General features: G+C 58.2%; 50 protein-coding genes (1 of these 50 running past the window's edge). 26 read left to right on the top strand and 24 right to left on the bottom strand.

The genetic code is table 11. The features are described from left to right. The 3 genes from J2Y56_RS05125 to J2Y56_RS05115 all read right to left on the bottom strand — a co-directional run. Positions 1 to 2,888: the 5' portion of an RHS repeat-associated core domain-containing protein gene (locus J2Y56_RS05125; protein WP_310349025.1), read on the bottom strand. The gene continues 487 nt to the left of window position 1, outside the view; 2,888 of the gene's 3,375 nt are visible here — the first part of the coding sequence; its start codon is at positions 2,886 to 2,888; the stop codon falls past the left edge of the window. Positions 2,889 to 3,079: 191 nt separating this feature from the next. Further along, the gene (locus J2Y56_RS05120; RefSeq protein ID WP_310349021.1) at positions 3,080 to 4,480 is read right to left on the bottom strand and encodes a hypothetical protein; all 1,401 of its coding nucleotides are present in this window, start codon (positions 4,478 to 4,480) and stop codon (positions 3,080 to 3,082) included. A 287-nt stretch (positions 4,481 to 4,767) separates the two neighbouring features. Further along, entirely contained in the window at positions 4,768 to 5,193 is a 426-nt protein-coding gene (locus tag J2Y56_RS05115; RefSeq protein WP_310349018.1) for a hypothetical protein, read from the bottom strand. A 263-nt stretch (positions 5,194 to 5,456) separates the two neighbouring features. Here J2Y56_RS05115 and rlmF point away from each other — a divergent pair, with 263 nt between their 5' ends. After that, complete coding sequence (gene rlmF / locus J2Y56_RS05110; RefSeq protein WP_310349016.1) at positions 5,457 to 6,479, top strand: 23S rRNA (adenine(1618)-N(6))-methyltransferase RlmF; 1,023 nt, start codon at positions 5,457 to 5,459, stop codon at positions 6,477 to 6,479. A 213-nt stretch (positions 6,480 to 6,692) separates the two neighbouring features. Here the strand turns inward: rlmF and J2Y56_RS05105 are convergent, their stop codons facing one another. Then, positions 6,693 to 6,974: an HU family DNA-binding protein gene (locus tag J2Y56_RS05105; protein WP_007905514.1), complete on the bottom strand. Its 282-nt coding sequence runs from the start codon at positions 6,972 to 6,974 to the stop codon at positions 6,693 to 6,695. 394 nt (positions 6,975 to 7,368) lie between these two features. Between J2Y56_RS05105 and yejK the strand changes: the two genes are divergently transcribed. Continuing rightward, on the top strand, positions 7,369 to 8,373 hold the full coding sequence (gene yejK / locus J2Y56_RS05100) for a nucleoid-associated protein YejK (RefSeq protein WP_007944833.1): 1,005 nt from the start codon (positions 7,369 to 7,371) through the stop codon (positions 8,371 to 8,373). Then, positions 8,373 to 8,723, top strand: a complete 351-nt coding sequence (locus tag J2Y56_RS05095; RefSeq protein ID WP_150781612.1) for a glutaredoxin family protein — start codon at positions 8,373 to 8,375, stop codon at positions 8,721 to 8,723. The genes yejK and J2Y56_RS05095 overlap by 1 nt, the downstream gene beginning before the upstream one ends. 56 nt (positions 8,724 to 8,779) lie before the next feature. Here the strand turns inward: J2Y56_RS05095 and J2Y56_RS05090 are convergent, their stop codons facing one another. The 5 genes from J2Y56_RS05090 to J2Y56_RS05070 all read right to left on the bottom strand — a co-directional run bounded on the left by J2Y56_RS05090 (position 8,780) and on the right by J2Y56_RS05070 (position 12,709). Beyond that, complete coding sequence (locus tag J2Y56_RS05090; protein ID WP_310349014.1) at positions 8,780 to 9,715, bottom strand: glutathione S-transferase family protein; 936 nt, start codon at positions 9,713 to 9,715, stop codon at positions 8,780 to 8,782. A gap of 88 nt (positions 9,716 to 9,803) precedes the next feature. Next, positions 9,804 to 10,124, bottom strand: a complete 321-nt coding sequence (locus tag J2Y56_RS05085) for a GIY-YIG nuclease family protein (protein WP_007944830.1) — start codon at positions 10,122 to 10,124, stop codon at positions 9,804 to 9,806. 39 nt (positions 10,125 to 10,163) lie between these two features. Next, positions 10,164 to 10,634: a nuclear transport factor 2 family protein gene (locus tag J2Y56_RS05080; RefSeq protein ID WP_150781609.1), complete on the bottom strand. Its 471-nt coding sequence runs from the start codon at positions 10,632 to 10,634 to the stop codon at positions 10,164 to 10,166. A 115-nt stretch (positions 10,635 to 10,749) separates the two neighbouring features. Then, positions 10,750 to 12,060 (bottom strand): CynX/NimT family MFS transporter, encoded by a 1,311-nt coding sequence (locus J2Y56_RS05075; RefSeq protein ID WP_007944827.1) that lies wholly within the window; start codon positions 12,058 to 12,060, stop codon positions 10,750 to 10,752. Further along, complete coding sequence (locus J2Y56_RS05070; RefSeq protein ID WP_007944826.1) at positions 12,050 to 12,709, bottom strand: FadR/GntR family transcriptional regulator; 660 nt, start codon at positions 12,707 to 12,709, stop codon at positions 12,050 to 12,052. Before J2Y56_RS05070 ends, J2Y56_RS05075 begins: the two co-directional genes overlap by 11 nt. 167 nt (positions 12,710 to 12,876) lie before the next feature. On the opposite strand from J2Y56_RS05070, the gene J2Y56_RS05065 reads away from it, so the two are divergent. Together J2Y56_RS05065 and J2Y56_RS05060 are read left to right on the top strand one after the other, a co-directional pair. Then, positions 12,877 to 13,188 carry a type II toxin-antitoxin system MqsR family toxin gene (locus J2Y56_RS05065; RefSeq protein ID WP_310349010.1) on the top strand — a complete coding sequence of 104 codons (312 nt, stop codon included), beginning with the start codon at positions 12,877 to 12,879 and terminating at the stop codon, positions 13,186 to 13,188. Further along, a complete protein-coding gene (locus J2Y56_RS05060; RefSeq protein ID WP_007944824.1) occupies positions 13,185 to 13,673 on the top strand; it encodes a type II toxin-antitoxin system MqsA family antitoxin in 489 nt (162 codons plus the stop codon). The genes J2Y56_RS05065 and J2Y56_RS05060 overlap by 4 nt, the downstream gene beginning before the upstream one ends. Before the next feature lie 65 nt (positions 13,674 to 13,738). Here the strand turns inward: J2Y56_RS05060 and J2Y56_RS05055 are convergent, their stop codons facing one another. The 4 genes from J2Y56_RS05055 to J2Y56_RS05040 form a co-directional block, all read right to left on the bottom strand. Then, positions 13,739 to 14,503 carry an amino acid ABC transporter ATP-binding protein gene (locus tag J2Y56_RS05055; RefSeq protein ID WP_007944823.1) on the bottom strand — a complete coding sequence of 255 codons (765 nt, stop codon included), beginning with the start codon at positions 14,501 to 14,503 and terminating at the stop codon, positions 13,739 to 13,741. A gap of 10 nt (positions 14,504 to 14,513) precedes the next feature. Continuing rightward, complete coding sequence (locus J2Y56_RS05050) at positions 14,514 to 15,611, bottom strand: amino acid ABC transporter permease (RefSeq protein WP_007944822.1); 1,098 nt, start codon at positions 15,609 to 15,611, stop codon at positions 14,514 to 14,516. A gap of 10 nt (positions 15,612 to 15,621) precedes the next feature. After that, a complete protein-coding gene (locus J2Y56_RS05045) occupies positions 15,622 to 16,803 on the bottom strand; it encodes an amino acid ABC transporter permease (RefSeq protein WP_150781604.1) in 1,182 nt (393 codons plus the stop codon). Positions 16,804 to 16,868: 65 nt separating this feature from the next. Beyond that, on the bottom strand, positions 16,869 to 17,900 hold the full coding sequence (locus J2Y56_RS05040) for an amino acid ABC transporter substrate-binding protein (RefSeq protein ID WP_150781603.1): 1,032 nt from the start codon (positions 17,898 to 17,900) through the stop codon (positions 16,869 to 16,871). A gap of 467 nt (positions 17,901 to 18,367) precedes the next feature. On the opposite strand from J2Y56_RS05040, the gene J2Y56_RS05035 reads away from it, so the two are divergent. From J2Y56_RS05035 to J2Y56_RS05015, 5 genes are all read left to right on the top strand, one after another. Beyond that, the gene (locus J2Y56_RS05035) at positions 18,368 to 19,024 is read left to right on the top strand and encodes an alpha/beta hydrolase (protein WP_310349006.1); all 657 of its coding nucleotides are present in this window, start codon (positions 18,368 to 18,370) and stop codon (positions 19,022 to 19,024) included. Between the two features lie 96 nt (positions 19,025 to 19,120). Beyond that, the gene (rhlB, locus tag J2Y56_RS05030; protein WP_310349003.1) at positions 19,121 to 20,608 is read left to right on the top strand and encodes an ATP-dependent RNA helicase RhlB; all 1,488 of its coding nucleotides are present in this window, start codon (positions 19,121 to 19,123) and stop codon (positions 20,606 to 20,608) included. 137 nt (positions 20,609 to 20,745) lie between these two features. After that, positions 20,746 to 21,693, top strand: a complete 948-nt coding sequence (locus J2Y56_RS05025) for an ornithine cyclodeaminase family protein (protein ID WP_310349001.1) — start codon at positions 20,746 to 20,748, stop codon at positions 21,691 to 21,693. Between the two features lie 147 nt (positions 21,694 to 21,840). Then, positions 21,841 to 22,968, top strand: a complete 1,128-nt coding sequence (locus J2Y56_RS05020; RefSeq protein WP_007944814.1) for an FAD-binding oxidoreductase — start codon at positions 21,841 to 21,843, stop codon at positions 22,966 to 22,968. 89 nt (positions 22,969 to 23,057) lie between these two features. Further along, a complete protein-coding gene (locus J2Y56_RS05015) occupies positions 23,058 to 23,684 on the top strand; it encodes a transcriptional regulator (RefSeq protein WP_007944813.1) in 627 nt (208 codons plus the stop codon). Positions 23,685 to 23,805: 121 nt separating this feature from the next. Here the strand turns inward: J2Y56_RS05015 and J2Y56_RS05010 are convergent, their stop codons facing one another. The 6 genes from J2Y56_RS05010 to J2Y56_RS04985 form a co-directional block, all read right to left on the bottom strand. After that, complete coding sequence (locus J2Y56_RS05010) at positions 23,806 to 24,582, bottom strand: ABC transporter substrate-binding protein (RefSeq protein WP_310348997.1); 777 nt, start codon at positions 24,580 to 24,582, stop codon at positions 23,806 to 23,808. Between the two features lie 307 nt (positions 24,583 to 24,889). Next, complete coding sequence (moaE, locus tag J2Y56_RS05005) at positions 24,890 to 25,342, bottom strand: molybdopterin synthase catalytic subunit MoaE (protein WP_310348996.1); 453 nt, start codon at positions 25,340 to 25,342, stop codon at positions 24,890 to 24,892. Positions 25,343 to 25,345: 3 nt separating this feature from the next. Continuing rightward, a complete protein-coding gene (gene moaD, locus J2Y56_RS05000; protein ID WP_149628750.1) occupies positions 25,346 to 25,588 on the bottom strand; it encodes a molybdopterin converting factor subunit 1 in 243 nt (80 codons plus the stop codon). Further along, positions 25,585 to 26,058 carry a cyclic pyranopterin monophosphate synthase MoaC gene (gene moaC, locus J2Y56_RS04995; RefSeq protein ID WP_007942277.1) on the bottom strand — a complete coding sequence of 158 codons (474 nt, stop codon included), beginning with the start codon at positions 26,056 to 26,058 and terminating at the stop codon, positions 25,585 to 25,587. The genes moaD and moaC overlap by 4 nt, the downstream gene beginning before the upstream one ends. A 176-nt stretch (positions 26,059 to 26,234) precedes the next feature. Continuing rightward, positions 26,235 to 27,629, bottom strand: coding sequence for a PhoH family protein (locus J2Y56_RS04990; protein WP_007942274.1), 1,395 nt, complete (start codon positions 27,627 to 27,629; stop codon positions 26,235 to 26,237). A 346-nt stretch (positions 27,630 to 27,975) separates the two neighbouring features. After that, a complete protein-coding gene (locus J2Y56_RS04985) occupies positions 27,976 to 29,100 on the bottom strand; it encodes a polysaccharide deacetylase family protein (protein WP_310348994.1) in 1,125 nt (374 codons plus the stop codon). A 240-nt stretch (positions 29,101 to 29,340) separates the two neighbouring features. Between J2Y56_RS04985 and yaaA the strand changes: the two genes are divergently transcribed. From yaaA to J2Y56_RS04920, 13 genes are all read left to right on the top strand, one after another. Next, the gene (yaaA, locus tag J2Y56_RS04980; RefSeq protein WP_007942270.1) at positions 29,341 to 30,120 is read left to right on the top strand and encodes a peroxide stress protein YaaA; all 780 of its coding nucleotides are present in this window, start codon (positions 29,341 to 29,343) and stop codon (positions 30,118 to 30,120) included. Between the two features lie 826 nt (positions 30,121 to 30,946). Further along, the gene (locus tag J2Y56_RS04975) at positions 30,947 to 32,263 is read left to right on the top strand and encodes a nucleotide sugar dehydrogenase (RefSeq protein WP_007942268.1); all 1,317 of its coding nucleotides are present in this window, start codon (positions 30,947 to 30,949) and stop codon (positions 32,261 to 32,263) included. 94 nt (positions 32,264 to 32,357) lie between these two features. After that, the gene (gene alg8, locus J2Y56_RS04970; RefSeq protein WP_007942267.1) at positions 32,358 to 33,839 is read left to right on the top strand and encodes a mannuronan synthase; all 1,482 of its coding nucleotides are present in this window, start codon (positions 32,358 to 32,360) and stop codon (positions 33,837 to 33,839) included. A 36-nt stretch (positions 33,840 to 33,875) separates the two neighbouring features. Continuing rightward, positions 33,876 to 35,045, top strand: a complete 1,170-nt coding sequence (locus tag J2Y56_RS04965; RefSeq protein ID WP_007942266.1) for an alginate biosynthesis protein Alg44 — start codon at positions 33,876 to 33,878, stop codon at positions 35,043 to 35,045. A 66-nt stretch (positions 35,046 to 35,111) separates the two neighbouring features. Continuing rightward, positions 35,112 to 36,482 (top strand): alginate biosynthesis TPR repeat lipoprotein AlgK, encoded by a 1,371-nt coding sequence (gene algK, locus J2Y56_RS04960; RefSeq protein WP_405046844.1) that lies wholly within the window; start codon positions 35,112 to 35,114, stop codon positions 36,480 to 36,482. Continuing rightward, positions 36,479 to 37,960, top strand: a complete 1,482-nt coding sequence (locus J2Y56_RS04955; RefSeq protein WP_310334170.1) for an alginate export family protein — start codon at positions 36,479 to 36,481, stop codon at positions 37,958 to 37,960. The genes algK and J2Y56_RS04955 overlap by 4 nt, the downstream gene beginning before the upstream one ends. 26 nt (positions 37,961 to 37,986) lie before the next feature. Next, positions 37,987 to 39,573 (top strand): mannuronan 5-epimerase AlgG, encoded by a 1,587-nt coding sequence (algG, locus tag J2Y56_RS04950; RefSeq protein WP_310348990.1) that lies wholly within the window; start codon positions 37,987 to 37,989, stop codon positions 39,571 to 39,573. Positions 39,574 to 39,583: 10 nt separating this feature from the next. After that, complete coding sequence (locus J2Y56_RS04945) at positions 39,584 to 41,032, top strand: alginate O-acetyltransferase (RefSeq protein ID WP_007942262.1); 1,449 nt, start codon at positions 39,584 to 39,586, stop codon at positions 41,030 to 41,032. An 8-nt stretch (positions 41,033 to 41,040) separates the two neighbouring features. Continuing rightward, positions 41,041 to 42,162, top strand: a complete 1,122-nt coding sequence (locus J2Y56_RS04940; RefSeq protein ID WP_007942261.1) for a mannuronate-specific alginate lyase — start codon at positions 41,041 to 41,043, stop codon at positions 42,160 to 42,162. A 145-nt stretch (positions 42,163 to 42,307) separates the two neighbouring features. After that, positions 42,308 to 43,873, top strand: coding sequence for an MBOAT family protein (locus tag J2Y56_RS04935; RefSeq protein ID WP_310348988.1), 1,566 nt, complete (start codon positions 42,308 to 42,310; stop codon positions 43,871 to 43,873). 11 nt (positions 43,874 to 43,884) lie between these two features. Then, positions 43,885 to 45,060, top strand: a complete 1,176-nt coding sequence (locus J2Y56_RS04930; RefSeq protein WP_007942258.1) for an alginate O-acetyltransferase — start codon at positions 43,885 to 43,887, stop codon at positions 45,058 to 45,060. Positions 45,061 to 45,077: 17 nt separating this feature from the next. After that, positions 45,078 to 45,731 (top strand): alginate O-acetyltransferase AlgF, encoded by a 654-nt coding sequence (locus J2Y56_RS04925; protein ID WP_007942257.1) that lies wholly within the window; start codon positions 45,078 to 45,080, stop codon positions 45,729 to 45,731. Between the two features lie 255 nt (positions 45,732 to 45,986). Beyond that, complete coding sequence (locus J2Y56_RS04920) at positions 45,987 to 47,438, top strand: mannose-1-phosphate guanylyltransferase/mannose-6-phosphate isomerase (RefSeq protein WP_007942256.1); 1,452 nt, start codon at positions 45,987 to 45,989, stop codon at positions 47,436 to 47,438. Between the two features lie 95 nt (positions 47,439 to 47,533). Here the strand turns inward: J2Y56_RS04920 and J2Y56_RS04915 are convergent, their stop codons facing one another. Beyond that, positions 47,534 to 50,374 carry an RHS repeat-associated core domain-containing protein gene (locus J2Y56_RS04915; RefSeq protein ID WP_310348984.1) on the bottom strand — a complete coding sequence of 947 codons (2,841 nt, stop codon included), beginning with the start codon at positions 50,372 to 50,374 and terminating at the stop codon, positions 47,534 to 47,536. A gap of 165 nt (positions 50,375 to 50,539) precedes the next feature. Here J2Y56_RS04915 and J2Y56_RS04910 point away from each other — a divergent pair, with 165 nt between their 5' ends. From J2Y56_RS04910 to J2Y56_RS04900, 3 genes are all read left to right on the top strand, one after another. Beyond that, complete coding sequence (locus J2Y56_RS04910; RefSeq protein WP_007948379.1) at positions 50,540 to 51,004, top strand: hypothetical protein; 465 nt, start codon at positions 50,540 to 50,542, stop codon at positions 51,002 to 51,004. Between the two features lie 32 nt (positions 51,005 to 51,036). Next, positions 51,037 to 51,861 carry an SDR family oxidoreductase gene (locus J2Y56_RS04905; RefSeq protein WP_007948380.1) on the top strand — a complete coding sequence of 275 codons (825 nt, stop codon included), beginning with the start codon at positions 51,037 to 51,039 and terminating at the stop codon, positions 51,859 to 51,861. Between the two features lie 152 nt (positions 51,862 to 52,013). Further along, on the top strand, positions 52,014 to 52,412 hold the full coding sequence (locus tag J2Y56_RS04900; protein WP_310348980.1) for a DUF4440 domain-containing protein: 399 nt from the start codon (positions 52,014 to 52,016) through the stop codon (positions 52,410 to 52,412). A gap of 123 nt (positions 52,413 to 52,535) precedes the next feature. On the opposite strand, the gene J2Y56_RS04895 is transcribed toward J2Y56_RS04900, so the two are convergent. The 4 genes from J2Y56_RS04895 to J2Y56_RS04880 form a co-directional block, all read right to left on the bottom strand. Then, the gene (locus tag J2Y56_RS04895) at positions 52,536 to 53,384 is read right to left on the bottom strand and encodes an HlyD family secretion protein (RefSeq protein WP_007948382.1); all 849 of its coding nucleotides are present in this window, start codon (positions 53,382 to 53,384) and stop codon (positions 52,536 to 52,538) included. A 38-nt stretch (positions 53,385 to 53,422) separates the two neighbouring features. Continuing rightward, positions 53,423 to 53,623 (bottom strand): DUF1656 domain-containing protein, encoded by a 201-nt coding sequence (locus J2Y56_RS04890; protein ID WP_007896379.1) that lies wholly within the window; start codon positions 53,621 to 53,623, stop codon positions 53,423 to 53,425. Beyond that, positions 53,613 to 55,805 carry an FUSC family protein gene (locus J2Y56_RS04885; RefSeq protein ID WP_310348977.1) on the bottom strand — a complete coding sequence of 731 codons (2,193 nt, stop codon included), beginning with the start codon at positions 55,803 to 55,805 and terminating at the stop codon, positions 53,613 to 53,615. The genes J2Y56_RS04890 and J2Y56_RS04885 overlap by 11 nt, the downstream gene beginning before the upstream one ends. Before the next feature lie 144 nt (positions 55,806 to 55,949). Then, positions 55,950 to 57,461 (bottom strand): efflux transporter outer membrane subunit, encoded by a 1,512-nt coding sequence (locus tag J2Y56_RS04880; protein ID WP_310348975.1) that lies wholly within the window; start codon positions 57,459 to 57,461, stop codon positions 55,950 to 55,952. Positions 57,462 to 57,671: the final 210 nt, after the last annotated feature.

Genomic DNA, 57,671 nt, shown 5'->3' with positions numbered 1-57,671 from the left:
CCCAAAATCGATGCCAGCTGGGGATTTGTATCGGCAATGACCACGGCAGTTATGGCGGTGGCAGCCGCAGCAATAGCCAGTCCGACCAAGGCAGCTGTCAGCAACAATGAGGCCCCCCCGGTCATTAAGGCAGTCATCACACCAATGCCCGACCAAATTATCGTACTGATCAATGCCGAGTCCTTGCCCAGGCCAAGTGGTCCCGGCGTGCTATCACCCCAATAGCGACGTAAGCCGCTGTTCACCGCACCAGAACCGACATGGCCGCTGGGGTCCTGCACATTAGCGGGGTCTCCGTTGCAGTACCCATAGGCGTGATGGCCGCCCAAATCGAAAGGGCTGAGGCTATCCTGAATACCAAAGCGCCGGCTGTCCGGGTCATACCAGCGATACCCCTGACCCAATGGGTACTGATCGTTGTCAGCGTCACGGTACTCGCCGTTGAAACCCAGTAACGAGTCTTTTTCATCCGAAGAGTGTTCGCCATAGGCGCTATAGGCATGATGCTTCAGGGTTTCTGCCTGCACGTCGTGGCTGACCAGTACCGTACCCTCGGCATCGCGCAGTTCTAACAAGGTCCTGTCTACCCCCGAACGCCTGACCAGCTGCACGGTACACGCAGCACTACCGGGGGACAGATGTCGGCCGGTGCCTGCTTCACTGGGGTGATACTCGCCGCGCACCTGAAGCCCGGAATAGATGATCTGACGTTGTTCCGTACCCTGGCCGCAGGTCATCATGCGGTCCATGGGATCGTAGGTATAATGCCTCGACCCCGCCTGCGTCATCCGTCCCAACCAGTCATAGCTATAGGTTTTGCCTTTCTGGTCTCGGGTCACCCGCCCCGCACCGTCATAGACCAGGGTCCAGGCAGTGGGATAGTCCGAATGGCTATGCGCTACTGTTTCAAGGCGACAGCCACTTTTGGCATCGTAGGTGTAGGTGCTGGTGCAGCTTTCTGTCCCGAACTGGGTGACACACGTACTGATATTCCCCAGCGCATCATAGGTGAACGTCTGACTGTCAATGTCTTTGTTCTGCGGGTTTTTCGGCCGCCATACACCGGTGGTTGTGCAAGAGGCGAGCCGCCCACCCTCCGTGTAGTCCAGAACACGCGAGCCCAGAACTTCGCTACCTTTTTTCAGCTGGATCGTGTTTAAGCTGTTATTGAAGTTGTAGAAACGATGCAACGTCAGGTCAACCTTGTCGCCAAGCTTGAAGCTGCGGCAGATTTCGCGCTGTTGAGGATCGTAGTCGTAGCTCACTGTGAGACTCGTCTGGCCCTGCGTAATGATTTCCTCCTTCAAACGTCCAAAAGAATTGTAGGCATGCGTGGTATTCAGGTCGCTGCTTTCTGTCTTCTGCCGTTGCCCAAGATTGTTATAGTCGTACTTGATCTCATTACCCTGTACATCCACTTCACTGAGCAAGCGCCCGCCGAAGGAATAGGTGCATTGGGCTTCTTTAGCGAGCGATGCTTGAGCCTCTTTAGTTGCCTGCGTTTGCGCTCGCTGCTTGCTTAATCGAGTGTTGAGATCGTGATCATATTTCAACAACCGCTCACCCTCGCCTGCCGTTGAGGTGAGTTGCGCACCATAGGCGTAGGTAAAACTCTTCTCGGTACCAGCCGCTGCGCTCACTTTACTCAAGCGATTGCCTAGTTCCTTGATGTATTCAAAGTTCAGCGTTGTGTCCTCGGCGGTTTTTTTCGAGCTAGGGACATTACTTGCGCCATCGTACGTGAAAGTTTCGGTAGAACTGCCTCGGGAAAACGAACTCACCCGCCCCCAACTGTCGAAGACGCGTTTACCCAATGTCCTTGTTACCCCATCAAACTCAATGTCGATCTGCTTGGCCTCACTGATCAGCCAGTGCAGGGGGTACTGGTAGCGGTAGGTATAAGTGAGTGCCGTGGCACCTTGCGCCTTACCTTTCTCCGAGTGTTGCTCACTCAACAAGCGTCCGAAACCATCGTAGGTATACGTGATAGTGATAATCCCGAACTCTGTGGTGGTCTGCAGCTGCGAGACCTGCCCGGCAGGGGTATAGGTGGCAGTCTGGGTTTGGTAAACCGTACCGGCCGCATTTTTCCACTCGACCTTGGCAACGGTTTCATCGTCGTTGTAACTCGTGACCTTGGCATGTTTGTCAGCCGCGCCTCCGGTCCATTCCGTCCGGGTCATGGCCACAGGGTCGTAAATGTTGAATGTTTCCAGGCCATCGCTGTACAGACGACCGCATTCCTCATTCCAGGTGTCGTACTTCAGTTCGTGCCACTCGCTGACTTGGGTGCCGTCGGCCAAGTAATCATGGCGAGTTGTGCGCAACTCGCGGCCCAGCTTGTCATAGCTGACCTCCAGAACCAGACGCCATTCAGGTGTTTCAGGTGTTTGCAAATACTCCTCGACCAGATTGCCCTGACCATCATATTCACTGGCACGCTTCAAGCCATTGGGTTCTGTTACTTCCAACCGCCCGGGGGATGGATAGGAATAGGTGGTCACCTGTTTGTAGGTCGCGCTTTGTGCACAGGTGGTGTGGGTGGACAATCGACCGTAGGCGTCGTAGCCATAGTCGGCACGATTGCCGTCTTCATCTACCTGACTAATCAGACGGCCACTCAGAATGCTGTGAGTCTCTGATGTGGCACGCTCATTACCTTGTGCGTCGGTTTTTGTGATTGTGGTCGTGAGTTCGGTTCCCTTAAGGGTGTAGTCGAAGATGCGTGCAGGCTCGCCGCCCCCCAATAACTCACCCTTACTTTCCGCGGAATCCAGGCTAACTTTCTTCTGACGCCCTTTGCGAAAGTCATTATCTTTGAAGTACTCCTCCTGCCGAACAACAAATGCTGCCTTCTTCAAGTCTTGGGCAGCATTAACCGCTTGCATTGTACGGCAAACCTTCAATTCGCTCAGGCCGTCGATGCGTTGGTAAAGATGATACTTAAAAGACACACAATCATTAATCGTTTCATACTGACTGACAAACCATTCTTCTCCACCATATCCAGAACCATCAACTTGCGATAACCTAGGCACTGCATCAGTATTTTTCCGAACAACTTCAGCACCAAGATACCTTAAATAAAAATCACTACCATCACGACACTCCCCCCAAAGTCAGAGTTGATAATTTCATTATAATATTCCTTACCTTCTTCTATAGAGTACCCATTATCCAATGCCCCAGCGCTTGCCATCCTCAAAACCGTCAAGACTTTTTGTGCATTCGATCCCTCCCCGCTAGTGTGATGCCACTCTGTATATCCTTCGCACTGCGCATTAGCATAGATTGCTCCATGAGAAGCCAACTTACTCAAAACTGTCTTTTTTCGGATCTTCTGATCTTTCTGATATTCGATTATCGTCGAACGATCTAACATATCCGTCTTCTCATGCAACGTTTCACTATAGTGCACTACTACCGAAGCCTCCTCTTGCGTCTTCGTCTCTTTGACCATTTCATGACGTTCATTATACTCATAAACAGTCTTGCGAATTGAGTTATCAACTAACCCTTGTATAGTTTTGTCGTTTTCCGAGGCACCCATTCTAACCGTGGTGGTATATTTAGTAGAATCAACCCAATCATAAGAGTAATACGTTTTGACATCAGCTGTGCTTAAGCGCGGTGAAAGCGTATGGGTGCCGACACAGGGAAGCGCCGATAACTTTTGGTTATTTTCAAACCGCAGCCCGTCGTCTTCATAGGCGACTGTTTCTTTAAGACCTTCAAAACTGTTGAACTCGTTCAACAACCAACCGCAGGTGGCATGATCCTGATAACCGAAGGTACATGTTGTGCCATCCGCAGCAGTCACTGATTTGAGCGCATGATTCTCAAGAGCAAGTTTGAAGCTCAGTTTTTCAGAGGCATCGTCGGGCCAGAAGTTGATTTCAGCTGATTCGTCGGTGTATTCCACCTTGAGCAAGACACGTGTAGCATCCTTGATTTGTGTCAATTGAATTTGATGGTGAGTACTATCGTTTATCACATGAGCCGTCGAAGTCCAGCCCAGTGTCAGAAAGTTGTAACCATCGGTCGTCAGCGTCTCTGGCATATAAATCTGAGTATCGCCCAGCTGTTTCAGCACTTCCACCCTGCCATCCCGCCGTAGCACCGTCAGTGTTCCTTGGTCCCAGGTGGCAATGACGGCTGGCTGTTCCAGTTCCTTGTCCTTTTCCACACGTAGCACTTCGCCCGAGTGCAACGTCAACTGCTGGTTTTCTTCATGGTAGTGGGTAAATGCGAAGGACCAACCGTCTCCCAGACCCGCGGCGTTGTTGACTACCGGGGTGTAGAAAAGGCTCATATCCACTACCGGCCCGGCACCCGCATTACCGGTCACCGCCGGTAACGGCACATAAACTTCAAACAAACCTGTTCGCGGGTCAACTGTGTTGCGTTTTTGAGTGGTGGCATTAAAAATCGCGTGGTTCTGCGAATCGCTAGGGTCGATGCCCATGATGTTATGTTCCATGACTCACCTCTGGTTATTCGTGTCTACTGTTAAATTTGACAGCAATAAAGGCCAATTCGGAATAATTGAAATCGTTGTTATGTTAGTAGCACGCATAACGGGTTCACCCGTACGGCAAGGAGAGCATCGACTTCACGAAAAGGAACATCCGACTGATCTGTTGGCCAGCGCCAATAAAGCCACTTTAAACAAGTAAGGCTTTCTGAATAGAAATGTCCACCCAAAAACAGATGTACAGCTATTTCCTGGATCGACACATAAATCGATCAGTCGTTACACGACCTTACTTATTGCGCGCTTGCAGGAGCAACATTCTGCTGCCCACTAGGAAGAGCGCCATCGGGAAGATCAGCGCCCGATAGAACGACACCTTGGCTCACCCAAGTCTTTCCATCAAACTTAAACACCACACCGGATTTCCCAGGAAGTTTGAGTGGCGCTCCCAAGCTGGTATTAGTCGCATTCACGGTCGTAGGTTCACCCCCCCGATTTTGAATATGAACCAAAGTACCAACATTGAAAGACGGATTCCCGGCGCTAATAGTTAGCGGGTTGGCATAACCAAAACCATCCCCCATATAATACATATTGACACCTTTCCCGGACTCCGTCTGGATAACACCAGGAGGATTATTCCGGTCAGGAGACCCTTCAAATGCCAATGCACTTGCCGACACCATAATCGCGCAGACTAATACAGAAATACTTTTCATATTCGACGTCCTTTTTTAGTTCTAAATAAAATGGAGGCTTTGGCCCACAAGAGAGAAAATAGCACTACCAAGAATAACGTCTACTGTAAGAACTAACAGGTTATGAGCACGATCGGGAATAGTTAACGACATTCTTATTCTATTTTTACAAAAAGTAGCGCTCGCTACCACGCTTCGCATTTCCAGAAGTAGAGCGCCGTTTTTCAAGCGAAGATGTGGGACAATACCCGCCACTTTTAGCCATACCCGAATCGACCACGCCCATGAACGCCCCCCGCACACCAAGACCTGCGCGTAAAAAGCCTGACACCGCCACCCCGGCCAAAGCCGTGGAGCCGCGTGAAAAGGCCAGCCTGCACCCGCGCAACCGCCATCAGGGTCGTTACGACTTCCCGGCGCTGATCAAAACCACGCCGGAACTGGCGAAGTTCGTGATCATCAACCCGTACGGCAAGGCAAGCATCGACTTCGCCAGCCCTGACGCAGTGCGTGTGTTCAACCGGGCGTTGCTCAAGTCGTTTTACGGCATCGCGCATTGGGACATCCCGGCTGATTACCTTTGCCCTCCGGTTCCGGGGCGTGCCGATTACGTGCACTTCCTCGCCGACCTGCTGGCAAGCGTAAATGACGGCGAGATCCCGCGTGGCGCGCCGGTCAAGGTGCTTGACATCGGCATGGGCGCCAACTGCGTCTATCCGTTGATAGGCTACAGCGACTACCGCTGGCACTTCCTCGGTTCGGAAATCGACCCGACGGCCGTCGCTGCAGCCAAAGCCATCGTGCAGTCCAACGGACTGAACAAGGCCATCCAATTGCGCCAGCAAAGCAATCCCAAGCACATCCTGCTGGGCTTGCTCGAACCCGGCGAGCGTTTTGACCTGACCATGTGCAATCCGCCGTTCCACGCCTCGATGGATGAAGCGACCAAGGGCAGTGAACGTAAATGGCGTGCTCTGGGCCGTGCCGACCCCAAACGCAAACTGCCGGTGCTGAACTTCGGCGGCCAATCGGCGGAGTTGTGGTGTGAAGGTGGCGAAGCGCGGTTTGTGACGCAGTTGATCGCCGAAAGTGCGAGTTTCCAGCACAAAGTACTGTGGTTCAGCACCCTGGTGTCGAAAGCCTCTAACCTGCCTGCGATCCAGACAGCCTTGAAAAAGGCTGGCGTGCTGGAAAGTCAGGTGGTGGAAATGTCCCAAGGCCAGAAGCAAAGCCGCTTCGTCGCCTGGACGTTCCAGACCAAATCCGAGCAAAAAGTCTGGCGCGAACGCTGGGTTAAAAAAAGCTGAGTAACTGACCGACACAAATCAACTGTGGGAGCGAGCCGGCTCCGGGCGGCGTTCCGACGAAGGGGCCGTCCCAGCCGACATTGATGCTGAATGTCAGATCGCTTTCGCGAGCAGGCTCGCTCCCACATTGGTTTAGCGCTGTTGGTAGTAAATCGCAGACACAAAAAAACCGTGCCCGGATTGCTCCGGAGCACGGTTTTTTTATAACAAGTCTTACTTGTTAACAGCGTCAGTCAGGCCTTTGGCCACAACCAGCTTGATAACTTTCTTGGCAGCGATTTCGATGGCAGCGCCAGTCGAAGGGTTACGGCCAGTACGGGCAGGACGCTCAGTCACTTTCAGTTTGCCGATACCTGGCAGAGTGATTTCGCCGCCGTTTTCCAGCTGATCAGCAACGATTTGGCCCAGTTGGTCCAGAGCGTTACGCGCGGTGGTTTTTGGCGCGTCGATAGCTTCAGCGATGTCGGCGATCAGTTGGTCTTTAGTAAGAGCCATGTAGTGTTCCTTCCCTATCAAATTCATATGGATTGCAGAGTGCAGTGTCAGCCATCGAGCCCGATCTTCTGGATCTGGCACCCTCGGCCAATAACCACTGGATCGGGGTTATAGATGCCGAAATCAGGGTTTGGTTCGACCTGACAAATGCTGAATGCACGCTTAACGCAGTGACTTCGCGTAAGACCGGGCAAAACTAGCACAGCGACGGGGAAATATCCGCCTCTAGCTACCCATTTGGTCAGCTTTATTGCTCTAAATCGGGAAAAAAACGCATAAGCACCGCCGGTCACCCCGGATTTGCCCTTCATGCCGCGCCCAAACGAGTGGATACGGTACACTTGGCACTTTTTCGGGGAGCACGCCCTCCTCTCTTCAATCAGCCGAGAAGCCCATGCCGATCCGTCATTGCATCGTCCACCTGATCGACAAAAAACCCGACGGCACGCCCGCAGTTCTTCACGCCCGCGACTCCGAACTGGCCGAGTCGAGCGCCATCGAGAACATGCTGGCCGACCTCAACGAAAGCTATAACGCCAAACAAGGCAAGGCCTGGGGTTTTTTCCATGCCGAATCCGGGGCGCACCCGTTCAGCGGCTGGCTGAAGGAATACTTCGAGGGCGGCAAGGACTTCACGGCCTTCAGCCGGGTAGCGGTGGAACATCTGCAAAAGCTGATGGAAGAGTCGAACCTCTCAGTGGGCGGCCACGTGCTATTCGCGCATTACCAGCAAGGCATGACCGATTACCTGGCGATCGCCCTCCTGCACCACAGTGAAGGCGTTGCAGTGACCGATCAGCTGGATGTCACCCCGTCCCGGCACCTGGATTTGGGCCAGTTGCACCTGGCGGCGCGAATCAACGTGTCCGAGTGGCAAAACAACAAGCAGTCCAAGCAGTACATTTCGTTCATCAAAGGCAAAAACGGCAAGAAGGTGTCGGAGTATTTCCGCGACTTCATCGGCTGCCAGGAAGGTGTCGACGGCCCTGGCGAAACCCGCACCCTGCTCAAGGCTTTCAGCGACTTCGTAGAAAGTGAAGACCTGCCGGAAGAGTCCGCCCGCGAGAAAACCAAGACCCTGGTGGATTACGCCAGCAGTCAGGCCAAGCTCGGCGAGCCCATGGGCCTGGAAGAACTCTCGGAGCTGATCGACGAAGAGCGCCCGAAAGCGTTCTACGATCACATCCGCAACAAGGATTACGGCCTGTCCCCGGAAATTCCGGCGGACAAGCGCACCCTGAATCAATTCCGTCGCTTCACCGGTCGTGCGGAAGGCCTGTCCATCAGCTTTGAAGCGCACCTGCTGGGTTCGAAGATCGAGTACGACGAAGAAGCCGGCACGCTGATCATCAAGGGCCTGCCGACGCAGTTGACCGATCAGCTCAAGCGACGCAACTAATGCTCAACGGCATCCTCAAAAAATTCCTGCTGATCTTGCTGGTGGTCGTGGTTTATCAGAACTGGGGCAAGATCGAGCGGGTGTTCAACCCTTCGCAAGTGGTGTCGGAGCAAACACAGGCCAAGGCCAACGTCGTGCTCTATGCCACTGACTGGTGCGGTTACTGCAAACTGACCCGGCGCTTTCTCGATCAGAAAGGCATTCCGTACAAGGAATTCGATATCGAGAAAGACACCGAGGCGCGCACGGCTTATGACGCGCTGGGTGGTGGAGGGATTCCGATCATCGACGTGAACGGCACGCTGATTCGCGGGTATGACCCGGACGCCATCCTCGCCGCACTGAAATAATTCATACAACCCTTGTGGTGAGGGAGCCTTGCCCTCTCACCACAAGAGTATGGGCATCAGTGTTTTTCGATGCGGAATCCAAAGCGTGGAAAGTGCACATGCACCACACCGCCGCGCTCGTCTTCACGGCGCAGAATCAGTTCTTCGGTGCCCGCAAACAGCAACTCGCCCGCCACCGGGTCAACACCATAATCAGTGGCGGAGATCACCACCTGCTGGCCAGTCTCAAAACCATTCGGCTCGTCGAACTGTTCGTCCGGCAACCTGGCTGGCGTGGCATTACGCGCCACCTCCAGCGCCTCCTCGGACGTCATCTCGCTCGACGCACCATGACCGAAGCCCATCACCCGCCCAAACCAGGCCGAAACAGCCGGATAGGCATCAACCAGCGGTGAAGTGACCGGCGTTGCTTTCAGGAACCACATTGGATGAGCCAGGGCAAAGTCGGCAATCGATGGTTCGCCGAACAAAAAGTCACCCTGTTCACGCTGAAGTTGCTGCTCCAGACGCGCCATGATCGTCGGCCATTGATGCTTCGCCTGCTCGGTGGGCAACTTGGTAGCGCTGCCACCGCTGAACAGGCCAGCGCGGTCGACGAGGAACGCCTTGATCGCTTCCGGTGGCAAATGGCCGAAACGCACCGCGATCGATTCCGGCTGAAATACCAGACTGACCGCATGCTGGAACACGACCGAATCAGCCCAGGCCGCGAAAGTCGCAGCAATCATTTCCTGACCTTCCGGGAAGAACGCGGGCAGGGCTTTTTCCTGCTCAAGGCGACGGGCGATCAGTGACGTGTCACAGTAAATATCCGCGCCAATCTGCAACACCGGCGTCTTGCGGTAGCCACCGGTCAAGGCGGTCAGATCGGGCTTGGGCATCACCGGCGAGATTTTCACCGAGCGCCAGGACAGCCCTTTGAAACCCAACAGCAGGCGAGCCTTTTCAGCAAAAGGGGACGTCGGGTAATGATGAAGAATCAACTCGGACATGCTCGGCTCCGCCGCACGGATTAGGAATCCGCAGCTTAACGCGCAATCAGCAAGCGGCCTACAGATCTACCTGATGGACGCTTATCAGTCAGGTTGATAAGCCCACAGCGGCACTCGCGACCAGACATTCCTTGGCGCTTTTTTTGAGTTTTTTGATCAGTCGCTCCTGACGCAGCGCTTCACTTTTGTCGCGGCAGATTTCCGTGTAGACGAGCGCCACGGCGGGGCTGGAAAGGAAAAACCGCGCCCCCTTGCCGCTCTTGTGAGTAGCGAAGCGACGCACGGGATCGTCGCTGATCCCGCAGTAGAGCGAGCCATTGGCCGCGCGCACGAGGTAGACGAACCAGGGTTTGCTGGCGGGCAGCGTCGCTTCGGCGGCAATGTCGGAAGATTCGTTCAGGGTGCTCACGTGACGATCAAGGCTTGTAGGAAACAAGCCGCGATCTTATCAGCGACTGGCCTGGAATGCCTTCAGCCCCTTCAGAGCCTGAGCGCGAACGGCGTTTCTGACCAGGGGCGTCCATCCCAGAACCAACCCTTTAAGACCCAGTGCCTGACGGGACCAGGTCCACAGATCAAAGCTGTCGTGATGTTCGCAAATCTTGCCATCGCGAAACACGAAACGTGCCTGAATGTCGTTGACCACGGTGTTGCCGGTCTGGCTGAACAGATAGGTGGCAACCCAGTGAGCGCCGCCGGCGCGCTCGTCAGATCGCACGTTGTCGAAAGTCAGTGAAAAATCCTTGGCCCGGGTCGTGAGCATGCGCCACATGTCGCCGGCATCGCGGCCGCGCAGTTCGCCGAACGCTGGATCACTGAACACCACATCGTCGGTGTAGCAGGCGCTCATGGCCTCGGCATCCAGGCGCTGGAAAGCCTGGTAAAACCGGGTGATCAATGCGCTGTGGGCATCACTCATGGGCAGACTCCCTGTGCTTGCAAAAATGACTTCGTAAGATGGTCTGCACGATAGTCTGCCACGGTGCGAAACACTATCGGCATTCGTGGGCCGAATACCGACAGTGCGGGAGGCATCAGACCTTTTCGCTTTCGACCTGAACGTACAGCGAACGCCCGGCGCCGAGGCCGGCGATGATCGCACTGAGGCCGATCACGCCGAAGATCCAGCCCACCGCCGTCCAGCCGCCAGTCCAGTCATGCACGATACCGACCGCGAACGGCCCCATCGATGCCAGGGTGTAGCCGAAACCCTGGGCCATGCTCGACAGGTTGGCCGCGACATGAGAATCGCGCGAACGCAGCACGATCAGGGTCAACGCCAGACTGAACGTAGCGCCCTGCCCCAGACCCAGCAGAATCGCCCAGCCCCACAGGCCTTCAATCGGCGCATAAAGACAGCCGAACAGACCGCCGAGGGTCAACACCATGACCACGACAATGGCCAACCGCTGATCCTTGCCGCGTGTCGCCAGCCAAGGCGCCACGAGCGAACTGGCCAACTGGACGATCACCGAACCGGACAACACCAGACCAGCCTGAGTCGGTGTCAGACCGCGACCAATCAGGATCGACGGCAACCAGCCAAATACGATGTAGGCCAGGGACGATTGCAGGCCCATGTACAAGGTCACTTGCCAGGCCAGCGGATCGCGCAGCAGTCCGCGAACGCGGTAAGCGACGTTGTGTGTGCCGTGCTTCTGTCCACCCACTTGCGGCAACCAGAAGATCGCCGCGACCAGCGCCGGCAGTACCCAGAAGCCCAGGCCCATAGCCCAGCTCTTGTCGAAATGTTCACTCAACGGCACGGTTGCGCCGGCTGCCATCGCGGCCCCCAAACACAACGCCATGGTGTAGACACCAGTCATGGTGCCGGCCTGCTTCGGGAAGTCGCGCTTGACGATGCCCGGCAACAACACACCGATCACACCGATGCTTGCACCCGCCAGCACGCTACCGGCAAACAAGCCGACCTCGCCAAACGAGCTGCGCAAAATGATTCCGCCCGCCAGCGTCAGCAGAATCCCCAACACCACCCGCTCTGCGCCAAAACGGCGCGCCAGCACCGGCGCCAATGGCGCGAACAAGCCAAGGCACAAGACCGGCAATGTCGTCAGCAAACCGGCTTGCGCAGCCGACAGACCGAGGGTCTTCGAGATCTCGCTGAGCATCGGCGCCATGCTCGACAGTGCCGGGCGCAGGTTCAACGCCACGAGGATCAGCCCCAGTAACAACAGCCATGGCCGACGCAGGATCGGGTGGCTCTGCTGGACCTGTTCGTCATCGGCCTCGGCATCGATCAGCAGCTCTTCGAGTTCCGCCGTGCGCTTGGGGTGAATGAGGTCGCGATCGCTACTGGGCATGGACTTCTCGGTTTCAAGGTTCATTGATCAATTGCCTCGACAGGGCTTTGGCCCGTTCCGGGTCCCGTTGCTCGACGGCATCCAGCAGTTCGATGTGCAGGTCGAATACTTCCTGGCGTCGCGGGGTGATATTCAAGGTCTGGCGCAATTGCGCGCCGACGACGCTGGAGAAATAGCGATACAGCTCGCTGAGCGTCGGGTTGTGCGCGGCATCCACCAGACGACGGTGGAACACCAGGTCGCAGGCGATGTAACTGTCGAGATCGCCGTGATAGTGGCTGCCGCTGACCCCGAGCGCTTCGCGCAAGGCCACCAGGTCTTCCTCGGTTCGGCGCAACGCCGCAAGTCCGATGGCTTCGACTTCAAGGATGTGCCGTGTCTCACGGGCCTGCTCGTGGGAACACCGGGACAACGCTTTCAGGGTGTCCAGCGGATCAATGACGGCTCGCAGGTAGCTGCCGTCGCCCTGACGGATGTCGATCAACCCGGAAAATGCCAACACCCGCATGGCTTCGCGCACGGTGTTGCGGCTGATGCCCAACTCGGTCGCCAGTTCCGGCTCGGTAGGCAAGCGCTGGCCGACGACCCAGACGCCGTCGTTAATGCGCCGGCGCAGTTGGTCAAGCGCCTGGTCGACCAAGGATCGCTTGGTCAATGGAGAAATGTCTGACATAGGATTCGCCCTTTCATCCAATCATAGGATGAATTTTCTGACATGTTAGTCAGCTTCATGTAGGACGGCAACCACCTACCGTCTAAGGGCAGGAAAAGGAGCGGGATTTTCGATTGGTCAAAATTACCCTTTAAGGGTAATTTAAGGGATAGGGTTTTTGGCTTCTTATGGAAAAGAACACACCCCATTACGACTTGGCGGTGGTCAAGGCAGAAGTCCGCAGGATGGGAAGCAAAGCATTCACAATGACCGCTCGGGAAGGCGGCCGAAAAATGTCCTTGAGCATCCGTCAGATGCTTCAAATTATTTACCTGCTGGAGTACCGGATGCTGCACAAGTCGATGACTACCTATGGCGATCATCGGGTTTGGCAGGACGTGTACCACCTAACATTCCAGCATCGGGAGATTTACATCAAAGTGACTTACCGCCCCGGCGGTGGGCATCCGGTGATCTCCTTCAAGGAGAAGAATCAATGAAAACTCAACAATGCGTCAGTTGTGGCACTCACAACGGCATGCATCACTTTGAAGGACGCACGCTCACTGTCGACTACAAACAGGTAGCTCGGCTGGTGCACGACATCGTCGGATGGGAATGCCAGGTCTGCGGTGAAATCGAATTTGATCACGACACCGACAGCGCCGAGCGCTACTCCGACGCCAGCGATCAATTGCTTGAAAACTACTTCCAAGTGATGGCTGCGGAGATGAAACGTATCCGCCGCAAACTGCATCTCACACAAAAAGACGCTGTTAAATTGCTGTCGGGCGCGGGTCACAACGCTTTTTCCCGCTACGAGCGCGGCGAAATTCCACCTCCTCAAGCGTTGTTTACGCTGATGTGCCTGCTGGATCGGCATCCTCACCTGCTGGCTGAAATACAAGCCATGAACGAAGGTTCCGACTTGAAGAGATTGCTGGCGGCACGCTTCCCGGAGCAGGAAACTGTACTAGCGTCCTGACCTCAAATCTCAGCCAAAAATAAACCCGGAACATTGTCCGGGTTTATTTCACCGCCAAGCTTCGATCAATGCAGAATCTGGCTCAGGAACATCTTGGTCCGCTCGTTCTGCGGGTTATCGAAGAAGTCGTTCGGCGCCGCTTGTTCGACGATTTCACCCTTGTCCATGAAGATCACACGGTTGGCCACGGTGCGGGCAAAGCCCATTTCGTGCGTCACGCAGAGCATGGTCATGCCGTCTTCCGCCAAGCCGATCATGGTGTCCAGCACCTCTTTCACCATCTCGGGGTCGAGCGCCGAAGTCGGTTCGTCGAACAGCATGATTTTCGGCTTCATGCACAGCGCGCGGGCAATCGCCACACGCTGTTGCTGACCACCGGACAGTTGCCCCGGGAATTTATGCGCCTGCTCCGGAATGCGTACGCGCTCCAGGTAGTGCATGGCGATTTCCTCAGCCTGACGCTTGGGCATTTTGCGTACCCACATCGGCGCCAGTGTGCAGTTCTGCAGGATGGTCAGGTGCGGGAACAGGTTGAAGTGCTGGAACACCATGCCGACTTCACGGCGGACCGATTCGATCTGCTTGAGGTCGTTGGTCAGTTCCACGCCGTCGACCACGATGCGCCCCTGCTGGTGTTCTTCCAGCCGGTTGAGGCAACGGATGGTGGTGGACTTGCCGGAACCCGACGGGCCGCACAACACGATACGCTCGCCCTGCTTGACGTTCAGGTTGATGTCTTTCAAGACGTGGAACTGGCCGTACCACTTGTTGACGCCCTGCATCTGAATAATGCCTTCAGGGCTCACAGGCTTTTTGATTGCTTCACTCATCACAAAACTCCTAACGCTTGTGGCCAGTATCCAGCTTGCGTTCCAAATGCATGGAATAGCGGGACATACCAAAACAGAAAATCCAGAACACCAGGGCCGCGAACACGTAGCCTTCAGTGGCCATGCCCAACCATTTCGGGTCGGCGGCGGCTTGTTTGACGCTGTTGAGCAGGTCGAACAGGCCGATGATGATCACCAGGCTTGTGTCCTTGAACAGCGCAATGAAGGTGTTGACGATGCCTGGGATCACCAGCTTCAGGGCTTGCGGCAGAATCACCAGGCCCATGCTGCGCCAGTAACCGAGGCCCATCGCGGCTGCGGCTTCGTATTGACCTTTCGGAATCGCTTGCAGACCACCGCGCACCACTTCGGCCACGTAGGCCGACTGGAACAGGATCACGCCGATCAGCGCCCGCAACAATTTGTCGAAGTTCATGCCTTCGGGCAGGAACAACGGCAACATCACCGAAGACATGAACAGCACCGTGATCAACGGCACGCCGCGCCAGAATTCGATAAAGGTCACGCAGACCACACGAATAGCCGGCATGTTCGAACGACGGCCCAATGCCAAGACAATACCCAGCGGCAGAGCGCCAGCGATACCGACCGTCGCAATCACCAGGGTCAGCATCAGGCCGCCCCATTGGCTGGTCGCCACGGTGCTCAAGCCCAATACGCCACCGTGCAGCAGGCACCACGAAATGATCGGGTACAGCACCAGGAAGCTCAGGCCATACACCGCTTTATGGTGAAAACGCGAGATGAACAGGGGCGCCACGCCAATGACTGCCAGCCACACGGTCAGGTCCACGCGCCAGCGTAGTTCCGGCGGGTAGTAGCCGTACATGAACTGACCAAAACGCTGCTGGATGAACACCCAGCAGGCGCCCTCCTTGGTGCAGTCAGCCTGGCTGGTGCCAACCCAGTTGGCATCAAGGATTGCCCAGTGCAGGATCGGCGGGATAACCAGGTAAATCAGGTAGAACGCAAACAGGGTCAGCAGGGTGTTGATCCAGCTGGAGAACATGTTGGCGCGCATCCACGCCACGACACCGATACTGCGGTTCGGTGGCGGCATGTCAGGTTTGAAAGTATGAGTGCTCATGCGCTTTTCCTTACCGCTCGATCAGCGCAATGCGCTTGTTGTACCAGTTCATCAGCAGGGAAATGCTGATACTGATCGCCAGGTACACGCTCATGGTGATCGCAATCACCTCGATCGCCTGCCCGGTCTGGTTCAGCACCGTACCGGCAAACAACGAAACCATTTCCGGATAACCGATACCGGCCGCCAGCGAGGAGTTCTTCGCCAGGTTCAGGTATTGGCTGGTGAGCGGTGGAATAATCACGCGCAGGGCTTGCGGGATGATGACCTTGCGCAGGGTCGGACCGTTGCGCAGGCCGAGCGAGTGCGCCGCTTCGGTCTGGCCGTGGCTGACCGACTTGATGCCCGAGCGCACGATCTCGGCGATGAATGCCGCGGTGTACACCGTCAAGGCCAGGGTCAATGCCAGCAGTTCCGGGATCAGCACCCAGCCACCGACGAAGTTGAAACCCTTGAGCTCCGGCATCTCCCAATGCACAGGCGCGCCGAAGATCAAAGCGCACAGCGCAGGAATCACCAGAAACAGCGCCAGGCCGACCCAGAACTTGTGGAACGGCACGCCCGTCGCTTCGAAGCGTTTGGTCGCCCAACGGCTCATCAGCACGATGGCGACAATGGCCACAACGATGCTGACCACAAACGGCCAGAAACCGTCCGCGATCAATGCTGCGGGCATGTTCAGGCCGCGACTGCTGACGAAGAAGGTGTCGCCGAAGTTATGGCTGTTGCGCGGCCCCGGCATGGTCAGGAATACCGCGAAGTACCAGAACAGGATTTGCAGCAGTGGCGGAATATTGCGGAAGACTTCCACATAAACAGTTGCCAGCTTGGCGATGATCCAGTTCTTGGACAGTCGTGACACCCCGACGATAAACCCGAGGATCGTCGCCAGGATTACGCCGATGAAGGTCACCAGCAACGTATTGAGCAGGCCGATGACAAACACCCGGGCATAGCTGTCCGATTCGGTGTAGTCGATCAGGGTTTGAGCGATGCCGAAACCGGCACTGCGCTCCAGAAAGTCGAAACCGGAGGTAATGCCCCGGTGTTGAAGGTTGGTCTGTGTGTTGTCGAACAGATACCAGCCCATCGAGACCACCGCCACAATGGTGATGATCTGAAATACCCACGCACGCACTTTAGGATCGCTGAGGCTGAGCCTCTGCTTTGGTGCGCCGATTGAATTTTGCATGAAGTGCCCCGGATGTAATGGAACAGAACATCACCCGGCGGTTGGCCCGCCGGGTGATAGAACCATCAGCGCACTGGTGGTGCGTATTGAATGCCGCCAGCGTTCCACAAGGCGTTCAGCCCGCGGTCGATTTCCAGCGGAGTGTTCTTGCCGAGGTTTTTCTCGAACACTTCGCCATAGTTGCCGACTTGTTTGACGATCTGGACGACCCAGTCCTTTTTCACTTTCAGGTCTTTGCCGTATTCACCATCGGTACCCAGCAGACGGGCAACGTCAGGGTTCTTGGTGGACTTGGCTTCAGCTTCGACGTTTTTCGAAGTGATGCCGGCCTCCTCAGCGTTGAGCATGGCGTAGCCAACCCAGCGCGCGATGGCCAGCCACTCGTCGTCGCCATTACGCACGACCGGGCCCAGAGGCTCCTTGGAGATGGTTTCCGGCAGTACCACGTAATCCTTCGGCGAGGCCAGCTTGCTGCGCTGGGCAAACAGCTGGGACTTGTCGGAAGTCAGAACGTCGCAACGACCGGATTCCAGCGACTTGGCGCTTTCGTCGGAGGTGTCGAAAGTGATCGGGGTGTATTTCAGACCGTTACCGCGGAAGTAGTCGGAAACGTTCAGCTCGGTGGTGGTACCGGCCTGGATGCAGATGGTTGCACCGTCCAGTTCCTTGGCACTCTTGACGCCCAGCTTGTTGTTAACCAGGAAGCCGATGCCGTCGTAGTAGGTGATAAAGCCAGGAAACTTCAGGCCCATGCCCGAGTCACGGGAGCTGGTCATGGTGGTGTTGCGCGACAGAATGTCGATTTCGCCCGACTGCAGCGCGGTGAAACGCTCTTTGGCGTTCAACTGACTGAATTTGACTTTGGTCGCGTCGCCGAAAATGGCCGCCGCTACAGCACGGCAATAGTCAGCATCGATACCGACGATCTTGCCCGTGGAGTCCGGAACCGAGAAGCCCGGCAGACCGTCACTCACACCACACTGTACGAAACCTTTTTTCTGCACTGCATCCAGGGTTGCACCCGCCTGAGCGAACCCGCTGATACCGAGTACTGCGGCTGCAGTCACGATAGCCAGGGTGGATTTCAACATCTTCATTCAAACCTCCAGTTTTGCTCTTGTTGTGTCGGAGCTGAGTCCTGTCGCACCCTTTTGAGGCGTAATCGACCCGTTTTGGCTTTTTTTGGGGTCAACCGACGTCGGACCTGCGCTATGAGTCTAGTTAGGAGAACATCCACATCATGGATAACTCACTTCTCACCAATCGGCCGAACGGGCTGTAGCCCTTTCACGTTCGCGAAGCCCGTAACGGCCACTGGCGAACATCCATCACCGGATTCTTTGCTATCCCGCGACCAGCAGTACACTGATAGTGTTACCGCAAGGCGCGAGATGGGTTGCACCGCTTCTTATTAGCAAAGCCCGTACCAGACCGCTCGCCAAAGCAAATGCGAAGCAGGTCAATAGCAAAACTTGTAACCTTGCGACATCTAATTAACTGATCAACTGACGGCGCACTCGGATCACGCACTGATTGAGCGCGCACGCACAACAATGGAGCACCCATGACCCAGCCCCTGATTCTTCAGCCCGGCAAGCCCGTAGACGCCTGCGTAATCTGGCTGCACGGCGTGGGCGCCGACCGCTACGACTTTCTGCCCGTGGCGGAAATTTTGCAGGAAAGCCTGCTGACCACCCGCTTCGTTCTGCCTCAGGCGCCCACCCGCGCAGTCACCATTAACGGTGGTTACGAGATGCCGAGCTGGTACGACATATTGGCCATGAGCCCGGCACGCGCGATCAGTCGCGAGCAGCTGGAAGAGTCGGCAAACATGCTCACAGTGCTGATCGAAGAGCAGCGATCCAGCGGAATAGACGCTTCGCGAATTTTTCTCGCAGGCTTTTCCCAAGGTGGAGCCGTGGTATTACACACCGCGTTCCTGAAATGGCAGGGGCCGTTGGGTGGCGTACTTGCCCTCTCCACCTACGCGCCCACGTTCAGCGATGAACTCGAACTTTCAGCCAGCCAGCAGCGTATTCCGGTGCTGTCTTTGCACGGTCAATACGATGATGTGGTTCAGAACTCCATGGGCCGCAGCGCTTACGAGTATTTGAAGCAACGTGGTGTCACCGTGACATGGCAAGAATACCCAATGGGCCACGAAGTGTTACCCGAAGAGATTCGCGACATCGGCGTCTGGCTTGCCGAGCGTTTGCGTTAACCGTGATGCCAAACGCAGCCCATTGATCATCCCACTACGCCGCGCCCGATTCTTGCATTACACTGGCCGGCGTACATTCCTTAACCAATTGATGAGATGACCGTGCTCAAAGCACTCAAGAAAATGTTCGGTAAAAGCGAGACTGAGCAGCTCGCGCCAGTTCCCAGCGCTCCGTCTCATACTCCCAGCCACCGCACCGACGGTAATCAGCCTGGCCGGACCGCAACCGCAGCGGTACCGAAACACGAGCCAATGACCACACCGGCCACCCAACCTGCCCCGGACGTTGCCTCTGAACAGCCGCGTAGCGAAGCGCCGAAACCGGCAAAACCGCGTCGCGAACCCAAGCCCAAGGCACCCGTCATCCCCTGGAAACTCGAAGACTTCGTCGTCGAACCCCTGGAAGGCAAAACCCGCTTCCACGATTTCAAACTCGCCCCGGAACTGATGCACGCCATCCAGGACCTGGGCTTCCCGTACTGCACACCGATCCAGGCGCAGGTGCTTGGCTTCACCCTGGCGGGCAAAGACGCCATCGGTCGCGCCCAGACCGGCACCGGCAAAACGGCCGCGTTCCTGATTTCGATCATCACCCAGCTGCTGCAAACCCCGCCGCCGAAAGAGCGCTACATGGGTGAGCCGCGAGCGCTGATCATTGCGCCAACCCGCGAACTGGTGGTGCAGATCGCCAAGGACGCTGCCGACCTGACCAAATACACCGGCCTCAACGTCATGACGTTTGTCGGCGGCATGGATTTCGACAAGCAGCTCAAGCACCTCGAAGCCCGTCACTGCGACATCCTCGTGGCCACTCCGGGCCGTTTACTCGACTTCAACCAGCGTGGCGACGTGCATTTGGACATGGTCGAAGTCATGGTGCTGGACGAAGCCGACCGGATGCTCGACATGGGTTTCATCCCACAAGTGCGTCAGATCATTCGCCAGACGCCGCCGAAGAACGAGCGTCAGACACTGCTGTTCTCCGCGACCTTCACCGAAGACGTGATGAACCTCGCCAAGCAATGGACCACCGAGCCTTCGATCGTCGAGATCGAAGCGCAGAACGTGGCGAGCGAAAACGTCGAGCAGCACATTTACGCCGTCGCCGGTGCCGACAAGTACAAACTGCTCTACAACCTGGTCAACGACAATGGCTGGGAGCGGGTGATGGTGTTCGCCAACCGCAAGGATGAGGTACGCCGCATTGAAGAACGCCTGGTGCGTGACGGCGTCAACGCCGCGCAACTGTCCGGCGATGTGCCGCAGCACAAGCGTATCAAGACCCTTGAAGGTTTCCGCGAAGGCAAGATTCGCGTACTGGTCGCCACCGATGTCGCCGGTCGCGGCATTCACATCGACGGCATCAGCCACGTGATCAACTTCACCCTGCCGGAAGTCCCGGACGACTACGTACACCGCATCGGTCGTACCGGTCGCGCAGGCGCCGATGGCGTGTCCATCAGCTTCGCCGGTGAAGATGACTCCTACCAGTTACCGTCCATCGAGGCGTTGCTGGGTCGCAAGATCAGCTGTGAAACACCACCGACGCATCTACTGCGGGCGGTTGAGCGCAAACGCCCATAACCGGGAATTTGCAGAAAGAGGCGCAGCCGGAAACGGACTGCGCTTTTTTTTTGCCCCGATTTTTTACAAGAGCTTGCCCAACACAACTAAATGTCCATAATGGACAAATTAGTTTAGTTCAGCGCCCGGAGCCAGCCATGTCCAGTACGCCTTACGTAATCAACCAATCCCAGGCCCGCGAACTGCTGGAGAAAGTCGACGTGCCGCAGATCCTGCGCAAGCTGTTCCGCGACCTGGCCGCCGGCCAGGCCGTACAACCGGCGCAGCAACTGGTGGAGTTCCCTCAGGGCGCTGGAGACTTCATCAACTACCTCGGCGTGCTGGCGAAAGATGGTGTCTACGGGGTTAAAACCTCGCCGTATATCGTGCGCGAACAAGGCCCACTGGTGACTGCGTGGACCCTGCTGATGTCGATGCAGACCGGCCAGCCATTGCTGCTGTGCGATGCAGGTGAGTTGACCACCGCACGCACGGCCGCAACCACCGCGGTAGCTGTCGATGCACTCGCCCCGTTGGCAGCGCAGCGTCTGGCGATCATCGGCAGCGGCAAAGTCGCCCAGGCGCATCTTCACTACGTCAAGCATCTGCGTGACTGGCAAAGCATCACCCTGTATTCGCCGAGCCTGAGCAACAAGAATCCTGAAGCATTGGCTCAGATCAACAGCCTCGATCCACGCCTGACCATCGTCGACAGTCGCGAAGCGGCAATTCAAGACGCCGACGTAATCATGCTGTGCACCTCGTCCGCAGGCCCGGTGATCGACCCGTCAAGCTTGAGCAAACCGGCGCTGATCACCTCCATCAGCACCAACGCCCCGCGCGCCCACGAAGTGCCACCGCAGAGCCTCAATGACATGCAAGTGTTCTGTGACTATCGCCTGACCACGCCGGGCTCCGCAGGTGAGATGCTGATCGCAGGCGAACAACATGGCTGGGACCTGCGCTTGATTCGGGGCGACCTGCCCGAGCTGCTGAGCGGCAAGGTACAACGCCCTGACTACGACCGGCCGGTGTTCTTCCGCTCCATCGGTCTGGGCCTGGAAGACATCGCACTGGCCAATGCCATCTACCACCTGCAGCACTAACCCCACAACTCACTGTGGGAGCGGGCTTGCCCGCGATGCAGGTGCCTCGCTCCGTCAGGCAGACTGCGGTGATGCTATCGCGGGCAAGCCCGGCTCCCACAGGGTTCCTCTATATCAACGGCATTTGCGCCCCATCAGGAGACGTTCATGAGCCAGGCAGACTTCATCATCATCGGCGGCGGGATTGCCGGGGCTTCCACCGGTTTCTGGCTGTCGCAGCAGGCCAGGGTGATTGTGCTCGAACGCGAATCGCATCCGGCCTATCACTCCACCGGCCGCTCCGCCGCGCTGTACACCGCTGCTTATGGCACACCTCAGGTTCGAGCGTTGACCCAGGCCAGTCGCGACTTCTTCGACGCTCCGCCCGCCGGTTTCTGCGAACACCCGTTGCTGACGCCACGCGGCGAGATGACCGTGGACTTCACCGGCGACCCCACCGAGTTGAACAATCAGTACCTCAGCGCCAAAGCCACGGTGCCCGAGATGCAACTACTCAGCGCCGACGAAGCCTGCGCCCACATGCCGATCCTGCGCAGGGAAAAAGTCCATGGCGCGATCTATGACCCGACCGCCAGTGACATCGACACCGATGCCCTGCACCAGGGTTATTTGCGCGGTATCCGTCGCAACAAAGGTGAAGTCGTCACCGACGCAGAAGTGCTCGGCCTGACCCGCGATGCCGAGGGTGTGTGGCACGTAACCACCAACGGCCAGACCTTCAGCGCCCCCATCATCATCAACGCCGCCGGTGCCTGGGCGGACAAAATCGGTGCACTGGCCGGCGCCCGGCCGCTGGGCCTGCAACCGAAACGCCGCGCGGCTTTCATCTTCGCCGGCCCTGAGGGCGTGGATATCCATCACTGGCCAATGCTGGTCAGCCTCGACGAATCGTTCTACATGAAACCCGACGCCGGCATGTTCCTCGGCTCACCGGCCAACGCCGACCCGGTGGATCCGCACGACGTACAGCCAGAAGAACTGGACATTGCCATGGGCATTTACCAGATCGAAGAAGCCACCACCCTGACCATCCGCCGCCCGACACGAACCTGGGCCGGGTTGCGCAGCTTTGTCAGCGACGGTGATTTACTGTCCGGCTTCGATCCGCAGGTGCCCGGCCTGTTCTGGGTCGCGGCGCAAGGGGGCTATGGCATCCAGACATCGCCGGCCATGGGCCAGGCCAGTGCTGCGCTGGTACGCGGTGAAAACTTGCCCGAGCAGCTCACGCGATTCGGGCTGGACGCCGGCATGCTCTCCCCCGCCCGCCTGGGCTGATCGACTGGTCAGGTGACGTGCCCACACGATTACGGCAAACTTCCAGCGCCCCTTTTGCGGGGCGCTGACGCTGCCTGGAGTTCCACTGTATGAACGCACCTGAAAAAGACCCGGCGCTGGACAACTACCGAGCGATTGCCGATGCCATCGCCACGCTGTTCTTCCCCCATGCCGAGGTGGTGCTGCACGACCTGCGCACGCAAAAGATCGACTACATCGCCAACAACCTGTCGAAACGGGAAATCGGCGATGACGCCGCGCTGGAGGACATGCTCAGCGACGATGTCAGCGAAACCAACATTGGGCCGTACGAAAAGCTCAATTGGGATGGTCAGAAGATTCGCAGCTTGAGCACGGTATTGCGCGACAGCGGAGGTCATCCGCTGGCCCTCCTGTGCGTCAACCTGAACATTTCGTTGTTCGAAAATGCCAAAGCGGCGCTCGACCTGTTCCTGTCGCCGAGCAAACTGATTCCGCAACCGGACTCACTGTTTCGTGATGACTGGCAGGAGCGGATCAACACCTTCCTGCACGCCTGGCTGCGTGAACGTCAACTGAGCCTGAACCTGCTGACACGCGATCACAAACGCGAACTGGTGCTGGCGCTGCATGCCGAAGGCGCTTTCAAGGGCAAGAGCGCGTCGAACTATGTGGCCAATGTGCTGAACATGGGACGGGCGACGGTTTACAAGCATTTGAAGGAATTGAAGGGCTAGGTTCGGAAGTTTGTGTTGCTTGATCTGGCCTCTTCGCGAGCAGGCTCGCTCCCACACTGAATCTGCGTCATGCGGAGATCAAATGTGGGAGCGAGACCGGCTTGCCGGCGAAGGCGATTTATCAATCGCCGTAGATGTCTGACTTGAAGTACTTGTCCGAGATTTTCTGATATTCGCCATTGGCACGAATGCCATCAATGGCCGAGTTCAGCTGGCCGACCAATTCAGCATTGCCCTTGCGCACCGCAATCCCGGCGCCCTCGCCCACGTATTTCGGGTCCTTCAACTCCGGCCCGACAAACGCGTAGCCCTTGCCGCGCGGCATCGACAAGAAGTCATTCAACGGAATGGTGTCGGCAAAAATCGCATCGAGGCGACCGGCAGCCAGGTCCATGTAGATTTCTTCGTTGTTGCTGTAGCGCTTGACGTTGACGCCCTTGGGTTCGAAAACCTCAGTGGCGTAACGGTCGGTGGTGGTGGCGCGCTGCACGCCTACGGTTTTGCCTTTGAGGCTGGCGTACTGGTCATCGACCACCGCGCCGTCCTTCATCACCAGACGCGATGAGGTGAAATAGTACTTGTGGGAGAAATCCACCGACTTCTTGCGGTCTTCGTTGATGGTCATGGACGACAGGGCCATGTCGATTTTCTTCACTTTAAGGGAAGGAATCAGTCCATCGAATTCGCCTTCGACCCACACACACTCGACCTTCATCTGCGCGCACAGGGCATTGCCGATGTCGTAGTCGAAACCGACAATCTTGCCCTGGTCGGTTTTGGAAGCAAACGGCGGGTAAGCCGCCTCGATACCGATGCGCAGCGCTTTTTCGGCGGCAAACACGCTGCTGCACGCCAACAGGCTCAGGGCCAGACCGGTGATGAGGGGGAATTTCTTCATGTTCGTTCTCTCGCGGGTTGTTGTTGGTTTGGCAAGACAGAAGGAAGAGCTGAAACGGTGAACAGGTTTTTTGTACTTGTAATTCCATACTGGACTTTTATGTATTACCCGTCAATCGGGCAAGCGGGATCATGCCCGGTCGATGGTCGGGCGGTGAGTCAGTTGGTTATTGGGTGAAGCGAATAGCCCCATCGCCAGCAGGCTGGCTCCCACAGGGGATCTTTGTCGAACACAAATATTGTGTTCATGGAGACCTACTGTGGGAGCGAGCCTGCTCGCGATGACTGACTTGAGGGCACTGCAGCAACTACTTCTTCCAGCGATCCGCCGCCGCATGATCACTGTCACGCCCCTCAACCCAACGCGGACCATCACTGGTGACTTCTTTCTTCCAGAACGGCGCGCGGGTTTTCAGGTAGTCCATGACAAAGGCGCAGGCGTCGAAAGCCGCCTGACGGTGGGCGCTGGCGGCGCCGACGAAGACGATCGGTTCTCCCGGTTCCAGGGCGCCAATGCGGTGCAGAACTTCCAGCTTCAACAGCGGCCAGCGCTGCTCGGCCTCCAGGGCGATCTTGCCCAGAGCCTTCTCGGTCATGCCCGGGTAATGCTCAAGAAACATCCCGGCCACATCAAGACCGTCATTAAAGTCACGCACGTAGCCGACAAAACTCACCACCGCGCCCACGCCCACATTGGCGGCGTGCATGGCGTTGACTTCAGCACCGGGATCGAATGCCGCGGACTGCACGCGAAGCGCCATGGGTCAGCCCCCGGTCACGGTCGGGAAGAACGCGACTTCATCGCCATCGCTGACCGGTTCGTCGAGCTGGCAAAGGTCTTCATTGCGGGCGCACATCAGGTTCTGCTCGCTCAACACATCGGCTCCGTCGCGCTGAGCCAGCAGCGCGCGCACGTCGTCGACCGTGGCGAAATCACCTTCAACCTTGACCGAGTCCACGCCGAGCGCTTCACGGTAACGGGCGAAAAACTTTACGGTGACGTTCATGATTGATCCGCCTGGAAATGCCCGCTCTTGCCCCCGACCTTCTCCAGCAACCGCACGCTTTCGATGGTCATCCCGCGATCCACGGCCTTGCACATGTCGTAGATCGTCAGTGCCGCCACGCTGGCGGCGGTCAGCGCTTCCATCTCGACACCGGTCTGCCCGGACAACTTGCAGCGCGCGACGATGCGCACGGTGTCATCACCTTCGGCACTGAGCTCGACCTTGACACCCGTCAGCATCAGCGGATGGCACAGAGGAATCAGATCGCTGGTTTTCTTCGCCGCTTGAATGCCGGCGATACGCGCAACGGCGAACACATCCCCCTTCGGGTGACCGCCACTGACGATCATCTGCAGGGTGTCGGGCAGCATGCGCACCAGCGCTTGGGCCGTCGCCTCACGGAACGTCACGGTTTTTTCGGTAACGTCGACCATGTTGGCGCGACCTTGGGAATCGAGATGAGTCAGCACGAGGCCTCCTTGAGGCAGCTGCAAGCGGCAAGCTACAAGCGGCAAGTGAAAAGCGCAGTCCGGTTGCAGGTTTGGGAAGGGAGTATTTAAGCAGCCGAACGCCGCAAGCTACAAGCGGCAAGTGAAGTTCACTTGGTTCGCTTGAAACTTGCGGCTTGCAGCTTAAAGCTTGCAGCTCAGAGGTGAGACTCTGCGTATTCAGCCAGAATCGAGCGAGGCACCCCTTGCAGGGTGATGTGCACACCGTTGGGGAAGTCTTTGAAGCGTTCGGTCAGGTACGTCAGCCCGGAGCTGGTCGCGGACAGGTAAGGGGTGTCGATCTGCGCCAGGTTGCCCAGGCACACCACTTTGGAACCGGCACCGGCACGGGTGATGATGGTTTTCATCTGGTGCGGTGTCAGGTTCTGGCATTCATCGATCAAAATCAGACTCTGCTGGAAGCTGCGACCTCTGATGTAGTTGAGGGATTTGAACTGCAACGGCACTTTGCTGAGGATGTAGTCGACGCTGCCATGGGTGTTTTCGTCATCCATGTGCAAGGCTTCGAGGTTGTCGGTGATGGCGCCCAGCCAAGGCTCCATTTTTTCTGCTTCGGTACCGGGCAGGAAGCCGATCTCCTGGTCCAGGCCCTGTACGCTGCGGGTGGCGATGATCCGGCGGTAGCGTTTGCTGACCATGGTCTGCTCGATCGCCGCCGCCAGGGCCAGGATGGTTTTACCCGAGCCGGCCGCACCGGTCAGGTTGACCAGGTGAATATCCGGGTCCAGCAAGGCAAACAGCGCCAGGCTCTGATAGATGTCACGGGGTTTCAGCCCCCAGGCTTCCTGGTGCAGCAGCGGTTCCTGATGCAGATCCAGGATCAGCAATCGGTCTTCTGAAATTTCCTTGATCCAGCCGACAAACCCCTGTTCATCAATGATGAACTCATTGACATGCACCGCCGGAAGGTTGTCGATCAGTTGCACCTCGTGCCACGTGCGGCCGTGGTCCTGACGGGTTTCGACCTTGCTCACACGGTCCCAGAAGGAGCCGGTCATGTTGTGGTAACCGTTGGGCAGCAATGAAACGTCGTCGACCAGTTGGTCTGTGCTGTAGTCCTCGGCCGCGATCCCGCAAGCGCGAGCCTTGAGGCGCATGTTGATGTCTTTGGTGACCAGCACAACGGGCAACTTGGGTTCGCGCGCGTGCAGATCAATCAACTGATTGATGATGATGTTGTCGTTCAGGTGTTCGGGAAGAATGATGTTCGGTTCGGCGCGTTTGCTCATCAGAATTGACAGCAAACCCTTCGGCCCACTTTTGCCCCGCTGGATCGGAACCCCCAGCTCTACATCTTCAGGACTGGCATCGCCCAGCGTCTTGTCGATCAGGCGAATCGCCTGACGGCATTCCGCAGCCACGCTGTGATGCCCGCTCTTGAGCTTGTCCAGCTCTTCAAGCACGGTCATCGGGATAGCTACGTGGTGTTCTTCGAAGTTAAGCAGGGCGTTTGGATCGTGAATCAATACGTTGGTATCGAGTACATAAAGGATTGGCTGGTTGGAGGAAGAACTACGTCCGTGATCATCCATACTCGGTCACCTTTGTGGGAGCCAGTCGACGCAATACCATGACAGTGCTGCGCCTCGAAGTGGCCACCGAATTCACCTGCGAGGATTCAAGTGAACTGCACACAAGTTGGGTCTTGGGAGACGCCACCTGTGTTGCAGGTTTCGGCGGTCTGCCTTCGTAATACTCCAAAACCCATGACAGAAAAAAGTACTTTGACGTTTTTTTGAAGTTTATTTTTCAGAGTGACCAATAACACTTGGCGGACTGCCATCACCCCGTTAAAGTCGGAAGTCCGCCTGCATCGAAATCCCTCCCAAAAACGCCAAAAACCCAATGTTTACGGCGCTTGTGCCAATCAGCTGCGTTTCAGCGAAACCCCACCTGACAGTCTTCCCAACCGATCCCGCTTTGCGCCGTTTGCGTGATGAGCCAGGGCAGCGCCGTTTTCACCGCGTCCTGCTTCACATTGAAATTGATCACGCCGTGGCGCCACAGCAGCATCAGCGTCAACACGCGTTGCGCGCTCGGGCTGCCCTTGAGCTTTCCGGCTCCGTCCTGGGCATCAATGTCCCACAGCGCTACCCGCAAGCCCTGAGCGTTGAAGAAGCTTTCGGCATCGGAGCGGCGTTGGCCATCGGGCGGACGAAACAGCGGCACGTAATTCTCCGGCAACTTGCTTTTGACCAGCTCGACGCTGCGTCGCACCGAGTCCTGCCAGTCCTGCCAGTGGCTGTGGGAGCGGAACTCCCAGCCCTGCACGCCAATGCATTGCTGCGAGTACACCCCTTGCAGGCTGGCCACGGATTGTTCGGCCAGGCGCGTCTGAATGTCCTTGCCGAGGACGAAAAACGTGCCGCTGATGTTCGACTTGCGCAGGTACTCGGCGACCCAACCGGTGTTGTCCGGAGCGATGTTGGCGGCGCTGTCGAAAGTCAGTAAAAACAGCCGGTCATGCATCCCGTCGCCATTGCGCTCATAGTCGCCAAAACGATCGACTTCGCTGCTGGTCTGCGGAAACAGGGCTGCCTTGCGTAGCTGCTCGTCCAGGTACTGGGCGTGGAACAACCGGCTCGGTTCGGCCCATTTGATGTAGTAACTCTCGTCGCTGACCTGGAACTTGGCCGCTTGCCCGCGCAAGGTCTCCATGTCTTCAACCAGGAAGCAGAAAGACGCATCCTGATCGCAGCTTTGCTGGGCGAAGTTGTAGTTGGTCAGCAGGCGTTGCCACAGGCGCTGGCGCAGTTGATTGACCGCTTCCAGATTGATCTTGCGCAACCCCAGATGCTGGGCCAGAGCGGGTTCATCCAGCGATTCGCTGGCCAGAAGCACGCGCGCAAACATGAGGATTTCGGCCCGTGACGCCACGTCGAACAGGGTCGGGCTGCTGAGCTTCTCAGGCCAGGTGCTGCGATCAAGCGTCGCTGCATCGCCGGGCGCCGCCATGGCGCCAAAGCTCAACAGCCAGACCGAGAATAGAAAAACGATACGCAATGGGATGTCTCCATAACAAAACCCGCGCGGCACTATATATCGAGACGATCAAAAGATCGCAGCCTCGCGTTGCTCGACAGCTGCTACACCTTCCGACGTCAACCCGGTCCCGTAGCAGCTGTCGAGCAACGCGAGGCTGCGATCTGTCCCATGGCACCACCCATCACCTATGACACCCATAGCTGGAGTCAACACGGACAACCCCCTAGAATCGCGCCCACGATTAAAGGAGACGACTTCATGCTGATGGTGATTTCCCCCGCCAAGACCCTCGATTACGAAACACCGCCGGCGACCCAGCGCTTTACCCAGCCGCAGTACCTCGATCACTCCCAAGAGCTGATCATGCAGTTGCGCGATCTGACACCAGCGCAAATCAGTGAGTTGATGCACGTCTCCGACAAGATCGGCGGGCTCAACGCCGCACGTTTCGGGAGCTGGACACCCGCGTTCACGCCGGAAAACGCCAAGCAAGCGCTGCTGGCCTTTAAAGGCGACGTGTACACCGGCCTTAATGCACAAACCTTCAGCGAAGCCGATTTCGATTACGCCCAACAGCATCTGCGCATGTTGTCCGGCCTGTATGGCCTGCTGCGACCTCTGGACCTGATGCAACCGTATCGTCTGGAGATGGGCACCAAACTGGCGAATGCCCGTGGCAAGGACCTGTACGCCTTTTGGGGCACGCGCATCAGCGAATGGCTGAACGAAGCGCTGGCCGATCAGGGCGATGACGTGCTGCTGAACCTGGCGTCCAACGAGTACTTCTCGGCCGTCAAACGCAACGCCTTGAACGCGCGCATCATCAATACCGACTTCAAGGACCTGAAGAACGGCCAGTACAAGATCATCAGTTTCTACGCGAAAAAAGCCCGCGGCATGATGAGCCGCTTCGTCATCGAAGAGCGCATCAATAACCCTGCCGACCTCAAGCAATTTGACGTTCAGGGTTACCGCTACAGCGCCGAGCAATCCAAACCGGACCATCTGGTTTTCCTGCGCGATCACGCCCCAGAATAAATGCACACACAGGGCGCACGACATCACCAACCTCGTCGAGCGCCCAACGCAGATCGTTCAACAATCGCCCTCCCGATTAGCCGATTTATTGGCGCCAAAGAAACACCACCCTTTTTGCTAACTTTAGTTTCACTCGACTTCGATGTTTTTTTTCAGTAGTGGCACTGAAATTTTTTATCGGTAGTGGCATAAAACTATCGAGCTCTGTTTTACCCCTATATATAAAGGCTGAAACTGCTCGTGCCATCAATATGAGAGCAGTGCCATCTTTTTCAATATTTCAAGAAATTTCAGATTTCGCGATGGGCGGACTGGAACTATGTCCAAATGCATAGCTCATACCATCGGTAACGATTATCGTCGTGCTTGTACGAGATAACTTACGCAGACAAGCCATTCACGTAGCGAAGTTGTCACATTAACTTCTGATCATGAGTCGCTTATTTGGGCAACACACACACAGGACAGGCGATATGCACCATTAATATCCCCTACAAGGCCATGACAGCGCCCCTATAAACGTGCTCGCCAGAGCACCCAACCGCTTGATTTACAGGCATATTGCCTGGCATTGAGCGCGCAAGATCCTTGTACCAGCGTCCTCAGGCCAGAGGACCTGATGCATTACAGGGCGCGTCATAAGAACAAGGCCTAGTTACGCACATCTTGAGTGCACTTATTTACACACTCGAAACTTCATATGCCCGCACACGGCATTGTGGCGCCTGTAAGCCGCACTTTCGAGTGCACTATGACCGTTAAAACCCTTAACTCCAGCCATCTAATGGCTTGTGAATACAGTCTTGATAACAGAGAGGTAATTGCGATGCGCATCAGCATATTTGGTTTGGGTTATGTCGGCGCTGTTTGTGCTGGCTGCCTGTCTGCACGGGGCCATGACGTCGTTGGCGTCGATGTTGCCAAAGACAAAATCGATATGATCAACGCCGGTAAATCACCGATTGTTGAACCGGGTCTGGGCGAGCTTCTACGCAAAGGTATCGATACTGGCAAACTGCGCGGTACAACCAACTTCGCCGAGGCGATTCGTGACACCGACCTGTCGATGATCTGCGTCGGAACGCCGAGCAAGAAGAACGGCGACCTGGAACTGAACTACATCGAAGCCGTGTGCCGCGAAATCGGTTTTGTCCTGCGTGACAAGACCACCCGTCACACCATCGTGGTTCGCAGCACTGTGCTGCCGGGCACCGTGGCCAACGTGGTGATCCCGATCCTCGAAGACTGCTCCGGCAAGAAAGCCGGCGTTGATTTCGGTGTGGCAGTGAACCCTGAGTTCCTGCGTGAAAGTACTGCGATCGCCGACTACGATCTGCCGCCAATGACCGTCATCGGCGAATTCGACAAAGCGTCGGGCGACGTTCTGCAATCGCTGTACGAAGAGCTCGACGCGCCGATCATCCGCAAGGACATCGCTGTTGCCGAGATGATCAAGTACACCTGCAACGTGTGGCACGCCACCAAGGTCACCTTCGCCAACGAGATCGGCAACATCGCCAAGGCTGTCGGTGTTGATGGTCGTGAAGTGATGGAAGTGGTCTGCCAGGACAAAACCCTGAACCTGTCCCAGTACTACATGCGCCCAGGCTTTGCGTTCGGCGGCTCTTGCCTGCCAAAAGACGTGCGTGCCCTGACCTACCGCGCCGGCTCCCTGGACGTGGAAGCCCCGTTGCTGAACTCGCTGATGCGCAGTAACGAATCCCAGGTGCAGAACGCCTTCGACATCGTTTCCAGCCACGACAAACGCAAAGTCGCCCTGCTGGGCTTGAGCTTCAAGGCCGGCACTGACGATCTGCGTGAAAGCCCGCTGGTTGATCTGGCGGAAATGCTGATCGGCAAGGGTTACGACCTGAGCATCTACGACAGCAACGTCGAATACGCCCGTGTCCATGGTGCGAACAAGGATTACATCGAGTCGAAAATCCCCCACGTCTCGTCCTTGCTCAACTCCGACTTCGACGACGTGATCAACAACTCCGACGTGATCATCCTCGGTAACCGTGACGAGAAATTCCGCGCCCTGGCGCAGAACGCTCCGCACGGCAAGCAAGTGGTCGATCTGGTCGGTTTCATGACCAAAGCCACTAGCGTTTCCGGGCGTACCGAAGGCATCTGCTGGTAAAGCAGCCGCAAGCTTCAAGCTTCAAGCCGCAAGTCAAAGCTCCTCACTTGGAGCTTGAAGCTTGGGGCTTGCAACTGACTTTAGGATTCCGATTATGCACAGGCTAAAGCACGGCCTGCTTCAGGCCGCCGGTTGGCTGTTTTACCTAAGTTTATTGATGGGCATCGCCATGGCGTTGCCTGCGTCCACGTTCGACTCCGAGTCGAAGGACTTCATCTTCCTGATTGGTTTTATCGGGATCTGGCGTTACTCGATGGGCGCCACGCATTTTCTGCGCGGCATGCTGTTTCTGTACGTGGTCTACCCGCACCTGCGGCGCAAAGTGCGCAAGCTGGGTAAAGCGGCGGACCCGTCCCATGTATTTTTGATGGTCACCAGCTTCCGTATCGACGCATTGACCACCGCACAGGTTTACGCCTCGGTGATTCGCGAAGCCATCGACTGCGGCCTGCCGACCACCATGGTCTGCTCGATCGTGGAAATGTCCGATGAGAAACTGGTGAAAAGCCTTTGGGCCCGGATGAACCCGCCGGCCCGGGTCAAACTCGACTTCGTGCGCATTCCCGGCACCGGCAAGCGCGACGGCCTGGCCTACGGTTTCCGCGCCATCTCCCGCCACTTGCCGGACGACCGTGCCGTGGTGGCCGTGATCGATGGCGACACCGTGCTCGGCGAAGGCGTAGTGCGCAAGACCGTGCCGTGGTTCCAGTTGTTCGGCAACGTCGGCGGCCTGACCACCAACGAGTTCTGCGAAGTGCGCGGTGGCTACATCATGAGCGAATGGCACAAGCTGCGTTTCGCCCAGCGTCACATCAACATGTGCTCGATGGCGCTGTCCAAGCGCGTACTGACCATGACCGGGCGCATGTCGGTGTTCCGTGCCACGGTGGTCACCAACCCGGAATTCATTGCCGACGTGGAAAGCGACTCGCTGCAACACTGGCGCCTGGGTCGTTTCAAGTTCCTTACCGGCGACGACAAGTCGAGCTGGTTCAGCCTGATGCGTCTGGGCTACGACACCTTCTACGTGCCCGACGCTGCGATCAACACCGTCGAACATCCGCCGGAAAAGAGCTTCATAAAGGCCAGTCGCAAGCTGATGTTCCGCTGGTACGGCAACAACCTGCGGCAGAACTCCCGCGCCCTGGGCCTGGGGGTCAAACGCCTCGGTGCGTTCACCTCCGTGGTGCTGTTCGATCAGCGCGTGTCGATGTGGACCTCCCTGCTGGGCCTGACCGTGGCGCTGATCGCCAGCTTCAAGTACGGCACCGCGTTCATCCTGGTGTACCTGCTGTGGATCGGCATTACCCGCCTGATCCTGACCCTGCTGCTGTCCTGCTCCGGTCACCGGATCGGCCCGGCCTACCCGGCGATTCTCTATTACAACCAGATCGTCGGCGCGCTGGTGAAGATCTACGTGTTCTTCCGCCTCGACCAACAATCCTGGACTCGCCAGCCCACTTCCCTGACCCGTGATCTCGCCAGCTTTCAACGTTGGTTCAACACCTGGTCGTCTCGGACCATGACCTTCTCCGCCGGCAGCATTTTTGTCGCCGTGCTGCTGATGATGGTCTGACCGCCCCCTTATTGAATTAACCAGGAAATCGCCCCTATGAATACCGCCGTCAACGCCAACGTAGTGCATGAATCCGAAGCCCAGCGCCAACACGCCCGAGTGAAAATCCCGGCCAAGCTGCGTTTCTTCGGCCCTGACCGGACTCCGGTCGAAGCCCGGGTTATCGACCTTTCCGCTGGCGGTCTGTCGTTCAACGCCGGTCAATTGCCGCTGAAGATCGGTGACGTGTACAAGGCCCGTCTGCAATTCGTCATCGACAACCTCGGCCTGGCCATGGACGTGGAGCTGCAGGTTCGCTCCTTCGACCGCGAGACCGGCCGTGCCGGTTGCCAGTTCCAGAACCTGGAACCGCGAGACATTTCCACCCTGCGTCACCTGATCACTTCTCACCTGGCCGGCGACATCGTCAGCATGGGTGAAATGCTGGCGACCCTGCAGCGCGATAACTTCACCAAGGCGCGCAAGGTCAGTGATGGCGGCCACGGCATGACCGCGTTCGGTCGTCTGCGTGCAGTGACCTTCAGCCTGGGGGTTTTCATCGTCGGCGTCGCGGCATTCGGTTTCATTTTCAAATCGGTGTACGGCATGTACTTCGTCAGCCACGCCCAGGCCGGTCTGGTCAGCGTGCCGGGCATGAGCATCACCATGCCGCGTGACGGTACCGTGCAGAGCCTGATCAAGGCCGACGGCATTGCCGCCAAAGGCGCCCCGCTCGCCACCTTCAGCACCAGCATGCTCGATGTACTCAAAGGGCATCTGGATGAAGACCAACTGAAACCGGGCAAGGTTGAAGAACTGTTCGGCAAACAAATGACCGGCACCCTTACCTCGCCTTGCGATTGCACCGTGGCGCAACAACTGGTTGCCAACGGTCAGTACGCCAGCAAGGGCGACGTGATCTTCCAGCTGGTGCCGCGTAACAGCGAAGCCAACGTTGAAGCCCGCTTCTCCTATCGCCAGTTCCGCGACGTGCGTCCGGGTACTGCGGTCAGCTTCCAGGTTGCCGGCGAAGACAAGACCCGCACCGGCAAGATCGTCAGCAGTACCAGCCTGAAAAGCGCAGACCTGTCGTCTGACATCCGCGTGCTGATCCAGCCTGATGAAGCCCTGGACAGCGGCCTCGCCGGTCGCCCGGTGGAAGTGAACAGCGATCGCGGCCCGAACCTGAACTGGCTGATCGACAAAGCCATGGCTGTTGGTCTTTAAGTCGAGGAAATGCCCGTGACTATCACAAAAATATCCAACACACCGCATATCCCCAGTGGGATTGTGATGTGTGCGCTGGCTTTGGCAGTCAGCCTCAGCGGTTGTGCCGGCCTGCCCGATCAGCGTCTGGCCAACGAAGCCCTCAAGCGCGGTGACACGGCGCTGGCTCAGCAGAACTACAAGCAACTGGCCGACCTGGGCTACAGCGAAGCGCAAGTGGGCCTGGCGGATATCCAGGTCGACAGCCGTGACCCGGTGCAGGTCAAACAAGCCGAGGCGACTTACCGCGCCGCGGCCGACGTATCGCCGCGCGCTCAGGCTCGCCTGGGTCGTCTGCTGGTGGCCAAGCCCGGTTCCACCGAAGCCGAGCAGCACGAAGCCGAAGCCCTGTTGAAAAAAGCCTCGGCCAATGGCGAAGGCAACACTCTGATTCCGCTGGCCATGCTGTACCTGCAATACCCGCACAGCTTCCCGAATGTCGATGCGCAGAAGCAGATCAGCCAATGGCGTGCCGAAGGCAAGCCGGAAGCCGGTCTGGCCCAAGTGCTGCTCTATCGCACCCAGGGCACTTACGACCAGCACCTGGACGAAGTCGCCAGCATCTGCAAAGCCGCGCTGAACACCACTGATATCTGCTACGTCGAGCTGGCCACGGTTTATCAGAAACAGGCCAAGCCCGAGCAACAGGCCGAGCTGATCAAGCAGATGCAAGCCGCACACGCTCGCGGCACCGTCTCCGCGCAGCGGGTGGACAGTGTCGCCCGTGTGCTCGCCGATCCGACCCTGGGCAAGACCGACGAGAAAACCGCGCAGTCGCTGCTCGAACCCATCGCTCCGGGCTACCCGGCATCGTGGGTCACCCTCGCGCAATTGATCTACGACTTCCCTGAACTGGGTGACGTCGACCAGATGATGAAGTACCTGGACAACGGTCGCGCCGCCGACCAGTCACGCGCCGAACTGCTGCTGGGCAAGCTCTACTACGAAGGCAAAATGGTCCCGGTTGACGCCAAGGTTGCCGAAGAACATTTCAAGAAAGCCGTCGGCCGCGAAGTGGCCGCCGATTACTACCTCGGCCAGATCTATCGCCGTGGTTACCTGGGCGAAGTCTATCCGCAAAAAGCCCTGGATCACTTGCTGACCGCTGCGCGCAACGGCCAGAGCAGTGCCGACTTCGCCATCGCCCAGCTGTTTTCCCAAGGCAAGGGCACCAAGCCCGACCCGCTTAACGCCTATGTCTTCAGCCAATTGGCCAAGGCACAGAACACCCCGCAAGCCACCGAACTTGCGCAAACACTCGAAGCACAACTGCCGCCTGCCCAGCTCGCCGAGGCCCAACGCCTGTTGAAACAAGAACAGGCCGTTCGTGGTGCCTTGAGCCAGAACACGCTGGAACTGCATGCCCTGCAAGAAGAAGACGGCGAGGAATCCCTATGAAGTTGAATCCATTCGTTCAGGCCGGTATTGGCCTGACATTCGCCTTGTTGTGGTCGTGTCCGACCCTGGCGGCAGCGACCGAAACCAAGAACTACGGCCTTGACGTGAAAATCACCGGCCAGTCCGAAGGTGACGTTGACCTGGGCACCCAGAGTGGCGGCGACGTCAACGGTGTCGGTCTCGATCTGCGGCCATGGGTCTATGGCGAAAGTGGCGCGTGGAGCGCCTATGCCATGGGGCAGGCGGTCACCTCCACCGACATCATCGAAACCGACACCCTGCAACAGGGCAATGGCACCGAGTCCACCGATGTCGGTGATCGCAAGGCGAAGAAAAACTACCTGGCGATGCGCGAGTTCTGGGTCGGCTACAGCGGCTTCACGCCATACCCCGGCGAGAACCTCAAGCTCGGTCGCCAGCGCCTGCACAATGATGACGGCCAGTGGCGCGACACCAACATCGAAGCGCTGAACTGGACCTTCGACACCACCCTGCTGCGCGCCAACGTCGGTATTGCCGAACGCTTCAGCGAGTACCGTACCGACCTGACAGAGCTGGCGCCGGACGACAAGGATCGCCTGCACGCCTTCGCCGATGCGGCGTACCAGTGGACACCGGGTCACTGGGTCGGCATCCGCGGCCATCACGCCCACGATGACGGCAAGCTCGACTACCCGACACCGGGTGAGGCCAGCGACTCTCTGGACAAAAAACAGAACGGCAACATCAGTTGGCTCGGCCTCAACGCCGATAGCGATGCCTATAACTGGCGCAATACCAACACAGTCAACTACTGGGCCAGCGTCACTGGCATGAGCGGCGAGCGCGACACGGTCAACCCGTTGAACGCCGATGGCACCGCTCCGGCACAACCCAAGAGCAGCGGCGACGTCGATGGCTGGGCCACCGACCTGGGTGTACGCCTGCGCCTCGATCCGCAATGGCAAGTCGGTGCGGCCTATGCCCGTGCCAGCAGCGATTACGAACAGAACGGCCTGGAAAGCAACCGCTCCAACTACACCGGCACGCGCTCGCGGGTACACCGTTTCGGCGAAGCCTTCCGTGGCGAGGCGAGCAACCTGCAGAGCGGCACTTTGTTCGGTTCGTGGATGCTCAATGACGAGTACGACGCCACCCTGATCTACCACAAATTCTGGCGTGTCGACGGCAACAAGCCGATCGGCAGCAACGGCATCGACGCTGTGCAGAACAACACCGACGACGCCACCGGCGCCATTCTCTCCACCAGCTCCCTGCCCCTGAACAATGGCGACACAGACCTCGGTCAGGAAATGGACCTGGTCGTCACCAAGTACTTCAAGCAAGGCCTGCTGCCGGCATCGTTGAGCCAGGCAATCGATGAGCCTTCGGCGCTGGTGCGTTTCCGTGGTGGCGTGTTCAAGCCCGGTGATGCGTATGGCAAGGAAGTCGATTCGTACATGCACCGCGCGTTTATCGACGTGGTCTGGCGCTTCTGATGCAAACCGCGAAGGGAGTGCCCGACATGAACAGTGCCAAAAAAGGTTCCATGACCTTGCTGGCCGGCGCGATGCTGCTGGCGAGTGCGGCCGCCTTCGCCAACGTGGAACCGGCTGTACCTAAACCGGGCAAGCCGGTGACCATGGCCAAGGAACTGCAACAGGCCAAGACCTACACCGTCAGCAGCGCGCCGACTGCACCGCTGGAGCTTGCCAAGCCAAAACTGCCGGACACCTCTGGCTTCACCGCCGAGGCCATCGCCGCGAAAATCGTGCGCACCAAGGCCGGCAAAATCAGCGTGCGCCGGATGATGCAGGAAAACGCCCTGAAGGACTTCATCGGTGGCGACAACAAGATGGCCGAATGGGTGGTGCGTCAGCACGGCATCCCGCAGGCGATCTTCATCGACGACGGCTACATGAACCTCAAGGACCTGGCGAAGAAGCTGCCAAAGCAGTACTTCAGCGAAACCTCGCCGGGCGTGTTCCTGGCGAAGCTGCCGATTGTGGTGGGTAACAAGGGCATTCTGGAAATCGACAAACAGACCCAGGAATTGCGCCTGTCCCAAGAGGCCGGTTCGTTCCTGGTCAACGACGGCCAGCTGTTTGTGCGTGACACCAAAATCACGGGATGGAGCGAGAAGACAAGCGGCCCGGCGGCCTTCAAGTCGGCCAAGGAATTCCGTCCGTTCATGCTGTCTTGGGGTGGCACCGAAACCTACATCGCCAACAGCAAGATCGCCAGTTTCGGCTACGCCAACAGTAAGTCCTACGGCGTGAGTATTTCCCAGTACACGCCGAACATGGCCAAGGTCTTGAAGCGCCCTGAACCGACGGGCTGGATCGTCGGCTCCGAGTTCTCGGACATGTGGTACGGCTTCTACTGCTATGAAACCCGCGACTTCGTGGTCAAGGGCAACACCTACAAAGACAACATCGTCTACGGTATCGACCCACACGACCGTTCCCACGGCCTGATCATTGCCGACAACACCGTCTACGGGACGAAGAAGAAGCACGGGATCATTATTTCCCGTGAGGTCAACGACAGCTTCATCTTCAACAACCGCAGCTACGACAACAAGCTCTCGGGGCTGGTGATCGACCGTAACAGCGTGAACAACCTGATCGCCTACAACGAGATCTACAAGAACCACACCGACGGCATCACCCTCTACGAGAGCGCCGACAACCTGATCTACGGCAATAAGGTGATCAGCAACAAACGCCACGGCATCCGCATTCGTAACAGCGTGAACATTCGCCTCTACGAAAACCTGTCCCTGGCCAACGGCCTGACCGGCGTCTACGGCCACATCAAAGACCTGAGCGACACCGACCGCGACATCAAGCTCGACCCGTTCGATGCCCAGGTATCGCTGATCGTGGTCGGCGGCGAACTGGCCGGCAACGGCAGTGGCCCGCTGTCCATCGACTCGCCGCTGAGCGTCGAGTTGTATCGCGTGTCCATGCTCGCCCCGACCAAATCCAGCGGCATCAGCTTCAGCGGGATTCTCGGCGAGCGTCAGGATGAAATTCTCGACCTGCTGGTGCGCCAGCAGAAAGCCGTGCTGATCGACCCTGTCGAACGCCAGACTGAAATGCGGGACTGAGGATAATTTTATGCACACACACTTGATCAAATTACTCAGCCTGTCGGCCCTGACCGCCGGCATTCTCGCGGCCAGCGGCGGTGTTCGTGCCGATGAAGTCAAGGCACCCAGCTTCAGCGCCGAACCGTGCTGCAACCTGTGCCCCGCAGCCCATGACGCGAAGAATTACACCACGCGTTATCAGCAGAACTTCACCACGCTGGTGCAGGCTCAGGGCGATTGGTTGTTCCGTACCCAGGAAGACTTGCGCACCGAGTTCGACACCACCCCCGCCGGCTACAAACGCATGAAAGAACTGCACGATGCGTTCAAGAGCAAAGGCGTGGAGCTCGTTGTTGTTTATCAACCCACTCGTGGCCTGGTGAACCGCAACAAGCTCAACCCGGAAGAAAAAGCCAAGTACGATTTCGACAAGGCTTTGAGGAACTACAAGTCCATGCTCGGGCGTTTCGCCGCCATGGGTTACGTGGTTCCAGACCTGTCACCGCTGACCAACGAATCGCTGCCAGAGACCCTGCCCGCCCACGACTTCTACTTCCGTGGCGACCAGCACTGGACACCGTATGGTGCCCAACGCACGGCGAAAATCGTCGCGGAAAAGGTCAAGCAGATCCCGGCATTTGCCGGCATTGCGAAACGCGAATTCGAGACCCACAAGTCGGGTCGCATGGGCAAGACCGGAACGTTACACAACATGGCCGGTCAACTCTGTGGCACCAGCTACGCGGTCCAGTACATGGATCAGTTCACCACCGAGCCCAAGGGCGAAGCCGCCGACGGCGATCTGTTCAGCGACGCCGGCAACCCGGAGATCACCCTGGTCGGCACCAGCCATAGCGGCAAGAACTACAACTTCTCCGGTTTCCTCGAAGAGGCCATCGGCGCCGACATCCTCAACGTGGCGTTCCCCGGTGGTGGCCTGGAAGGTTCGATGCTCCAGTACCTGGGCAGTGAAGAGTTCCAGACCAAGCCGCCAAAGATTTTGATCTGGGAGTTCTCGCCGCTTTATCGCCTCGACCAGGAAACCATCTACCGCCAGATGATGGCGCTGCTGGACAACGGTTGCGAAGGCAAGGCTGTACAGATGTCCGGCAGCACCACGCTGAAACCGGGCAAGAATGAATTGATGGTTAACAGCAAGAACCTGAACCTGCAAAACAGCAGCCACCAGGTTGATATCCGCTTCGCCGATCCGTCGGTGAAAACCCTGCAAGCCACCCTCTGGTACATGAACGGTCGCCACGAGGACATCAAGATCGAAAAACCGGAAACCTCCGACACCGACGGGCGTTTCGCCTTTGAGTTGCGCACGGACGAAGACTGGGCCTCGCAGAATCTGCTGGCCGTCGAAGTCCAGGGCCCTGAAGCAGGTGCCGCGCCGCAGAAAGTCGAAGCGAAAATATGCAAACGCAACGTGTTCCCGAGTGCCGAGCAGCGTACTGCTTCGGTCGGGCAATGAGGTCTGCCATGCAAAACCGAACGTTGAAAAATCTGATCGCGCCCTCGCTGTTGGCCCTGGCGATGTTCGCCGGTGCCAGCCAGGCCGCCGCGCCGCTACGCCCGCCCCAGGGTTATTTCGCGCCGATTGAAAAAATCAAAACCGGCGACGGCGGCGAAAGCTGTGATGCGATCCCGACGCCGTACACCGGCTCGCTGCAATTTCGCAGCAAATATGAAGGCTCCGACAAGGCCCGTTCGACCCTGAACGAGCAATCGGAAAAAGCCTTTCGCGACAGCACCGCCGACATCACCAAAATCGAGCGCGGCACCAGTAAGCAAGTGATGCAATTCATGCGTGACGGTCGTCCGGAACAACTGGAATGCACGTTGAGCTGGCTGACGGCTTGGGCCAAGGCCGATGCGTTGATGTCCAAGGACTTCAACCACACCGGCAAGTCCATGCGCAAATGGGCCCTGGGCAGCATGGCTTCGTCGTATATCCGCTTGAAGTTCTCCAACTCCAATCCATTGGCCAACCATCAGCAAGAGTCCCAGTTGATCGAAGCCTGGTTCAGCAAAATGGCCGATCAGGTGGTCAGCGACTGGGACAACCTGCCGCTTGAGCAAACCAACAATCACTCGTACTGGGCGGCCTGGTCGGTGATGGCCACGTCGATCGCGACCAACCGTCGCGACCTGTTTGACTGGGCCGTGAAGGAATACAAGGTCGGCGCCAACCAGGTCGACGCGCAGGGTTTCCTGCCGAACGAACTCAAACGCCAGCAACGCGCCCTCGCCTACCACAACTACGCCCTGCCGCCACTGGCGATGATCGCCAGTTTTGCGCAGGTCAACGGTGTGGATGTGCGCCAGGAAAACAACGGCGCGCTGAAACGCCTGGGTGATCAAGTGCTGGCCGGGGTTAAAGACCCGGACATCTTCGAGAAGAAGAACGGCAAGGAACAGGACATGACCGACCTCAAGGTCGACTCGAAATTTGCCTGGCTCGAACCGTACTGCACGCTCTACACCTGTGCGCCGGATGTGTTGAAGAAGAAGCACGGGATGCAACCGTTCAAGACCTTCCGCCTCGGCGGGGATTTGACCAAGGTCTACGACCCGGCCAATGAAAAAGGCAAAGGGTCCTAGCACCTACACAAATGAGGCGGACGCAAAGCGTCCATTGAGGCATTCCCACGCAGAGCGTGGGAACGATCGTAGCTCTCCAGATTTCAGTGGGGGGTTTGGGGGGGCCGTTGGCCCTTGACTGTTGGTTAAACACGGAGAGATCGGGATGGTATTTTCATCCAATGTGTTCCTGTTTCTGTTCTTGCCGATCTTTCTCGGCTTGTACTACTTGAGCGGAATACGCTATCGCAACCTGCTGCTGCTGATCGCCAGCTACATGTTCTACGCCTGGTGGCGTGTGGACTTCCTGGCGCTGTTCGCCGCCGTCACGCTGTGGAACTACTGGATCGGCCTCAAAGTCGGTGCAGCAGGTGTGCGCACCAAACCGGCCCAGCGCTGGTTGCTGCTCGGCGTCGCCGTCGACCTGTGCATCCTGGGCTACTTCAAGTACGCCAACTTCGGCGTCGACAGCATCAACGCGATGATGACCTCGGTCGGCCTGTCGCCGTTCATCCTGACCCACGTGCTGTTGCCGATCGGTATCTCGTTCTACATCTTCGAGTCCATCAGCTACATCATCGACGTCTACCGTGGTGACACCCCGGCGACTCGCAACCTGATCGACTTCGCGGCGTTCGTGGCGATCTTCCCGCACCTGATTGCCGGCCCGGTGTTGCGTTTCCGCGACCTCGCCGACCAGTTCAACAACCGCACCCACACCCTCGTCAAGTTTTCCGAGGGCTGCACGCGGTTCATGCAGGGTTTCATCAAGAAAGTCTTCATCGCCGATACCCTCGCAGTCGTGGCTGACCACTGCTTTGCCCTGCAAAACCCGACCACGGGCGATGCCTGGCTTGGCGCACTGGCTTACACCGCGCAGCTGTATTTCGACTTCTCCGGCTACAGCGACATGGCCATCGGCCTGGGCTTGATGATGGGTTTCCGCTTCATGGAAAACTTCAAACAGCCGTACATCAGCCAGTCGATCACCGAGTTCTGGCGGCGCTGGCACATCAGCCTCTCCACCTGGCTGCGTGATTACCTGTACATCACGCTGGGCGGTAACCGCAAAGGCACGCTGATGACCTATCGCAACCTGTTCCTGACCATGTTGCTCGGTGGTCTGTGGCACGGCGCGAACATCACCTACATCGTCTGGGGTGCATGGCACGGCATGTGGCTGGCGATTGAAAAAGCGCTGGGCCTGAACACCTCGCCGCGCAGCATCAACCCGATCCGCTGGGCACTGACCTTCCTGCTGGTGGTGATGGGCTGGGTGATCTTCCGCGCAGAAAACCTGCACGTCGCCGGCCGTATGTACGGCGCGATGTTCAGCTTCGGCGAATGGTCGCTGTCGGAACTCAACCAGGCCAGCCTCACCGGCCTGCAAGTGGCAACCCTGGTGGTGGCTTACGTGACGCTGGCGTTCTTCGGCATCCGTGATTTCTACAGCAATCAGCCGCCAGCCAAGACCAAGCCTGACGCCAACGTCGAGGCCGATGGTCCTGCCGGCGCAACCCCTGGAATGATCAAAGCCGTACCGGGTGACAACCCGGCCAGCATCCACCAACCGGGTTACACCGTTGGCGTTGAAGCCACCGTGCAACCGGCGTACTGGACCGCTGACTGGTCGCGTTACGTGATGCGCACGCTGGTGCTGGTGCTGTTTATCGCTTCGATTCTAAAACTCTCGGCGCAAAGCTTCTCGCCGTTCCTTTACTTCCAGTTCTGAGGGATCTGACCATGACCCGCTCATTACGCATCTTCTACATCGCCCTGTTCCTGCTGACCCTGGCGGTACTGGGCCTGTGGTCCACGCGCAGCTTCCTGGGCTTCAGCACCAACGCCGACGCGACGGTGCTCAACGGCCGCTGGACCAAGGCCGTGGAGACGCACTACGACGACGAGTTTCCGATCAAGCGCCTGGGCACCAACCTCTGGGCCGCGCTGGATTTCAAACTGTTCAACGAAGGTCGTCCGGGCGTTGTGCTCGGTCGCGATCAGTGGCTCTACAGCGATGAAGAGTTCAACCCGATCGTCAACGAAGAGTTGAACCTGCAAGGCAACTACGCGCTGGTCGAAGGCGTGCGCCAGACCCTGAAAGCGCAAGGCGTGAAACTGGTCATGGCCATCGTGCCGGCCAAGACGCGCCTGTACCCGGAGCATCTGGGTGAGGCGAAGCCTTCGAGCATTCACGCCAACCTCTATCAGGACTTCCATGCCCGTGTGGCGGCCGACAAGATCCTCGCCCCCGACTTGCTCGGCCCGATGCAAAAGGCCAAGCAGAACGGTCAGCAAGTGTTCCTGCGCACCGACACCCACTGGACCCCGGAAGGCGCGCAAATCGCTGCCGAAGCCTTGGCCAGTACCATCGCTGACAAATTCCCGTTGAGCGGCGAGCCGCAAAACTTCGTCACCGAACCTGCGGAAAAAATCACGCACAAGGGCGACCTGCGCTTGTTCCTGCCGCTGGACCCGCTGTTCGAAAACATGATGCCGGCGCCTGAACCGCTGCAAAAGCGCAACACCGTGGCGGCGCAAGATCTGCCGACCGGTGACGACGCGCTGTTCGCCAACACTGAAGTGCCGGTGGCCCTGATCGGCACCAGCTACAGCGCCAACCCGAACTGGAATTTTGTCGGCGCGCTGAAGCAAGCGCTGCGCAGCGACGTGGTCAATTACGCCGAAGACGGCCATGGCCCGATTCTGCCGATGCTCAGCTACCTGAAAAGCGATGCTTTCAAGAACAGCCCGCCACAGGTGCTGATCTGGGAGTTTCCTGAACGTTATCTGCCCGTGAACAACGAAATCGGCGACGCCGACCCGCAGTGGGTCGCAGAGCTCAAAGAAGCCGGCGCCCGCCAACAAAACGTAGCCGCAAACACTAAATCCGAGACGCCCGACCGGGCGCAAAACTGAAAGAGAGAGGTACTACCATGACTTTCACTACAACTCCTCGCCGTCTCGCCAAGACCTTTGCACTCGTCGCTGGCATGAGCGTTCTGTCGATGCAAGCCTTCGCCGGCGATGCCGCGCTCTACGGCCCGACCGCACCGAAAGGTTCGAGCTTCGTGCGTGTTTTCAACGCCGGCAACGCTGAAGTCAGCGCCACCGTCGGTAGCACCAACCTGAGCGACGTCGCACCGCTGTCCAGCACCGACTTCAGCTTCATGCCAGGCGGCGATTACAGCGCCAAGGTCGGCAGCCAGACCCTGCCGGTGAAACTGGCCAGTGATCACTATTACACCCTGGTCAACAACGCCAGCGGCGCACCGCAACTGATCGAAGAACCGCCGTTCAAGAACAAGCAGAAGTCCCTGGTGCGCCTGCAGAACCTGAGCGACAAACCCCTGACCCTGAAAACCGCTGACGGCAAGACCGACGTGGTGCCGAGCGTGGCCGCCAAGGGCCGTGGCGAGCGCGAGATCAACCCGGTGAAAGTCAGCCTGGCGCTGTTTGAAGGCGACAAGAAAGTCGGCGACGTCAAACCGGTTGCCCTGGAACGCGGTGAAGCGGCGGTGCTGTACGTCACCGGCAACGGCAGCAGCCTGTCGCCAGTCTGGGTAAAACGCCCGGTTTCGACGCGCTAACCAATTTGTCAGGACGATGATCCCCTGTAGCAGCTGGCGAAGCCTGCGTCCGACTGCGCTGCAGTCGCAATCCAGGCAACTCGGTTTTTCTGAACGACCGTGTTGACCGGATTTACGACGGCTTCGCCGCCGAACGCAGCCTCGCAGGCTCGGCAGCTGCTACATGGGTGAAACGACTTGGCCACGGAATAAGAACAAGAGTGAAACGACAGAACGTACGTAGCTCTAACCAATCGATTTTGAAGGAGTAACAACATGATTCCGGTGATCTTGTCAGGTGGTAGTGGCTCACGTCTTTGGCCGCTTTCGCGTAAGCAGTTTCCCAAGCAGTTCCTCGCCCTGACCGGTGAGCACACGCTGTTCCAGCAAACCCTGGAACGCCTGGTGTTCGAAGGCATGGACACGCCGATTGTGGTGTGCAACAAGGACCACCGCTTTATCGTCAACGAACAGTTGAGCGCGCGCAAACTGGAAGTCCAGCGCATCCTGATGGAACCGTTTGGCCGCAACACCGCGCCGGCTGTGGCCTTGACCGCGATGATGCTGGTCAATGAAGGTCGCGACGAGCTGATGCTGGTACTGCCGGCTGACCACGTGCTGGAAGACCAGAAAGCCCTGCAACGCGCCCTGGCCCTGGCCACCGTCGCAGCTGAAAACGGCGAAATGGTGCTGTTCGGCGTCCCGGCCACCAAACCGGAAACCGGCTATGGCTACATCAAGTCGACCAACGATTCGCTGCTGCCGGAAGGCGTCAGCCGCGTCTCGCACTTTGTCGAAAAACCGGATGTCAAACGCGCCACCGAGTTCGTCGCCTCCGGCGGTTACTTCTGGAACAGCGGCATGTTCCTGTTTCGCGCCAGCCGCTTCCTCGAAGAGCTGAAGAAACACGATCCGGACATCTACGACACCTGCCTGCTGACCCTTGAGCGCAGCGACCAGGACAACGACACCATCACTCTCGACGAAGCCACTTTCGCCTGCTGCCCGGACAACTCCATCGACTACTCGGTGATGGAAAAAACCCAGCGCGCCTGCGTTGTACCGCTGACTGCCGGCTGGAGCGATGTCGGTTGCTGGTCGTCGCTGTGGGAAGTGAACGAAAAAGACGCCAACGGCAACGTCACCAAAGGCGACGTGATCATCCAGGACAGCAAAAACTGCATGATCCACGGCAACGGCAAACTGGTGTCGGTGATCGGCCTGGAAAACATCGTGGTCGTCGAAACCAAAGACGCCATGATGATTGTGCACAAGGACAAGGTCCAGGGCGTGAAACAGATGGTCAACACCCTCAACGAACAGGGTCGCAGCGAAACCCAGAACCACTGCGAAGTCTATCGTCCGTGGGGCTCCTACGATTCGGTGGACATGGGCGGCCGCTTCCAGGTCAAGCACATCTCGGTCAAACCGGGCGCGTGCCTGTCGCTGCAAATGCACCACCACCGCGCCGAACACTGGATCGTGGTCAGCGGCACCGCCGAAGTGACCTGCGACGACAACGTGTTCCTGCTTTGCGAAAACCAGTCGACCTACATCCCGATTGCTTCGGTCCACCGTTTGCGTAACCCGGGCAAGATTCCACTCGAGATCATCGAAGTGCAATCGGGCAGCTACCTGGGTGAAGACGATATCGAGCGCTTTGAAGATATCTACGGTCGCTCCACCCCGATCGAGCGCGGCGTGTCGGTGAAAACCATCGCGCAGTAAACGCGCAGTAAAACAAGAAGCCCTCGTCCAGCCCGCTGCGTTCCCTATCCGCAGTGGGTTGGGCGGGGGCTTTTTTATGGGTGCCAGCCTTGTGACTACCGCCGAGCCGGAGCTGAGCCGGACCGTCCATTGAGCGATTGCCGTCTACCCGCATAAGGTTTAGGCGCGAGAAGCCCCATCAAGTCCTGGTTTCTATTCAACTGCTGAACCATCGCCCCTGTCTGCGTCGAAAGATCGGAAATTCGCTCAAAGGTTTCCGGGTTCGAGCTACCGGATTCGGCGAATTCAGTCTTGATCGCCTGCATTCTGAACTCCAGCATATCGATCACCGCTGGCGTATCGTCGAAAACCTCGCTAAGCGACGCGGCATTCAGTCCTTGAGAGGCTTTGTAAAAATCGCGCCCCGTATTAATCAGCCCTTGCGCCTCCGATCCCAGCTTGCTGGCGACCGTTTCGACAATTTTCTCGACAATGGCGGTAGCGGCTTTCTTCCCCAGCTGAGTTCGCCCCTCCTGTGTTCGCGGGTCTATTGCCGATAGCTGAAATTTTACCGCCTGGAGGTTGGTTTTCTTTTTCGGTTCAACGCCCTCAATGAATGACTTCGGGTTCATTTCATTGCCCTTGAAGTTGATCGGCCGCTCCAGTCGAAAGGTGTCCACCACCTTGGAAATCAGAGCATTTGCCGCCTTGGCGCCGATAGCCGCCCCCGCTTTTCGTCCCAAAGCGCCAACCACAGGACCTGCCAACCCACCAATGGCACCGCCGGCCTCGGCCCCCGCCGCCGTACCGGCGGCGCTGGTAGCACTACTGGCAAGTTGAGTTGCTACACGTCGACCCAAGGCTTTAAACCGATGTTGCGCATAGGCGTGATTGAGCAGCGAATTCTTGAAGTCACCGGCTCCGTCCGCAACCGATGACAACAGAGCGTTTTGTTTATCCAGGCTGTCGTTCAGCTCCGAAGCTTCAGTCAACTCGCCACCGTCGCTATCGACATACGTCATGGGGGAGTTTGCGACCATTTGATAAACGTTCGGCCCATCAACAAACCCTTTGGGATCAGGATTGAGCCAACGGAACAACCACGGGATGTAATAACGCAGGCCAAAGTAGTAGAGCCCCGTTGCATCCTGCTCCTTTCCCGAATAGCGAACGGTTTTATAGTCGACGTCAATCACATCCGGGCCGGCATACCACGCGGTCTGGCCGAAAGGATAAAAGACTTCCTGGCTGATGATTTGCGCGTCAATGGCCAGTTCCAGGGTGCAGGAGTTCAGGTGATCGACCAGGTTGAACCGATATTGGTCGTTGACCCCTGACCGCGGAACGCTCTCCCAATGCAACACCCGCACAGTGTTGAGCCCGGCCTCCACGGTAATGACTTGCAGCACCTCCCCAGTGCCACTGTCGGTGCGAATTTCCAGCCCCGGCAAGTAACGCACCTGCGCCACTACCGTCCGGGCGCGGATCCGCAACGAGCGAATTTTACGTACCCGCTGACCGGTCCCATCGTAAAAATAGGCCTCCTGGTCATTGACCCCTGAGGCGCGCACAACCGGGCTGACCGACTGCAATTGATTGCGCAGATCCCACGTCAAAAGACGCCCCTGATCGAGCTCCAGTAAATTGCCGTTGGCATCGAACGCGGCAGCGATTTCCGCTTCGGTCGGTGGCACGCTGTTACGCCACGGCAGACAGCGATTGCTGAACTGTGCGGCCTTCAGCTCACGCCCTGGACTTTGCGCGCCACTGTGCGTCAGCTTCAGCAGATTGCCGCCCGTGTCATAGCGATAGGTCTGGCGGTAGTTGCTGAGTGCCGCCGGGTCATTACGACCGACTGACTCCGGGGCCTGAATCGGGCCACCCGCCTCCCAGCCAGATGCCGCGATCAATTGATAAAGACTGTCGTAGATAAATCGACTGACGGGTTCGATGCGTTGATTGTTGAAGTACCGCACCGGCATCGCCTTGTCTTCGATGCTCAGCACATTGCCCATTCGGTCATAACGGTAAATCAGATATTGCAGCAATCCGGCCCCATCGCTGTACGCCCGTCGCTCCAGCAGACGACTGTCTTCAGGCCGGTATTTCAGACTCGTCTGCACCCCGCTGCCCGCGACTTCCCGTTCGACTTGCCCCTCGGCGTTGTACTCAATTCCACTGACGAGCTTTTGCCAGGATGTCTGGTTTGCCAATTTCAACGCGCTGAGGCGCAGCCGCCCATCTTGCGTGTAGTTGAAGGTCTGGTGGTTTTTGCTGGCATCGACCGTTTCCAACACAACACCCTGCGGACCGTAGCGCCACGTGGAGTTCGCGCCCGCGCCGGGTTCCAGTAATCGCTGGCGTTCGGCCTCCGCCTCCGGCCAATCAGGCGCAACAAGGTCCAGTGTGAAGTGACGGATTTGTTCGAGGCATTGACCGATGACCGAAAATGACTCAAACAACACGGTTCCCGCCGGATCATCATGACGAATCAATTGACCGCACAGGTTCCGCAGGTCTTGGTCGGGCCCGCCATACGTCATGCGTTCAACACAACGGCGTGGCTCCGCCCTCCCCTGTTCAAACACCGAAACGGGACGAAGCAAGGCGTCGTAGAAGATTTCGCGTTGGGTATCGCGGCCATCCCATCCGTGCAAAATCTCATGGCCCAGTCCCGGCAGGCTGAGTCGCCATCCGGCATCGACACTGATCGTGCGCAACGCCTCACCGGACAGCGAATGCACGGTGACAAGGTTGGCGGGCGCCAGCGGATCTTGGTCCTGTAGCAACCAAAGCCGTGGGTCCCACTGTTTGGCGCAGTGCCCGGCGGCATTGCGAAGAGTGCGATTGATGCGGGCCAGAGTCGGCTCGCCTTCAACCGCGCGCCAATAATCAATTGAACGGATCGGCAGCTCCCGCGGATCGACAACCGACAACCTGGGAGTTTTGTAATGCATGCCGGCGCGCCCCTGTAAGCCAGCGACTATCTAACCGGTTGTCGAAATAACGGGCTACTGTCAGAAATTACAGTACCGACCAATGGCAACCGACCTGATCCATGAATGTCCATTCCCACAGCCCTTCGGTAGGATGGTACTCATGAGTTCAAGGAGCGTACCTACATGTTCATCGGCGTCCTGCTGGTCATCACTTGGTTGATTTTGCTGCTGCGCTACCCGGCAAAGGCGTTTCCCGTCTCTGTGGCGGCCGCGGTCGGTTTGGCGCTGGTGGCCACGTGGGTAATCTGGATGGACAACCGCGAGGTCAAGCAACTCGCACGCTTGGAGTTGCGCATTGCCTACGCGCCCGAGCAGTGCCCGGCGGATCGTCCGTTGCAGCTAAAAATGAACAACGGCAACGACGTCCCGCTGACCGAATTGCGTTGGCGCATCGCGGCGTATGCGCCGGGCGATACCGTGAATCTGGCCGATAACCAATATACCGCCCCGCGTTATCGGGGCCCCGGCGAATTGCAGGCCGGCGCCAACTGGGAGGACTGCTTGCCAATGCCGCCCCTGCGCCCCGGCTATCGCCCACAAACCCTGGAGTTTCGCGCTGAGCGTTTGCAGGGTAGTTTCTCCGACTGATTGCCTATTTCTTTTTGCACAAGGACCGCGCCATGCCCGTTGCGTTGATTACCGGTTGTTCCAGCGGCATTGGCCGCGCCCTCGCCGAGGTGTTCAAAAATGCCGGCTACGAAGTGTGGGCCAGCGCCCGCAAGGTTGAAGACGTCGCCGCGTTAACGGCTGCCGGTTTTACCGCCGTGCAACTGGACGTCAATGACAGCGCGGCACTCGAACAGCTGGCGGAACAGATCAATCAGCAACGAGGCGGCCTCGACGTGCTGATCAACAACGCCGGATATGGCGCCATGGGGCCGCTGCTCGACGGCGGTGTTGCGGCCATGCAGCGGCAGTTCGAAACCAATGTATTCGCCATCGTCGGTGTTACCCGCGCACTGTTCCCGGTACTGCGTCGAGCCAAAGGATTGGTGGTGAACATCGGTAGCGTTTCAGGGATCCTGGTCACGCCGTTTGCGGGTGCTTATTGCGCTTCGAAAGCCGCCGTTCATGCGTTGAGCGATGCGTTGCGCATGGAACTGGCGCCGTTCGGGATCCGCGTGATGGAAGTCCAGCCGGGGGCCATCGAATCCAGCTTCGCTAAAAATGCCGGGCATGAGGCTGAACAACTGATCACCGAACAATCGCCGTGGTTTCCACTGCGCGAAGGCATTCGCGCGCGAGCCAAGGCTTCGCAGGACAAACCGACACCGGCCAGGGAGTTTGCAGAGGGTTTGCTCAAGGCTGTGCAACAGAGCAAACCACCGCGCCTGATTCGATTGGGCAATGGCAGCCGGGCGTTGCCGTTGTTGGCGGGGTTGTTGCCGAAGGGGTTGTTGGAGGCGGGGTTGATGAGGCGGTTCGGGTTACGCGGGCAGCTCTGAGACCGAGTCGACGCCATCGCGAGCAGGCTCGCTCCCACAGGGTTCTGCTGGGTGGCATAGATAGCATTCACACCAAAGATCACTGTGGAGCGAGACCGGCTTGCCGGCGATAGTGTCAGAACAGACACCGAAAAATTTCAGGACACACTACCATGACCGACTACACCGACTACTTCGACGAAGTCATCCAGGCCCACGTCGCCATCGAACAATGGCTCGCCGAGGAGCAAGACGATTCCGCGCTTGAACAACTCCTGAGCCGATTTTCACCGCAGTTTTCCATGCTCTCGCCGTTGGGCCGGGTGCTGGATTTCGAGGCGTTGAGCGAGCTGTTTCAGCTGGCGGGCGGGAAGAAGCTCGGGTTCAGGATCGAGCTCAGCGAGTTGCGCGGTGTTGCGCTGTATGACGGTGGCGCGGTAGTGAGTTATCGCGAGCAGCAGACCGATGCGACCGGGCTGCATTCGGATCGGCGCTCGACCGTGGTGTTTGAGAAAGACGCCGATGGCGGGCTGATCTGGCAGCACTTGCATGAGACGTTTTGCAAAGGCTGATCTATAGCCTTTTTTTTCTGTGAGACCGAGTTGCCCCCTTCGCGAGCAGGCTCGCTCCCACAGGGAAACGCATTCCAATGTGGGAGCGAGTCTGCTCGCGATGGGAACAACTCGGTCCAACGACTAGTTAACCACCACCGTACACGTTATCCCCGCCGCCAACAGCACCCCCTCCGGCACTTCATCAATGTGAATCCGCACCGGCACGCGCTGCGCCAGCCGCACCCAGTTAAACGTCGGGTTCACATCGGCAATCAGCTCGCGACTCTGCGGGTTATCCCGGTCATAGATGCCGCGAGAGATACTCTCCACATGCCCCTTCAGCACTTCGCCGCTCATCAATTGCATGTCGGCCTTGTCACCCACTCGCACGTGCGGCAGTTTGGTTTCTTCAAAGAAGCCATACACCCAAAACGAGTTCATATCGACCACGGCCATTTTCGCTTCGCCAATGCGCGCGTAGTCGCCGCGATGGACGTTGAGGTTGGTCACGTAACCGTCCACCGCCGCCCGCACTTCGGTGCGTTTGAGGTTCAGTTCAGCGGCTTCGAGTTGCGCTTGGGCATGCTGATAATCAGCCAATGCCGAGTCGGCAATGTTGCTGGCGTCGTCGCGGTTTTCCCTGGAAATCACCAGGTTGTCCATGTCGGCGCGGCGGCGTGCGTTGACCTTGCGCATCTCCCAGGTCGACTTGCGTGAGGCCACCAGCGCCTGCGCCTGTTTGACCGCAATGCGGTAGTGCTCGGGGTCGATCTGCATCAGCAAGTCGCCCTTCTTCACCTGCTGGTTATCGCGCACCGGCACGTCCACCACTTCCCCGGTGACGTCAGCGGCGACGTTGATGATGTCGGCGCGCACCCGGCCGTCGCGAGTCCAGGGGGTGTCCATGTAATGCACCCACAGGGTCCGGCCGATCCATAGGGCGAGCGCCAGCACCAACAGGGTGGCGAGCAGGCTGAAAAGCTTTTTCATCAGGGCGTTCTCAGTGATAGAGAGTCAGAGATAGAGGGTCAACGGTAAACAGTCAGCGCCAGCGCGCCGAACAGACAGGTAAACAGGCTCAGGCGCAGCAGCGCCGGATGCCAGAAGAAGCGGTACAGATCGAACCCGGACAGAAACCGGTCCAGCGCCCAGGCCAACGCCGCAGCAATGAAAAACATCAGGGTCATGGTCGGCATGTACACGCCGTGGAAGGCGATTTCACGAGGCATGTTCAAGTCCTTGAGGCTCGGTGTTGGTGCAGGCGGCGAGCGGCGATTGCGGGTCCAGCAATGAGGTGCGAATGAAGTGCAGGTAGCTCTTCACCCGGCGCAAGGCCGAGGTGTCGAAGTGCGGCGCAAAAGGTTCGTCGGTGGCTTGCACACGGCTGATCGCATGGTCAACCGCAATCAGGCTGCGCTCCAGATTGCTCTGGCTCGGTTGCAGGAATAGCCGCACCAGCGAACGCCCCATCACGCGGATGGCCTGACGCCAGAGTTGCGATTCGGCATAGGCCGGATGCACCGGCAGAATCGCCTGTTCCTTGCGCAACTCGATGATCGCGTGGCCGACCTCCAGCACCACGAACATCCAGCGCAACAAGTCCCGTTGCACCTGCGGCTGACCGGCGGCCAACCCATAGGCTTGATGCAACAAGTCCCGCGTGCGGCTTTCAAAACTCGACGCCAACCCCTTGAGTTTGCCGCTGATCGCATACACCACTTGGCCGCGCAGATCCTGCTCCAGCCTGTGCCACAACCAGCGACTGTTCGGCGGCAGAATGATCGCCCCGGCGGCCGCGCACACCAGCATGCCGAGCACCATGGCGATGTAGTCGTTGATGAAGGCGTAAGGGTTGTAGACCGTGAGGTTGTCCGGCACCGAACCGGTGCTGAAAAAGATCAGCAAGCCGAGGCCGACGCCGGCGTATTGCGGCCGCGACGTGAGGAACGAACCGAGCACGATCACCGGCGCGAGCATCACGCACAACAACGGGAAACCGTCGATCCACGGGAAGATGAAAAACATCTCGACGAAGCCGATCAGCGCGCCAAGGAAGGTGCCGCAGGCCATCTGAAACGCCATGCGTTTCGGGTTTGGTGTCGCGGCTGAAAGACCGACGGTGGCGGCGGCAATCAACGTCATCGTCGCCCCGCTCGGCCACGCCGTCGCCACCCAATAGCTGCCGAGCACCACCAGAATGAACGCCGCGCGAATCCCCGACGCCGCCGAGGCCATCCAGTTGGTTTGCGGGGTGAACGGCTCGTCCCATTGCTCACGCGCATGGCTGTGATCGGCGAGCGAGGCGTGGGTCTGTGCATAACTGTGCAAGTCGTCGACGAAGCGATAGAGCAGTTCGTATGCGGTGTGGAAATCCAGTTGCTCGGCGTCGCCGGGATGGCTCTCTTGAAAGGTCGTGCGCAGGCTTCGGACCCGCGCCGGCAAACCTTCTTTGTAAGCGCTCAATTCGACCACCAATCGAGCCGCGTCCGCGTGGGTCAGGGCGCGGCCGCTGAAGCCGTCGAGCACTTGCGCCAGATCCTGCAAACCCGGTTTGATCGCCTTGACCACCTGATCGGCACCACTGCTGTCCAAGCGTTCGAGCAACTGATGCAAGGCGTTGAATCGCGTGGTGATCCCCATGAACTCGCTGTTCAAACGATTGAGCCGACCGTTGCGCCGACGCATGTGCGGGTCTTCGAACACGGTGACACTGCGCAGGCCTTCCAGCCCGACCGCTTCGGCGATGAAGCGCACATTGCCGGCTTCAAAAGCGTCCCGTTTGCTGCAACCGCGCAAGCCGTCGGTAACGAACAACGCGAACACACTGAAGCGTTGGTACAAGGCGTTGCGCATCGCGGCGCTCGCGGTTTGCGGCAGGATCGCCGCACTGACCAGCGTCGAGCAGAGAATGCCGAGGGAGATTTCCAACACGCGCCACACGGCGGCCATGAACGCCCCGTCCGGGTGCGCCAACGCCGGCAAACCGACCATCGCGGCGGTGTACCCGGCCAGCACGAAACCGTAAGCACGAAAGTTGCGATACCGCGCCGCGCCGGCCGAGCAGATACCCACCCATATCGCCAGCGAGCCGAGAAACAGTTCAGTGTTTTGCGCGAACAACGCAATCAGCGCGACCATCACCGCCGACCCGGTCAAGGTGCCCACAAAGCGGTAAAAACCCTTGGCGAACACCTGACCACTTTGCGGCTGCATGACGATGAACACGGTGATCATCGCCGTGCGCGGTTGCGGCAATTCCAGACGCATCGCCAGCCACAATGTCAGAAATGCGGCGAACAACACCTTGAAAATGTAGACCCAGGTCACGCCGTCGCTGCGTGCCCAGTCGAAGAAACCCCGGCGCCATTCAAGGGAATACAGCCAGCGCAAAGGTGCGGGCAAGGGAGTCATGAAATCCTGCTCATTGGTCGAAGGTTGTGCAGCGAATTGGCCCATGTGGGAGCGAGCCTGCTCGCGAAAGCGGTGTATCAGGCAACATCATCATTGACTGACACGCCCTCTTCGCGAGCAGGCTCGCTCCCACAGGGTTGGTGTTCACTTCGAGATGCTCTGGAGCAAGGCCGGGGTTTTCGGTGCAGCGGTCTGGCTGTCTTTCGGCACGTCATTACCCGCACCAAGCCCCCCACCCAACGCCGTCACCAGTTCAGCATGAGCACTGAGCCGAGCCGCCTGCACCTGCTGCTGAACCTGCTGCTGCTTGAACAACAACGTCTGCGCGTTAAGCACATTGAGGTAGTCAGTGAGCCCACGCTGATACGCGATCATCGCGATGTCATACGTCTTCTGCGCGGTGGCCACGGATTCGGCGGAGAAGGCTTGCTGCTTGTCCATGGACTCGCGGCGGATCAACTGGTCGGAGATGCTTTTCAGTGCGTTGACCAGTGTCTGGTTGTACTTGGCCACGGCGATGTCATAGCCCGCCGAGGCTTCGCCCAGTTCGGCGCGCAAACGCCCGCCATCGAAGATCGGCAACGAGATCGCCGGGCCGACGCTGTAGTTGAGTTTCTTGCCGGTCAAAAACTCCAGCGCCCCGCCGCCCGTGGCCATGTAGCCGAGGCTGCCAACCAGATCGACATTGGGATAAAAGCCAGCATGGGCGACATCAATGCCCCGCGCCTGAGCCGCCACTTGCCAGCGACTGGCAACCACGTCAGGGCGTTGACCGAGCAATTGCGCAGGCAGCGACGACGGCAATTTCAGCGCCGTGCCCAACGACAGCGTTGGCCGCTGCAAGTGCGTGCCCTCCCCCGGCCCCTTGCCTGCCAGGGCCGCGAGCTGGTTGCGACTGAGGGCGATGGCTTCGTCCAGCGCATCGATCTGGCGATGGGTTTCCGGCAACGGCGTCTCGGCCTGACTGACTTCAAAGTGAGTGCCGATGCCACCGTCCAGACGCTTCTGGGCGAGGTCGAGAATCTGCTGTTGCTGCTTCAGCGTCGCTTCGACGATGTCGCGTTGGGCGTAATGCAGCGACAGTTCGATGTAGGCGCGCACGATGTTGTTCTGCAATTCGAGCTGCGCCAGACGCGCTTCGGCAGCGCTCATGTGCGCCATGTCCACGGCGCGCTCGGCGGCATTGCTTTCACGGTCCCAGAGGTCGAGTGCATAGCTGAAACCCAAGGCGGCGTTGTTATCCCAGGTCGTGGTGTTGGCCAACTCCCCCGGCCCGTAGAACTGATCGGTCGGCCAGTTGTGACGCTTGAGGGTTGCTTCGCCATTGATCTGCAATGACTCGGCGGATTCGGCGATACCAGCCATGGACTTGGCATGACGCACCCGCGCCGCCGCCATCGCCATGCTCGGGCTGCCTTGTACGGCGAGGTAGATCCAGTGATTCAGTTGCGGGTCGCCATAGGCCTGCCACCACTGAGCGGCGGGCCAGTGCGCGTCCTGTGCAGCGCTTTGAATAGCTTCGTCGGTGGCCAATGAATCAGCCTCAAGCGCCTTGCCCTGCGGGGCAATACCTCCAGTTCCGATGCAGCCGCTGATTGCCAGGGATAAAGCCAAAACACTGAGCGTCTGAAACGCTCTGCTGATGCGACGCGGCACTGCTGCGATTTCCTGAAAGAGGGGAGGTACGAATTCCTGTGGGAGCCGGCTTGTCCTAATGCCGGTCAGTTAAGCCATAACGCGTTCTGTAGCAGCTGGCGAAGCCTGCGTCGGCCGGTCCGCGCTCGGGCGCAGCAGTCGTAAAACCGGAGTTTGCGGTCTACCTGAAACACCGCATCGTCTGATGTCACGACTGCTGCGCCCGAGCGC

It is taken from the genome of Pseudomonas sp. BE134 (genome assembly GCF_031456105.1).
GTDB lineage: Bacteria > Pseudomonadota > Gammaproteobacteria > Pseudomonadales > Pseudomonadaceae > Aquipseudomonas.
The sequence above is the reverse complement of the archived record's forward strand: the minus strand, read 5'-3'. Positions and strand labels throughout refer to the sequence as shown.

Coding starts and splice junctions, on each gene's coding strand:
- J2Y56_RS05120 (WP_310349021.1), bottom strand. CDS start 4,480: ATGGAACATAACATCATGGGCATCGACCCTAGCGATTCGCAGAACCAC.
- J2Y56_RS05115 (WP_310349018.1), bottom strand. CDS start 5,193: ATGAAAAGTATTTCTGTATTAGTCTGCGCGATTATGGTGTCGGCAAGT.
- rlmF (WP_310349016.1), top strand. CDS start 5,457: ATGAACGCCCCCCGCACACCAAGACCTGCGCGTAAAAAGCCTGACACC.
- J2Y56_RS05105 (WP_007905514.1), bottom strand. CDS start 6,974: ATGGCTCTTACTAAAGACCAACTGATCGCCGACATCGCTGAAGCTATC.
- yejK (WP_007944833.1), top strand. CDS start 7,369: ATGCCGATCCGTCATTGCATCGTCCACCTGATCGACAAAAAACCCGAC.
- J2Y56_RS05095 (WP_150781612.1), top strand. CDS start 8,373: ATGCTCAACGGCATCCTCAAAAAATTCCTGCTGATCTTGCTGGTGGTC.
- J2Y56_RS05090 (WP_310349014.1), bottom strand. CDS start 9,715: ATGTCCGAGTTGATTCTTCATCATTACCCGACGTCCCCTTTTGCTGAA.
- J2Y56_RS05080 (WP_150781609.1), bottom strand. CDS start 10,634: ATGAGTGATGCCCACAGCGCATTGATCACCCGGTTTTACCAGGCTTTC.
- J2Y56_RS05075 (WP_007944827.1), bottom strand. CDS start 12,060: ATGAACCTTGAAACCGAGAAGTCCATGCCCAGTAGCGATCGCGACCTC.
- J2Y56_RS05070 (WP_007944826.1), bottom strand. CDS start 12,709: ATGTCAGACATTTCTCCATTGACCAAGCGATCCTTGGTCGACCAGGCG.
- J2Y56_RS05065 (WP_310349010.1), top strand. CDS start 12,877: ATGGAAAAGAACACACCCCATTACGACTTGGCGGTGGTCAAGGCAGAA.
- J2Y56_RS05060 (WP_007944824.1), top strand. CDS start 13,185: ATGAAAACTCAACAATGCGTCAGTTGTGGCACTCACAACGGCATGCAT.
- J2Y56_RS05055 (WP_007944823.1), bottom strand. CDS start 14,503: ATGAGTGAAGCAATCAAAAAGCCTGTGAGCCCTGAAGGCATTATTCAG.
- J2Y56_RS05050 (WP_007944822.1), bottom strand. CDS start 15,611: ATGAGCACTCATACTTTCAAACCTGACATGCCGCCACCGAACCGCAGT.
- J2Y56_RS05045 (WP_150781604.1), bottom strand. CDS start 16,803: ATGCAAAATTCAATCGGCGCACCAAAGCAGAGGCTCAGCCTCAGCGAT.
- J2Y56_RS05040 (WP_150781603.1), bottom strand. CDS start 17,900: ATGAAGATGTTGAAATCCACCCTGGCTATCGTGACTGCAGCCGCAGTA.
- J2Y56_RS05035 (WP_310349006.1), top strand. CDS start 18,368: ATGACCCAGCCCCTGATTCTTCAGCCCGGCAAGCCCGTAGACGCCTGC.
- rhlB (WP_310349003.1), top strand. CDS start 19,121: ATGACCGTGCTCAAAGCACTCAAGAAAATGTTCGGTAAAAGCGAGACT.
- J2Y56_RS05025 (WP_310349001.1), top strand. CDS start 20,746: ATGTCCAGTACGCCTTACGTAATCAACCAATCCCAGGCCCGCGAACTG.
- J2Y56_RS05020 (WP_007944814.1), top strand. CDS start 21,841: ATGAGCCAGGCAGACTTCATCATCATCGGCGGCGGGATTGCCGGGGCT.
- J2Y56_RS05015 (WP_007944813.1), top strand. CDS start 23,058: ATGAACGCACCTGAAAAAGACCCGGCGCTGGACAACTACCGAGCGATT.
- J2Y56_RS05010 (WP_310348997.1), bottom strand. CDS start 24,582: ATGAAGAAATTCCCCCTCATCACCGGTCTGGCCCTGAGCCTGTTGGCG.
- moaE (WP_310348996.1), bottom strand. CDS start 25,342: ATGGCGCTTCGCGTGCAGTCCGCGGCATTCGATCCCGGTGCTGAAGTC.
- moaD (WP_149628750.1), bottom strand. CDS start 25,588: ATGAACGTCACCGTAAAGTTTTTCGCCCGTTACCGTGAAGCGCTCGGC.
- J2Y56_RS04990 (WP_007942274.1), bottom strand. CDS start 27,629: ATGGATGATCACGGACGTAGTTCTTCCTCCAACCAGCCAATCCTTTAT.
- yaaA (WP_007942270.1), top strand. CDS start 29,341: ATGCTGATGGTGATTTCCCCCGCCAAGACCCTCGATTACGAAACACCG.
- J2Y56_RS04975 (WP_007942268.1), top strand. CDS start 30,947: ATGCGCATCAGCATATTTGGTTTGGGTTATGTCGGCGCTGTTTGTGCT.
- alg8 (WP_007942267.1), top strand. CDS start 32,358: ATGCACAGGCTAAAGCACGGCCTGCTTCAGGCCGCCGGTTGGCTGTTT.
- J2Y56_RS04965 (WP_007942266.1), top strand. CDS start 33,876: ATGAATACCGCCGTCAACGCCAACGTAGTGCATGAATCCGAAGCCCAG.
- algK (WP_405046844.1), top strand. CDS start 35,112: ATGTGTGCGCTGGCTTTGGCAGTCAGCCTCAGCGGTTGTGCCGGCCTG.
- J2Y56_RS04955 (WP_310334170.1), top strand. CDS start 36,479: ATGAAGTTGAATCCATTCGTTCAGGCCGGTATTGGCCTGACATTCGCC.
- algG (WP_310348990.1), top strand. CDS start 37,987: ATGAACAGTGCCAAAAAAGGTTCCATGACCTTGCTGGCCGGCGCGATG.
- J2Y56_RS04945 (WP_007942262.1), top strand. CDS start 39,584: ATGCACACACACTTGATCAAATTACTCAGCCTGTCGGCCCTGACCGCC.
- J2Y56_RS04940 (WP_007942261.1), top strand. CDS start 41,041: ATGCAAAACCGAACGTTGAAAAATCTGATCGCGCCCTCGCTGTTGGCC.
- J2Y56_RS04935 (WP_310348988.1), top strand. CDS start 42,308: ATGGTATTTTCATCCAATGTGTTCCTGTTTCTGTTCTTGCCGATCTTT.
- J2Y56_RS04930 (WP_007942258.1), top strand. CDS start 43,885: ATGACCCGCTCATTACGCATCTTCTACATCGCCCTGTTCCTGCTGACC.
- J2Y56_RS04925 (WP_007942257.1), top strand. CDS start 45,078: ATGACTTTCACTACAACTCCTCGCCGTCTCGCCAAGACCTTTGCACTC.
- J2Y56_RS04920 (WP_007942256.1), top strand. CDS start 45,987: ATGATTCCGGTGATCTTGTCAGGTGGTAGTGGCTCACGTCTTTGGCCG.
- J2Y56_RS04915 (WP_310348984.1), bottom strand. CDS start 50,374: ATGCATTACAAAACTCCCAGGTTGTCGGTTGTCGATCCGCGGGAGCTG.
- J2Y56_RS04910 (WP_007948379.1), top strand. CDS start 50,540: ATGTTCATCGGCGTCCTGCTGGTCATCACTTGGTTGATTTTGCTGCTG.
- J2Y56_RS04905 (WP_007948380.1), top strand. CDS start 51,037: ATGCCCGTTGCGTTGATTACCGGTTGTTCCAGCGGCATTGGCCGCGCC.
- J2Y56_RS04900 (WP_310348980.1), top strand. CDS start 52,014: ATGACCGACTACACCGACTACTTCGACGAAGTCATCCAGGCCCACGTC.
- J2Y56_RS04895 (WP_007948382.1), bottom strand. CDS start 53,384: ATGAAAAAGCTTTTCAGCCTGCTCGCCACCCTGTTGGTGCTGGCGCTC.
- J2Y56_RS04890 (WP_007896379.1), bottom strand. CDS start 53,623: ATGCCTCGTGAAATCGCCTTCCACGGCGTGTACATGCCGACCATGACC.
- J2Y56_RS04885 (WP_310348977.1), bottom strand. CDS start 55,805: ATGACTCCCTTGCCCGCACCTTTGCGCTGGCTGTATTCCCTTGAATGG.